This window comes from Bacillus sp. SA1-12 (assembly GCF_000981385.1).
GTDB lineage: Bacteria > Bacillota > Bacilli > Bacillales > Bacillaceae > Metabacillus.
On sequence record NZ_LATZ01000015.1, the window covers coordinates 1 to 57,671 of the forward strand.

At 35.5% G+C, this 57,671-nt stretch carries 51 protein-coding genes and 5 pseudogenes (1 of these 56 running past the window's edge); 44 read left to right on the top strand and 12 right to left on the bottom strand.

What is annotated here, in order from left to right:
• A pseudogene (locus WQ54_RS10895) lies at positions 1-1,169 on the bottom strand (IS110 family transposase); the annotation flags it as partial.
• Between the two features lie 177 nt (positions 1,170-1,346).
• On the opposite strand from WQ54_RS10895, the gene WQ54_RS10900 reads away from it, so the two are divergent.
• On the top strand, positions 1,347-1,865 hold the full coding sequence (locus tag WQ54_RS10900) for an AAA family ATPase (RefSeq protein WP_046516231.1): 519 nt from the start codon (positions 1,347-1,349) through the stop codon (positions 1,863-1,865).
• Between the two features lie 714 nt (positions 1,866-2,579).
• Positions 2,580-3,113 carry an SMI1/KNR4 family protein gene (locus WQ54_RS10910; RefSeq protein ID WP_046516237.1) on the top strand — a complete coding sequence of 178 codons (534 nt, stop codon included), beginning with the start codon at positions 2,580-2,582 and terminating at the stop codon, positions 3,111-3,113.
• Between the two features lie 122 nt (positions 3,114-3,235).
• Here the strand turns inward: WQ54_RS10910 and WQ54_RS10915 are convergent, their stop codons facing one another.
• Complete coding sequence (locus WQ54_RS10915; protein ID WP_046516241.1) at positions 3,236-3,604, bottom strand: hypothetical protein; 369 nt, start codon at positions 3,602-3,604, stop codon at positions 3,236-3,238.
• Positions 3,605-3,919: 315 nt separating this feature from the next.
• Here WQ54_RS10915 and WQ54_RS10920 point away from each other — a divergent pair, with 315 nt between their 5' ends.
• The 8 genes from WQ54_RS10920 to WQ54_RS31875 all read left to right on the top strand — a co-directional run bounded on the left by WQ54_RS10920 (position 3,920) and on the right by WQ54_RS31875 (position 10,880).
• A complete protein-coding gene (locus WQ54_RS10920) occupies positions 3,920-4,339 on the top strand; it encodes a hypothetical protein (protein ID WP_046516244.1) in 420 nt (139 codons plus the stop codon).
• 200 nt (positions 4,340-4,539) lie between these two features.
• Entirely contained in the window at positions 4,540-4,953 is a 414-nt protein-coding gene (locus tag WQ54_RS10925; protein ID WP_046516248.1) for an NUDIX hydrolase, read from the top strand.
• Between the two features lie 203 nt (positions 4,954-5,156).
• Complete coding sequence (gene catA / locus WQ54_RS10930) at positions 5,157-5,804, top strand: type A chloramphenicol O-acetyltransferase (RefSeq protein WP_046516250.1); 648 nt, start codon at positions 5,157-5,159, stop codon at positions 5,802-5,804.
• A 676-nt stretch (positions 5,805-6,480) separates the two neighbouring features.
• Positions 6,481-6,978, top strand: coding sequence for a GNAT family N-acetyltransferase (locus WQ54_RS10935; RefSeq protein ID WP_046516253.1), 498 nt, complete (start codon positions 6,481-6,483; stop codon positions 6,976-6,978).
• Positions 6,979-7,367: 389 nt separating this feature from the next.
• Positions 7,368-9,305 (top strand): T7SS effector LXG polymorphic toxin, encoded by a 1,938-nt coding sequence (locus WQ54_RS10940; protein WP_052737749.1) that lies wholly within the window; start codon positions 7,368-7,370, stop codon positions 9,303-9,305.
• A 15-nt stretch (positions 9,306-9,320) separates the two neighbouring features.
• Positions 9,321-9,776, top strand: a complete 456-nt coding sequence (locus WQ54_RS10945) for an immunity protein YezG family protein (protein ID WP_046516257.1) — start codon at positions 9,321-9,323, stop codon at positions 9,774-9,776.
• A gap of 361 nt (positions 9,777-10,137) precedes the next feature.
• Complete coding sequence (locus WQ54_RS31870; protein ID WP_052737750.1) at positions 10,138-10,401, top strand: hypothetical protein; 264 nt, start codon at positions 10,138-10,140, stop codon at positions 10,399-10,401.
• 5 nt (positions 10,402-10,406) lie between these two features.
• On the top strand, positions 10,407-10,880 hold the full coding sequence (locus WQ54_RS31875) for a hypothetical protein (RefSeq protein WP_156177877.1): 474 nt from the start codon (positions 10,407-10,409) through the stop codon (positions 10,878-10,880).
• A gap of 753 nt (positions 10,881-11,633) precedes the next feature.
• Here WQ54_RS31875 and WQ54_RS10955 read toward each other — a convergent pair.
• The gene (locus WQ54_RS10955; protein ID WP_046516260.1) at positions 11,634-12,485 is read right to left on the bottom strand and encodes a sugar phosphate isomerase/epimerase; all 852 of its coding nucleotides are present in this window, start codon (positions 12,483-12,485) and stop codon (positions 11,634-11,636) included.
• A 344-nt stretch (positions 12,486-12,829) separates the two neighbouring features.
• Here WQ54_RS10955 and WQ54_RS10960 point away from each other — a divergent pair, with 344 nt between their 5' ends.
• From WQ54_RS10960 to WQ54_RS34645, 11 genes and pseudogenes are all read left to right on the top strand, one after another.
• Positions 12,830-14,308 (top strand): N-acyl-D-glucosamine 2-epimerase, encoded by a 1,479-nt coding sequence (locus WQ54_RS10960; protein WP_231597499.1) that lies wholly within the window; start codon positions 12,830-12,832, stop codon positions 14,306-14,308.
• A gap of 393 nt (positions 14,309-14,701) precedes the next feature.
• On the top strand, positions 14,702-15,997 hold the full coding sequence (locus tag WQ54_RS10965) for an ABC transporter substrate-binding protein (protein ID WP_046516263.1): 1,296 nt from the start codon (positions 14,702-14,704) through the stop codon (positions 15,995-15,997).
• A gap of 263 nt (positions 15,998-16,260) precedes the next feature.
• Positions 16,261-17,187, top strand: coding sequence for a carbohydrate ABC transporter permease (locus WQ54_RS10970; protein WP_046516266.1), 927 nt, complete (start codon positions 16,261-16,263; stop codon positions 17,185-17,187).
• Between the two features lie 2 nt (positions 17,188-17,189).
• Positions 17,190-18,080 (top strand): carbohydrate ABC transporter permease, encoded by an 891-nt coding sequence (locus tag WQ54_RS10975; protein ID WP_084821988.1) that lies wholly within the window; start codon positions 17,190-17,192, stop codon positions 18,078-18,080.
• Positions 18,081-18,145: 65 nt separating this feature from the next.
• The gene (locus WQ54_RS10980) at positions 18,146-19,699 is read left to right on the top strand and encodes a DUF4127 family protein (protein ID WP_046516269.1); all 1,554 of its coding nucleotides are present in this window, start codon (positions 18,146-18,148) and stop codon (positions 19,697-19,699) included.
• Between the two features lie 102 nt (positions 19,700-19,801).
• Positions 19,802-20,503, top strand: a complete 702-nt coding sequence (locus WQ54_RS10985; RefSeq protein ID WP_197089582.1) for an N-acetylmannosamine-6-phosphate 2-epimerase — start codon at positions 19,802-19,804, stop codon at positions 20,501-20,503.
• A gap of 15 nt (positions 20,504-20,518) precedes the next feature.
• Positions 20,519-21,505: an ROK family protein gene (locus WQ54_RS10990; RefSeq protein ID WP_046516270.1), complete on the top strand. Its 987-nt coding sequence runs from the start codon at positions 20,519-20,521 to the stop codon at positions 21,503-21,505.
• Positions 21,502-22,578, top strand: a complete 1,077-nt coding sequence (locus WQ54_RS10995; protein ID WP_046516273.1) for a Gfo/Idh/MocA family protein — start codon at positions 21,502-21,504, stop codon at positions 22,576-22,578. The genes WQ54_RS10990 and WQ54_RS10995 overlap by 4 nt, the downstream gene beginning before the upstream one ends.
• A gap of 91 nt (positions 22,579-22,669) precedes the next feature.
• Positions 22,670-23,524 (top strand): MurR/RpiR family transcriptional regulator, encoded by an 855-nt coding sequence (locus WQ54_RS11000; RefSeq protein ID WP_046516276.1) that lies wholly within the window; start codon positions 22,670-22,672, stop codon positions 23,522-23,524.
• A 3-nt stretch (positions 23,525-23,527) separates the two neighbouring features.
• Positions 23,528-23,614, top strand: a pseudogene (locus WQ54_RS34640) (endonuclease V); the annotation flags it as partial.
• A 356-nt stretch (positions 23,615-23,970) separates the two neighbouring features.
• The gene (locus WQ54_RS34645; RefSeq protein WP_231597505.1) at positions 23,971-24,027 is read left to right on the top strand and encodes a hypothetical protein; all 57 of its coding nucleotides are present in this window, start codon (positions 23,971-23,973) and stop codon (positions 24,025-24,027) included.
• A gap of 602 nt (positions 24,028-24,629) precedes the next feature.
• On the opposite strand, the pseudogene WQ54_RS32555 reads toward WQ54_RS34645, so the two are convergent.
• A pseudogene (locus WQ54_RS32555) lies at positions 24,630-24,743 on the bottom strand (NAD(P)H-binding protein); the annotation flags it as partial.
• A gap of 208 nt (positions 24,744-24,951) precedes the next feature.
• On the opposite strand from WQ54_RS32555, the gene WQ54_RS11005 reads away from it, so the two are divergent.
• From WQ54_RS11005 to WQ54_RS11040, 8 genes and pseudogenes are all read left to right on the top strand, one after another.
• A complete protein-coding gene (locus WQ54_RS11005) occupies positions 24,952-25,200 on the top strand; it encodes a hypothetical protein (RefSeq protein ID WP_046516278.1) in 249 nt (82 codons plus the stop codon).
• 401 nt (positions 25,201-25,601) lie between these two features.
• A complete protein-coding gene (locus tag WQ54_RS11010) occupies positions 25,602-26,309 on the top strand; it encodes a M48 family metallopeptidase (RefSeq protein WP_046516280.1) in 708 nt (235 codons plus the stop codon).
• Positions 26,310-26,407: 98 nt separating this feature from the next.
• Complete coding sequence (locus WQ54_RS11015; RefSeq protein ID WP_046516283.1) at positions 26,408-26,755, top strand: metal-sensitive transcriptional regulator; 348 nt, start codon at positions 26,408-26,410, stop codon at positions 26,753-26,755.
• 16 nt (positions 26,756-26,771) lie between these two features.
• A complete protein-coding gene (gene copZ / locus WQ54_RS11020; protein WP_046516285.1) occupies positions 26,772-26,978 on the top strand; it encodes a copper chaperone CopZ in 207 nt (68 codons plus the stop codon).
• A 97-nt stretch (positions 26,979-27,075) separates the two neighbouring features.
• Positions 27,076-27,316, top strand: a pseudogene (gene copZ / locus WQ54_RS11025) (copper chaperone CopZ).
• An 87-nt stretch (positions 27,317-27,403) separates the two neighbouring features.
• Positions 27,404-29,824 carry a heavy metal translocating P-type ATPase gene (locus tag WQ54_RS11030; protein WP_046516288.1) on the top strand — a complete coding sequence of 807 codons (2,421 nt, stop codon included), beginning with the start codon at positions 27,404-27,406 and terminating at the stop codon, positions 29,822-29,824.
• A 27-nt stretch (positions 29,825-29,851) separates the two neighbouring features.
• Positions 29,852-30,718 carry a hypothetical protein gene (locus WQ54_RS11035; RefSeq protein ID WP_046516292.1) on the top strand — a complete coding sequence of 289 codons (867 nt, stop codon included), beginning with the start codon at positions 29,852-29,854 and terminating at the stop codon, positions 30,716-30,718.
• A 66-nt stretch (positions 30,719-30,784) separates the two neighbouring features.
• Positions 30,785-31,081, top strand: coding sequence for a ferredoxin (locus WQ54_RS11040; RefSeq protein WP_052737752.1), 297 nt, complete (start codon positions 30,785-30,787; stop codon positions 31,079-31,081).
• A 459-nt stretch (positions 31,082-31,540) separates the two neighbouring features.
• Here WQ54_RS11040 and WQ54_RS35620 read toward each other — a convergent pair whose 3' ends face one another.
• Positions 31,541-31,714, bottom strand: a complete 174-nt coding sequence (locus tag WQ54_RS35620) for a GTP-binding protein (RefSeq protein ID WP_369094756.1) — start codon at positions 31,712-31,714, stop codon at positions 31,541-31,543.
• A complete protein-coding gene (locus tag WQ54_RS35430) occupies positions 31,662-31,817 on the bottom strand; it encodes a GTP-binding protein (protein WP_331435101.1) in 156 nt (51 codons plus the stop codon). Before WQ54_RS35430 ends, WQ54_RS35620 begins: the two co-directional genes overlap by 53 nt.
• Before the next feature lie 430 nt (positions 31,818-32,247).
• On the opposite strand from WQ54_RS35430, the gene WQ54_RS11055 reads away from it, so the two are divergent.
• From WQ54_RS11055 to WQ54_RS11065, 3 genes are all read left to right on the top strand, one after another.
• Positions 32,248-32,724: a cell wall hydrolase gene (locus WQ54_RS11055; protein ID WP_046516297.1), complete on the top strand. Its 477-nt coding sequence runs from the start codon at positions 32,248-32,250 to the stop codon at positions 32,722-32,724.
• A 23-nt stretch (positions 32,725-32,747) separates the two neighbouring features.
• Complete coding sequence (gerQ, locus tag WQ54_RS11060) at positions 32,748-33,248, top strand: spore coat protein GerQ (protein WP_046516300.1); 501 nt, start codon at positions 32,748-32,750, stop codon at positions 33,246-33,248.
• Between the two features lie 588 nt (positions 33,249-33,836).
• Complete coding sequence (locus WQ54_RS11065; protein ID WP_046516303.1) at positions 33,837-34,793, top strand: DnaD domain protein; 957 nt, start codon at positions 33,837-33,839, stop codon at positions 34,791-34,793.
• A gap of 236 nt (positions 34,794-35,029) precedes the next feature.
• Here the strand turns inward: WQ54_RS11065 and WQ54_RS31880 are convergent, their stop codons facing one another.
• Genes WQ54_RS31880 through WQ54_RS11075 form a run of 3 tightly spaced genes read right to left on the bottom strand, consistent with a single transcriptional unit; the run spans position 35,030 to position 36,097 of the window.
• The gene (locus WQ54_RS31880) at positions 35,030-35,365 is read right to left on the bottom strand and encodes an amidase family protein (protein ID WP_084821991.1); all 336 of its coding nucleotides are present in this window, start codon (positions 35,363-35,365) and stop codon (positions 35,030-35,032) included.
• A complete protein-coding gene (locus WQ54_RS31885; protein WP_084821992.1) occupies positions 35,334-35,810 on the bottom strand; it encodes an amidase family protein in 477 nt (158 codons plus the stop codon). The genes WQ54_RS31880 and WQ54_RS31885 overlap by 32 nt, the downstream gene beginning before the upstream one ends.
• A complete protein-coding gene (locus tag WQ54_RS11075) occupies positions 35,771-36,097 on the bottom strand; it encodes a helix-turn-helix domain-containing protein (protein ID WP_046516306.1) in 327 nt (108 codons plus the stop codon). The genes WQ54_RS31885 and WQ54_RS11075 overlap by 40 nt, the downstream gene beginning before the upstream one ends.
• 572 nt (positions 36,098-36,669) lie before the next feature.
• Here WQ54_RS11075 and WQ54_RS33530 point away from each other — a divergent pair.
• The 4 genes from WQ54_RS33530 to WQ54_RS11095 all read left to right on the top strand — a co-directional run bounded on the left by WQ54_RS33530 (position 36,670) and on the right by WQ54_RS11095 (position 41,115).
• Entirely contained in the window at positions 36,670-36,834 is a 165-nt protein-coding gene (locus WQ54_RS33530; protein ID WP_156177879.1) for a hypothetical protein, read from the top strand.
• A gap of 158 nt (positions 36,835-36,992) precedes the next feature.
• On the top strand, positions 36,993-39,491 hold the full coding sequence (locus WQ54_RS11085; protein WP_046516314.1) for a LamG-like jellyroll fold domain-containing protein: 2,499 nt from the start codon (positions 36,993-36,995) through the stop codon (positions 39,489-39,491).
• 5 nt (positions 39,492-39,496) lie between these two features.
• Positions 39,497-39,778, top strand: coding sequence for a hypothetical protein (locus WQ54_RS34650; protein ID WP_231597500.1), 282 nt, complete (start codon positions 39,497-39,499; stop codon positions 39,776-39,778).
• A gap of 578 nt (positions 39,779-40,356) precedes the next feature.
• The gene (locus WQ54_RS11095) at positions 40,357-41,115 is read left to right on the top strand and encodes a DeoR/GlpR family DNA-binding transcription regulator (protein ID WP_331435100.1); all 759 of its coding nucleotides are present in this window, start codon (positions 40,357-40,359) and stop codon (positions 41,113-41,115) included.
• 841 nt (positions 41,116-41,956) lie between these two features.
• On the opposite strand, the gene WQ54_RS11100 is transcribed toward WQ54_RS11095, so the two are convergent.
• A complete protein-coding gene (locus WQ54_RS11100; RefSeq protein WP_046516325.1) occupies positions 41,957-42,943 on the bottom strand; it encodes a DUF3231 family protein in 987 nt (328 codons plus the stop codon).
• A 538-nt stretch (positions 42,944-43,481) separates the two neighbouring features.
• On the opposite strand from WQ54_RS11100, the gene WQ54_RS11105 reads away from it, so the two are divergent.
• From WQ54_RS11105 to WQ54_RS11130, 6 genes and pseudogenes are all read left to right on the top strand, one after another.
• The gene (locus WQ54_RS11105; RefSeq protein WP_046516328.1) at positions 43,482-44,138 is read left to right on the top strand and encodes a transcriptional regulator; all 657 of its coding nucleotides are present in this window, start codon (positions 43,482-43,484) and stop codon (positions 44,136-44,138) included.
• A 378-nt stretch (positions 44,139-44,516) separates the two neighbouring features.
• Positions 44,517-45,599, top strand: a complete 1,083-nt coding sequence (locus WQ54_RS11110; RefSeq protein ID WP_046516331.1) for an alanine racemase — start codon at positions 44,517-44,519, stop codon at positions 45,597-45,599.
• 14 nt (positions 45,600-45,613) lie between these two features.
• Positions 45,614-46,789, top strand: a complete 1,176-nt coding sequence (locus tag WQ54_RS11115) for a M20 family metallopeptidase (RefSeq protein ID WP_046516334.1) — start codon at positions 45,614-45,616, stop codon at positions 46,787-46,789.
• Positions 46,790-46,830: 41 nt separating this feature from the next.
• Positions 46,831-47,292 (top strand): RidA family protein, encoded by a 462-nt coding sequence (locus WQ54_RS11120; RefSeq protein WP_046516338.1) that lies wholly within the window; start codon positions 46,831-46,833, stop codon positions 47,290-47,292.
• A 151-nt stretch (positions 47,293-47,443) separates the two neighbouring features.
• Positions 47,444-47,647 (top strand): DUF3311 domain-containing protein, encoded by a 204-nt coding sequence (locus WQ54_RS11125; RefSeq protein ID WP_046516341.1) that lies wholly within the window; start codon positions 47,444-47,446, stop codon positions 47,645-47,647.
• Between the two features lie 2 nt (positions 47,648-47,649).
• Positions 47,650-49,128 (top strand): annotated as a pseudogene (locus WQ54_RS11130) (sodium:solute symporter).
• A gap of 688 nt (positions 49,129-49,816) precedes the next feature.
• Here the strand turns inward: WQ54_RS11130 and WQ54_RS11135 are convergent.
• Together WQ54_RS11135 and WQ54_RS11140 are read right to left on the bottom strand one after the other, a co-directional pair.
• Entirely contained in the window at positions 49,817-52,096 is a 2,280-nt protein-coding gene (locus tag WQ54_RS11135; protein ID WP_046516343.1) for a beta-L-arabinofuranosidase domain-containing protein, read from the bottom strand.
• A 694-nt stretch (positions 52,097-52,790) separates the two neighbouring features.
• On the bottom strand, positions 52,791-54,254 hold the full coding sequence (locus tag WQ54_RS11140; RefSeq protein ID WP_046516419.1) for an Ig domain-containing protein: 1,464 nt from the start codon (positions 54,252-54,254) through the stop codon (positions 52,791-52,793).
• A gap of 737 nt (positions 54,255-54,991) precedes the next feature.
• On the opposite strand from WQ54_RS11140, the gene WQ54_RS11145 reads away from it, so the two are divergent.
• Positions 54,992-55,888, top strand: coding sequence for an AraC family transcriptional regulator (locus WQ54_RS11145; protein WP_046516346.1), 897 nt, complete (start codon positions 54,992-54,994; stop codon positions 55,886-55,888).
• Positions 55,889-56,703: 815 nt separating this feature from the next.
• Positions 56,704-57,671, top strand: the 5' portion of a protein-coding gene (locus WQ54_RS11150) for a Xaa-Pro peptidase family protein (protein ID WP_046516349.1). Its footprint extends 97 nt past the window's final position; the window shows 968 of its 1,065 coding nt (coding positions 1-968); the start codon lies at positions 56,704-56,706; the stop codon falls past the right edge of the window.

Below are 57,671 nucleotides of genomic sequence, written 5' to 3' on the forward strand. Positions count from 1 at the left end.
ATAGATTTCATTTTTTTCATCTTTTTCACTTTGACATTGTGGGCATGAATTTCTCTGAACTCAGGATTGTTCATCACAAGACACATTGTTGCTAGGTATAAGAATCGCCTTAGACGAGACCTTCCTCTCTTAGAAATGACAATTTGTCCTTTCCATTTACCAGAGCTTGCCTCGACTAAATGTAAACCCGCGTGTCGTAATAGAGAATTGCCATGTGCGAACTGACTTAGATCACCAGTTTCACCTAAAATGCCACCTAACATTACGATTGTTAATCCTTTTATACTAAGTAGTTTTTCTGTAAAAGTAATACTTCCAAGAGCTTCAGATACTTCTTTATCTACTATTTCCAATTGGCTTGTGGCGAGGTCGAATTCTTCAAGTAATTGTTTTAGGTGTAATTTATATGCATCATGTGCTTTATCAGTGCCAACAGAATTCTTAGCTAGTTTAATGAGTGCTTCGGCTTTTTTAATACCAGGTTGACGCTTCATCTCTGTTCTCCACCCTGTAACGATATTTATAGCTTCCATCGAACGTAATTCTTTCGGTGTAGGGAATAAACGGAGAGTAGCGATTGCCCCTTTACATGTAACGTCTTTAAAAACTTGTCTAAGTTCAGGGAAAATAATATCAATCCAACGATGGATTTGGTTCGCAGCACTGACATGTCGTTTAACTATGGCATCTCGGTTAGACATCAATACTCTTAGTTTTTCGAAAGCCTATGTAGTTGGACGAATGAAGGAATAGTATCCATTCTTCACCATATCGGCAATAACCAGAGCGTCTTTTTTGTCACTTTTGGACTGTGTATTATCTCTGTTTTCTTTGTTCTTTTTAACAAGGTGGGGATTAACAGTTACCACATCAATATTTCGGTCGTAAAGCCATTGGGACAGGTTTAACCAATAATGCCCTGTAGGTTCCATACCAACGATTTCAGTATCAAGATCTTTTGAGTTTTTTAATTTGTTAATCCAATCTAGTAACCTTGCAAATCCATCTTCGTTATTTTCAAAAGATAGTGGATCACCGACCACTATACCACGATAGTTTACAGCTCGTGCTACATGTGTTAGTTGGGCAATGTCTACACCAACAACAAGATGTTCATCAGAAATTCTTTCAATTAGTTGATTTTGTTTGTCTTGCATTTTAAACTTCATATAAGAGCTCCTCTTTAGATTTGAGTTTTAGAGTGGTGTCTATACTCTTATCTTACTGAGGGGCTCTATTTTTTTCAAAGTTGATATTAACGCACTACAGGAATGCTAAAGAAGCATTTAGCGACAGAAAGACATATCTAATATAGTGTGCTTATCTAGTTGAATGGAGGTCTAATCATGGGCATTAGGAATTATCTGATTGGAGGCGTTTCCGGCTCTGGCAAAACTACGGTCTGCAACGAATTACAGCGGCGCGGCTACCATGCCATTCATGGTGACCGTGAATTGGTTTATCAAGGCGATCCGGAAACTGGTACCCCGACGGATGGCTTTAAACCCGAACACCATATTTGGCATGTAGATAAAGTAAAAGCTTTGGTCGCCAATCAGGATGAGGCGGTAACATTTTTCTGCGGTGGTTCGCGGAATTTTCACAAATACATCGATCTCTTCGACGGCGTGTTTGTCCTTGATGTCGACCTGGAAACCTCTCTCCGGCGGATTGATGAGCGAGTGGCACTGGACCCAACTGACTGGGGTGGCAGACCAGAGGAACGGGAAATCAGTAAGCGCATGTATCAAACGAAAGAAGGCGTTCCCAAAAACGGGATTATAATCGACGCCACGGCACCGATTGATCACGTCGTTGACGAGATCATCCGTCAAAGCGAAGAAAATAAACACCAACGACAGTAAACTTACGGTTGCGACAGCCCGATACACCGGTGCACCTGGATACGAATTTTATTTCAGACATGTTAAATTACGTAGGAAATACACTAGATATTTTAATATATTGGCACTGATTTTAGGGGTAGGGTATCTGATTTGGGAAGAAATTTATGCCTATCAAGATAACAAAAATCAACAAAATGAAAAACCCGTTCTTCAACTAAAGGGTAGCGATGCTTCAATAAGGAAGGATCGGTTTTTCTTATTCAAGTAACCTGACATTCTAGTGGAGTAACACTAAAATGAATGGTATAGGTACATTAAAGAGGTGTTCTTTTGCGAAATTTCTATTGTTTTATATCTTTATTCCTTTTAAGTGGGCTTGTAATGGGTTCTATGGAGAGTGTATTTTTCACCGATATTTTTGGTAAGGCGGGTAATAGTATTCCAACTCTCTTTGGATTACCTTTAGTTTTTTTAATGCGTGGCTATTTTAAAGATATTAAAAGGTGGCTTTTTTGGTTGTTGTTTGTACTAAGTGTTTTTTCATATCTGGTACTTACAATTATTTTTGTTGATTAGTGATAATAACTTTTTATTCATCTAACGGGTGCTTTCCTTGAAGATCTGGCTGCTACAAATGCAGCCTATTCTTATTTTGCTAACGTGGCAGTATTATTTAAGAACACAAATAAGTATCTGTTTCTTTAAGGAATAATACAAAGGAGTGCAAAAGTAATGAAAAGGGAATTTTATAAAGGTGAAGATTTTTGGATCAAGGATAGTCAGTATAAACGAATTGAGTATCCAATAAACGATGAAATAATAAAAAAAGCAGAAGAGTGCTTGGGAATTAAATTCCCTCAGTCATTTATAGATTTAATGAAGATACAAAATGGTGGTGAACTAAACTTTCCTTATTTTATGTTATCTGACGTTAGTACAGAAAAACAGGTATTTCCTAGTATTGAACCTATTCATTTCGTAGAGGACGATATTAGTATATTATCATCTAAAGAGTTATTAGCAGATACCACTCTTTCAAAAGAGTTTATTGTGCTGTGGACTGATTTCCATTTCTGGTTGGTTTTCGACTATCGAAATAGAAAAGAGAATCCCCCTGTTCTTTATATTTTCGAGAATTATTCCACAAAGGAAATCACTTGGGAATATATAAAAGTATCAGATAGTTTTGACGATTTTTTAAAGCAGTTATTCCGTGTACCATTTTTGGACCCGAAACAGCTAAAAGGAAATTACGGACAAAAATAGCTATTCAACAAACGGGTGCAATAATTTAAGATAAAGGTTGTCATTTCGGTAGCCTTTCTCTTATTGTGCTAAAGGACAGGATAGTTAAAAAAAGAGATGTTCACTAAGACATCTCTTTTTGCTTACGCACCTATCTCCTCTGCGTGCTTCATCATTTCTTCATCTATGATTTCAACTAATTCTGGATCCGTATACATAAGTAAAACAACTTCTCTGGAATGATCCTCAATATGAATTTCAACTTCAATACGTATCTCAGCTTGTTTTCCTTTATAAATAACATTAAAGGTACCAATTTCTTTTATTTCGTTATCCTTATTCATTTTTTCTATTTGAGCATAAATATTATTGATTTCCCTAGAAGTAAAACCTGAATCCAAAACCGAAGATGATAACCTTTTTAAAAAAGGTTGTACCTGTTCAAGGTCAAAATTCATTCCAGCTGCTAATGGTACTTCATCGTTGTTTATATTTTCCTTTTTGCTAAACATATAGATAGTACCTACAACCAAAAGTATTATAATAAAAACAATAATAAAAATTTTGATATGCCTTCACCCCTTTCCATTTACCATTATAAAGCAACATTTAATTTCCACTAACTATGTAAATAATTCCAAGTTATCCATATAGAAATGGGAGTAGGTGAAAGAATACTTCTTTCACTATTGATTCAAGAGTTGAAGGTTCAGCTGCCATTTCTGATGGTTTTCTTTATTGCACTTAAGGGCAGGTTGATTGAAGAAGAAGTGATAAAACAGTGAGGGATAAAATGAAATTCACCCTATAACAAGGAGTTTAAAAAAATGAGTATGACAACCTATATTGGTTTAAATTTTGCAGTAAAACTTAATGAATTTTATACAGAGGATGAAGTTGAAATTGATTATGTTTTCTCAGATGAAGAAAATCGTAATGTAGTAAAACAGAAGCATTTTACTACGCCCTATATTTATGAAGTTTTTGAAAAAGGTCATCCTATTTGGCAGATGAATAAATATCAAAAGACTCATTCTCCTCATAACTACGAAAAATCGAAAAAGACTTTTCTCTATTTATGTCAGCTGCTAAAAGAGTTGCTTCCACAAGGTGATTATTGTGAAATCTATATTTGTTGGTTGGGTGAAGAAGATGAAGAGCGTGAGGAAGTCTTGAAAATTGATTTAAATAATCTACAAATTGAAACAGATATTTATGAAAAATGCTTTATTAGAATTGAAAACTAAAGGGCTTAACTCAAAATAAGTTTAGCACTCTTTTTTTGTTGAACTTACTAAACTAGAGGGTAGCTTGAGTTGAAGAATAAAAGGGTTGCTGCGACAGCCATTTTTTTTATTGTACGAACGGAGTAGTTTACTTCCAGAAGAAATAGATATTTTAATGTAGAAAGTTTTATGTAAAGTAAGCAATAAGTGGGAGTTTTTATATGAAAAAACGGCTTGGATCTGCGGGAGTTTGCATTAAAGAAAAGAAAGTACTAATGGTATTACAAGGAAAACAGGATGAACCAAAACGTTGGTCTGTCCCTTCAGGTGGATTAGAAGAAAGAGAAACGTTTGAAGAATGTTGTGTCAGGGAGTTAAGGGAAGAAACTGGGTTTAACGTAGAGGTAATACGACCTATTTTCCAAAAAGAGAGTCATTACGGGGATGTAAGATATTTTGACGTAAAGATTATTGGAGGAGAAGCAAAAATCCAAGACCCTGATAATTTGATTTATAATATTGCTTGGAAAAATATCGAGGAAATAAAGACTTTAGACTTATCATTTCTAGATGATAGAGCCTTTTTAATTGACTACATGACAAGAGAATCCAAGTCTAAGTCATTATTCAAGTAACGGATGCTATCCTTTAAGATCTGGTTGTTGCGGTGAATCTTGTACGAACGGGCAGGATAGTGGAAGATGTCGTTGACTCTAATTGGAGATACTTGTTAATATAGTGGCATGAAATTGTATTTACAAAAAGGATGACTGTCATGAAAAAAGCAGTGAAAATGGCCTCCTAAGATAAAATTAAGTATTTTAGGAGGCGTTTGAATATGAAATTCAATATGATAAATCGTAACAATTGGTATCGAAAAGAATACTTTGAACACTTTTTACAACAACAAACAACGTTCAGTATTACGAATGAAATTAATATTACTATTCTTATGAAGAACTTAAAGAGAAAAAATTATAAGTTATACCCTGCGTTTATTTTTATGGTGACAAAAATAGTTAATTCCCACATAGAATTTAGAATTAGTTTTGATTCAGAAGGTAATTTAGGTTATTGGACAGAGATTTGCCCTTCTTATACAATTTTTGATAAGAAGAAGCACACATTTTCTGCCATCTGGTCACCGAATGTAGATCATTTTTCTGAGTTTCATTCTCAATATAATAAGGATGTAGAAAAATACAATGGCACAGGTAGCTTATTTCCAAAAACACCTATACCAGAAAATAATATTCCTATATCTATGATCCCTTGGAGTTCTTTTACAGCATTTAATTTAAATATTAATAATGGTGGAGATTTTCTTTTGCCAATTATAACTGGGGGTAAATATTTTCAAGTAAATGGTGAATTAATCTTACCTGTCTCGTTACAAATTCATCATGCTGTTTGTGATGGTTTTCATGCGAGTGTTTTTATGAATGATTTACAAAAACTTGCTTATGAAAGTACAGACTGGATCTAGTTGTTCATTGGGGAAAATATCTATAAGCGGAACTGTTAAATCAGTTCCTTTCTTACCTTTCTTAATAGAAATACCCACAAAGTTTGTGAAAAAGTAACGTGGGCTTTGCTTCAATAAGGAGCAAGGTTCCAACAAATGATCATATAACTGAATAGCAAGTTTTGTTGTTCTTCTAAGATTGGAACAGTCGTACTGTTGTTTAAAGTTTATATCCACATACACGAAGGAAAATCTCCTTCTTATTTATCTGATATTTGATTCTTGACATATAAAGTGTTTGTTAAAAACGTTAAAATATTTGTCTTAAAATATTCTTTCAGATGAAGTTTATTGTTCCCTCAACAAAGCGATGACCTAAATAATCATCGCTTTTATCTTTTCAATTGAACGTAAAAAGGTTAGTTCTATTAGTTAAACTAAAATGGGCTTTCCTTCAATAGATACAGTTGCCATTTAAAACTGTTTATATGGGCAAAATTCCTGTAATAAATGAAGTGAAAAAAATAAATTTGTGAAGAAATATACTTAAACAATCAGGAGCAATAGTTAAAGATGGAGATCGCAGGCGGTCTTTTGCTGCTTGTTGCGCCAGCGTGCAGGTTTGCTTAAAAAGGATTTTTCAAAAGACTACTAATAGATTTAGGTCGATCCAGTTAGAAAAGGAGTTATAGACAAGATGATTTCTTTAAGAAATGTTCAGGCTGCAGATTTAGAACAGCTGTTACTTATTGAGAATGAAGGCTTTCCGATAGAAGAAGCTGCCACGAAAGAAGCATTTGTAGAGAGGATACAGTTGATACCTGATACCTATATTGTGGCAGTAAAGGAAGGGGAGATCCTTGGTTACATTAATGGACCTATCATTAATCAACCATACATTACCGATAATCTTTTTGAGAAAATCAAGGAGAACCCGAAAAGAGGCGGATATCAGAGTATTTTAGGATTAGCTGTGTCCAAACAGGCAAGAAATCAAGGGATTTCAAAGATATTAATTGAGAAAATGGAAGAGCTTGTAAAAGAAAATGAAAGAGAAGGAATGACTTTAACATGTAAACAGGAATTAGTTTCTTTTTATGAAAAATTTGGATTTGTTAATCATGGCATGTCTGAATCCCAACATGGAGGAGTACGATGGTATAACATGGTTAAATTAAGAGAGGCTATGGATTAATCCTTTTACCTTAAAGCGGATAATGGTGACACCTACTAGTAAACTGCAGCAAGAGAATAAACAGAATTTGTGGAAGAGTCATCTCTTGCTCTCATGTATACGGGCAGCATTCCTGTAATAGATGAAGTGGTGATTGAGTATTTTGGAAAGTTTAAAATGAGCTATTTTTTTAGTGAATAATGGGTTTACTAATTTATCCACTCGATCATAAATGATTGATTTGTCCTATATCTTTTTCATTACTTATGTATTCCTGTTTTTGTCCGGAATTCCCCTTCATTTATGTACGAAACTCACAATCTATGATATTGGTAAATAGTAGCAAATAAAATCGTCTCCTTACATGCAGAAAAAGGGACCGAATAACCCATAATGAGGTGCCAATGACGATGGTAAAAATAGTAGATACAAAAACACTCATACATATAATGGAAGCTAGGTCACAAGAGTATAAAAATCTCAGAGAGCAGATGGAACAAGTAAAAAGCAAATGCAATGAGATTGTCAATTTAGGTGAACAGTTCCAAGGAAAGGGAGCTGACGCGATCAAAGGGTTTTACCAGGCACAGATTGATGTGGCAGAAGCCTGGCTTCGCCTGATCGATCGCCAAATCGCCTTTTTTAACGGAATTCATGGCAGTACAGAAGAAAAGGACCTTGCAAATTCAGTGGTACACCTTCCGTTTTTAGAGGATGAGCTGGTGCACCATATCAGTAATCAGAAAGAAATGGTTGCAAGCCAGCAGGATGAGCTGCGAAGCATTTTCAATCGGATTGATGATCTCATCTCCCTCGATGCCTTCTCAACAAGCCGCTTTGATGAACAAATCGAACAGGCTGATAAAGTGCGAAAAGCGACGGTTGATGCTGTGAATCAGCTAGATGAAGAGTTAAACTTAGAATATCGGCTGTCAGAAGGTGACGAGCAATTTGTCATCGCCTTATTTCAGCAATTAATGGAAGCATCACGCCAGGGAAATACCATCTCGCCAATCCAATTTAACCTTGATGCCTATCATGCTAGTGAAGTGTATAAGCTGAAGGGACAGGCTGAAAAGCAAACAAAAGATTATCTCTCATTCAAGGACGAACAGGAAGCATTTAGGGCACAGCTCAAGCGTCAAGAGGAGCTGGAAAACCGCCCATGGTACGAAAAAGCATGGGACGGAATCAAGACGTTTACGGGTGAATTTACAGGATACTATGATTACATACGGGCCTCAGAAGGGGTTGACCCTGTCACCGGCGAAAAGCTGACAGCAGGACAGCGCGTTGCCGCCGGAGCAATGGCCGCAGCAGGATTTATTCCAATCGTCGGCTGGGCAGGACGGATTGTCAAAGGCGGAGGAGCCATCTACAAAACGGCAAAAGGAATGCACGCTGCTGATCAGGCACTAGACGTATACAGAACAACTAAAACCTTCTCAAATCTCGAAAAAGCAGAAATGGGCCTTTACGTACTCGTATCTGCCAACGGCTTTAGCGAGTATATCACCGGTAAAGATATGTTCGGAAATAAATTAACGGATGAGCAAAGACAGGCTAGTCTCCTGCAAAGTGTCGTTGGTTCATCTCTAATTGCAGCTCCGTTTGTGCCACAGCTTGTGAAAAATGGTAAACTGATTCGTGAGGAGACGATTAGTAAGGCGCATGAATTGGCAGCAAGGACAAAGGCTGATTTACGTTTTGTTATGAATGAGGTTAGAGGCGGATTTCATGTGTTGCGGAATGGGATGTATCCTAATAATTTAGCTTTTGCAGCGAATTCGAGTGTGCAGAAGGTTCCTCTGAATGTAATGAAAACAGAGTCGGTTAACAAGGTATTGGATGGGGTTTTAGCGAAGTTTTCTCTTAAATTTGTCGACAAAGGGAAACAATTTACAAATGGTAGAAGAAATAAGTTGAAGCCTAATATTAGATATAAAACTGGAGAGTATGATTACAATTATGAAACAGATAATTTAGGTAGGATTACTAAATTCGAAACAGAAAATTTACAATTAACAAAGAGAGAAGAAAGATTACCACACAGCAAAAAAACACCAGGTAAAGTGAAAGGTCAGGATCATGCAGGGCATTTGGCAGGTGATAGATTTGGAGGCTCACCTAAAATTGATAATTTGGTTTCGCAATTATCGGAAGTTAATTTGAAGCGATATAAGAAAATTGAAGATAAATGGGCTGCAGCTTTAAAAGAAACACCTCCAAAAAAAGTAAGTGTTGATGTTGAAATAGTTTATAATGAGGATGAAATACGCCCAAAGAAATTTGTAGTTAATTACATAATTGATGGTGATCCGGGCTTTGCAACATTTAACAATTTTTAAAGGAGTGAAAGTAGTATGAAAGGATTTGAAGATAGATTTAGTGAATTGCAAGCCGATATGATTTCCATATGCATGGAATATGTTGAAGATAGAGCTGATAAAGTATTCATCTATGCTTCATGTGAAGAAGGTATGGTATCGGGCAAGTTCTTTTATTTAATTAACAATCAATATGTAAAGTGTCATAAGGTAAATGATGCATTGGAAAATGGAGAAGAAAGTTATGATGTGTCTCCAGAAAGAATGTTTAAGGTACTACAAATTATAGGTGAAGATATTGAAGAAATTGAAATTTTATGTAAAGAATACGAAAGAGACATGCCAACTGAGATGAAATTAATATACGATGCTAAGAGTGGCAAGTTTCAAGCAGAGTACAAGTATGATTTGATACATACAAATGATGATATAAAAACAGCAGATGATTTTGCTGATGAGTGGTTTGAGGAAATAAAAAATAATAATCTTTGAAGTGTTTATCCATTATTAATTCATAAAAAGTTGTACCGTAATAAAGTTATATAACCATACTGTTAAGTAAATTCAACATGTATATTGGGTTAAAAACTGGATAACTAATTTTTAGAAAGCTCACTTTAAAGCACTTGGTTGTCTTTTAGGCAACAGGTGCTATTTTTTATCAGTTATTATAAGTTTTTGAGCCCTATTAAATACAACTTAAACATCTTAAAAATTGTCTAAAGAGTGTTTTAGTTGACAAGCTTATAAAAGTCATTTCCATTAGGTGCTAAATGAATTAGTTGAAATTACTCAGGTGGTCCTATTTATTGTCCAGATAACTTACTTTCGATTTTCACAAGGAGGAATAGTAATGGCAATGTATGTTTATAAGGATGCCGGTCGAACAGAGAAATTATTAGCAAGAAACGCGCAGAAGCAGGATAAGGGTATTCGCTATTACTGTCCTAATTCCAAATGTAACGCCCATATGTATATATCGAATATTGATGGGGTATCCGCATCATATTTTCGTGCAAGTTCTTCTCATAGACATATAGAAGGCTGTCCATATGGTACTTCAAATGGATATAATCCAAATAATTATATAAATTCGAATTTGACTATGCATTACTAGCTTTAATGATGCCAAGCAAGCCCCAGACTAAAAAAGAAACACCGGGAGAACATAGAAATGGTACAGCAACATCAAAGCCATTACGAACAATTCGTCGGATATATTCAATGTGTAAGAACTGCGACTATTCTGATACATATAATGGATTAACGATTGGTAAAATGCTATTGGATAACAGAAGCATTCACATGTATCCAAAAGGTGTTTTCGGTTGGAGAATAATTGAAGCAAAACCTAAAAGGCCACATTTCTATAACTCTACAAAAATGGAAATTTCGCTGTTTGCATCTACTATCGGAGAGGAATACACTTTTATTTTAAATTTTGACGATGAAGTATTGTTTAAGAAAATAAAGAACGATATTTTTCCAAACAGAGAGTCCCTTATAGTTGTTGCTGGGCAATGGATTTCCTCGGGAACTTTTAATGTATTTTATATTAAGTTTTCGAGTAATAAACAGTTAGCTATTATAAAATAGATTATTAAAATCCATTCTATCCTAGACAGCACTTGAAACCAAAGACTCGAGATATGTAATAAAACTTGAAAAAATATTTAGTTTTCCAGTGGAATAAGTTTTATTAGTGCAACTGTGAGACTCAAATTAGAATTTTACAATATTGTTGAGGAAATTTCGTTTTTAGGTTATATAATATGGAATAGCATATTAATAAAGGCTTTTGATATTTATTAGAATGGGTTCGAAGCGCATCAAAAAATAAACGTGAAAAATTCGCTTAATAATGGTTATTTTCGATAAAAAGGGTAAGGAAAAAACGCCTTACCCTTTGCTCGTATTTTTGCCCATAGTCATTTTTCTTCGATATTTAAGAAGAAAGTCCTTAACTTTGAGCATAGGAGGCTCGAACCCCTGACCTCTTTGCTGCCAAAGGAGGAAAAATTAATAAATTGTGTAAAATAGTTAAAAATTTAATTCAATAAAGTCTTGAGTATCAAAATTACTGGGGACAAGGATATGAATCAGAAGCATTAAGAGAAGTAATTTTATTAGGGTTTACACAAAAAATGGCTAGATATTATTGATGCAACTGTGGAACTAGAAAATGAGAGATCCCTTCATTTGATAAAAAATTAGGATTTAATATGGCCGAAGAGATGAAGGATAACTTAGTATCCTTTTACTTAAAAAATAAAAATGCTAATTGAACATAAAAGTACCACCCCAGCCTAGTGATTTAGGGTGGCATTTTTTTCAAACAAATATCGGTACTTACGTCAACACGGATTCTACCAAATTAGCAACATAATCCACCGAAATAACAGATCCTTCTGTAGGTTCTTCGGATCCTTCGAATTCAACAACGAGCCAGCCTTCATAGTTGTTACCGTTCAATTCAGAGAATAGATAAGCTAAATCTACTTCACCATCACCAGGGATTTTTCCGAGGTATAAATCGCCAGTAAGTGCTCGTAAGGTATGACCAGGTTCTTCGACTTCTGTTTTTAAGAAATCTTTAACATGGACATGACGAATATAATCTTTTAATTCTACTACAGCATCATTCGGATTTTGTCCAACTAGTAAGAAGTTTCCTGTATCAAATGTGCTCTTTAATGCAGGAGATCCAACTTTTTGGATCACATCGATCACTTGATCACTTCTTCCTGCAAATAAGCCATGATTTTCTATACATAGAAGAACACCTTTTTCTTCAGCGTATTTAGCAGCTCCAGAAAGACCTTCTAATACATAGCCAATTCCTTCTTCATATGTAATTGATTGATCATGTGGAAGGTCACCGGTAAAGACACGAACGATATTGATACCGAAATGAACGGCCATGTCCACTGCATCTATTACTTCTTTTAACTGTGCATTCCGATATTCTGCATCAGCAGAGACGAAATTATTGCATGCTGCATAACTTGAAACGTGTAATTGGTGCTTTTTCAATGCTTCATCAACCAAAGGGAGCTCTTTCTCCTGGTCCCTCCAAAAAATGCTGAGTAATTCTACCCCGGTTGCTTTCGTCGAACTAGCAAAATCAAGGAAATCTAAAACACTCCATATCCCATCAAAGTAATACTTGTGTACACTCCACATACTTAATGCAACTTTCATTTTGTTCGCCCCTTTATTTCAGGAATTTTCAATCAATTCATTATATAACCAAAATGGAAAAATAGAAGGAATAAATCTTCAAAACTATAAAAAAAAACAAAATGTATTTCCGAAATTATGAAGAAAGGTATGGATAAAAAGTGAATGTCGAATTTTTGGTCTAAGCTTTTCATTCGCTAGGAAAATGGATGTAATTTTCGGTATATAGATAATAAATGGAGTAATTCTCCACAATAAGGCATAGATAAAGAGTGGAATAAAGTTAGGAACTTCATTTTCTTAAAAAGGGAGGTGTGTGTTGCAGCAGGAATTGGATCATTCGATAAATAAGGAGACTGATGTAAATGAAAGTTAAATCAGTGATCGTGAGTGTTTTATCTATTATGTTAGTATTTGCATGTCTTCAGACCAGCGTGTCTGATGCTTTAGCTATTTCTCATGAATCGAAAAGTAATGAAGGGGATGAAAATGATAGTAAAAAAGAGATGAGAGAAGCTGCATTAAATGGCAAATCCATTCAAATTGATCCTGGATTTGCTTATTACCAAGGAAGGTCTGTTGAGAGTATTGCAGATGAAATTAAGCTGGCAGGTTATAAAGCTGTACACTATTTTGTTGTAAATGAAAATAATGTGAATGGTGATTTAATTGATGCATTTCATGAGAGAGGAATTGCAGTATGGGCACTTGTGTTAGGGAATGGTACGTATTCTACAGAACGTTTTCCTAAAGAGTGGCCAGATTGGCAAATGGAGCTTTTGCAACCATTAAATGATGGATATATAAGACTATCTCCGCATAGTGAAGGGTATAAAGCATGGAAAAAACAGGCTTTAGCCAATCTTGTTACAGAATATCCCTTTGATGGTATTGAGATAGCTGAGCCATATTTTCCGGAGTGGAATGGAATTGAAAGAGGAGTATATGGCGATGTCGGACCACTTGCACAACAAGCTTTTTATGATAAGTATCACCAAGATATTCCGGACTTTGTCAACGAGGATTCGGAAAACTATTATTTGAACAACCAATCCTTATATAAAAAATGGATTCATTTCCGTGTGGAAACCGTTAATCATTTTTTAGATGAAATCATAAATGGTGAAAATGGTGTGCGAAGTGTACGACCAGATATATTAGTAGGAACATGGAGTCTTGCAATTGATGCTGGTAAGGATTCTTTAAAACGATTAAAAGAATTACAAGGTCTTGATGCAGCATCTATGGTAGATAAAGTAAACCCTGACATCCACTTTTTCCAAACACACTGGCCTGATTGGATGAGGGACCAACTTCCAGCAGATTATTTCTTAAAATATGAACCATTTGTGGAACAACTAAGAAAGAAACATCCCAAACTGCCAATTGGTATTCAAGCGGACATAGGTTCTTTTCAATATATGATAAAAGGGAAGGAATGGTTGGAGACATTCTCCAATACTGCCTTTTCTGAAGGATATGCAACATGGACAGCTTACGAATATCACTTAGGTGGCTATATTTATCATGAAAAGCCAGTTCCTTTAAAGGCCGAGAAAGCAGATGATACCGAAGTGATGATTTCCTTTAATAAAAGGATAGATCCTGCGTCCGTCTCCTTGACAGAAAGTTTCTTTCTAGATAACGGTGAAAGTAGCGTGCCATTGGAAATAACCGATTTAAAAGTTGACGGGAACCATGTTTTTATTTCATCACCCCAGCTAGATTCGAAGGAACCAATCAAAGTTTATGTGAAAGGAATGAAAGATACTCCTGAGCTTTGGTTATTCAAAGGGTATCCGGCAAATGAAACACCAGATGGCTCTTATGTGTGGATTAAGTAGTGGGATGATGATGCCTTAGGTTTAGAAACCTAGGGCTTTTTTGTTTGGCTGTCTTATGCTAATTACGATTGATTCATTATCTCAAATATCTTTTTGTGAATGAGTATTTTGATTGACCGAATCATTTTGGAGGAAATATTCAATTGGCAAAAAACGTTCAATCAGTAAGGTTATTAGACTATTTTGAGGGAAAATTTCGTGTTAAAAGAAATTTTTTTTATTTTTTTATCCATTTTTGAAGGAATTATCCTCTGATGTTCAGTGTATATATTACAGTGAGTTTTTAAAAAAATAAAGTCACCTTTGTTTTATCCTTGTGAAAATAAGGGGTGAGGAAGGGCATCGGAACAATCGTAAGTCTATAAAAAAATGAATTAACTAGGAGGGGTTCGTATGAAAAAGAGAGCATTCATTTTACTGTTTTTATCTATTTTGTTAATAGGATCTTTATTAGCTGCTTGTTCTAATGATGAAGCAGGTAATGAAGCAGATGGCGACAAGAAGAAAGATGAAAAAGTAGTGATCGATTTTTGGTATGGTTGGACAGGTCCTGAAGGGGAAGCAATGGAAGAATTGATTAAGGACTTCAATAATAGTCAAGATAAAATTGAGGTTAAAGGGTTAAGTCAAAGTGATTATCAAAAACAGTTAACGGCTATTACTGGAGGTAACCCGCCAGATATTGCCTCACAATTTGGGAATAACGTTGTTCCTTGGGGTGAAAAAGGGGCAATGCAACCATTAGATGATTATATCAGCAGCAGTGGTAAAAACCTGGATGACTTTGTACCTGCAGCTTTAGATACAGTTCAATATGATGGCAAGACATATGCTTTGCCGATTGCCATGCACGTGTCGATGCTCTTTTATAACAAAGATATTTTAGCTGAGGCAGGCTTTGATGGCCCGCCAGAAACGATAGCTGAAATGAAACAGGTTATTGAAAAGACCAGTATTGTTGGTGATGATGGTCGTTTACAAAGAATTGGATTATGGCCAGGTGTAGATCCATATACGTTTGCCTACACATTGGGCGGAAACTTCTGGGATGCTGAAAAGAACGAAGTAACTCCTGAGGACCCAGGTGTTAAAGCTTCTATGCAATTAGCTAAAGATATTTGGGATGAGTACGGTTCTGAAAACCTAGACCGATTTTCATCTGGTCTTGGTAAATACATGTCTGCACAAAACCCATTCTTTATTGGCAAGTATGCCATGACAATTGATGGTGAATGGTTGCCAACATTTATTAAACAATATGCACCAGAATTAAATTACGGTATTGCTCCAATACCTTATGATGAAAGTCAGCCTGAGTTTGCCAATTCCGGTAACATTAACACAAGTGTATTTTATATCCCTAAAGGCGCAAAACATCCAGAAGAAGCATGGGAATTCTTAAGCTGGTTTACGGAAAAAGAAAATATGGTGAAGTTTACTGCGAAACTTGGTAACTTACCTACACTTCAAAGTGCTTTGGAGGATCAAGCATATGCTGATGTTCCAGGATTCCAAGAATTCTTAAATTATGCAAATGAAGAGAATATGAAATCATTCCCTGCATTACCTTTCATGAATGAATATATGACGGAGATTACGACCCAATATGATGCGATTTTAAGAGGAAAAATCTCAATTGATGAAGCATTAAAAGCAACAAAAGATAAGATTCAGCCACTAGTAAAATAATGCATGATGGAAAAATGTACCGCAGTTTGATGCAGTGGGTATATAAAGTGAACTTTACTCACTGGGAATTTTGATTTATCCCTCAATGAGTGTTAGTTCAAAAGAGATTACCATAAAGGGCGCTTGAACCAATCAGGGTGTTAGCGTCCTTTCTATTAACATAAGTCCCTCTCCAACATAAACATTTTAGCGTAAGTGTATGTTTTGAGGTGAGAGTCCTGCGTTCGGTTGCATGTAAATAAAAATTGGGAGGAGGAATAAGTATGGAATCAGCTGCACTTCATGGGAAAAAGAAAAAAAGCCTTTCCAAGGAAACACGCTGGACATTAATTGGTTTAGCCTTTGCATCTCCATGGATTATAGGTTTTATAACCTTTACAGCCTATCCATTTTTCGTTTCTTTCTATTATAGTTTAACAAGCTATGATTTAATTAATTCGCCAAAATGGGTTGGCTTTGATAATTACGCTCAAATTTTCAAAGATTCCTATTTTTATAAAGCCATACAAAATACCTTTTTTATGGCGGCCATTGCTGTTCCAATTAACCTATTTGCTAGTTTGATCATTGCGCTTGTTCTAAATTTAAAAGTAAAAGGTATTGCGATATACCGTACGATTTACTACTTACCTGCAGTTATTCCTGCAGTGGCAGGTGCCATGCTTTGGAGTTGGTTATTAAACCCGGAGTATGGAATTATTGATATCGTTTTAAGGGCAGTTGGGCTTCCGGATCCGGCATGGTTAAGTGACCCTCAATTTACAAAACCATCACTTATACTAATGGGATTGTGGGGGGCTGGTGCTGGAGCCATTATTTATTTAGCAGCCTTACAGGGAATTCCACAGCATTATTATGAGGCAGCATCATTAGATGGAGCTAACTTATGGCAAAAATTTCGTTATATTACCCTTCCGGCATTATCACCTGTCACACTCTTTCAATTGATCATGGGCTTAATTGGTGCATTTCAAATTTTTACAGAATCCTTCATCCTGATGGGAGACTCGATGGGAGGACCTGACCAATCGATGCTTTTCTATGCCGTGTATCTGTATCAGCAAGCATTTATTTCCTTAAAAATGGGATATGCTTCTGCATTAGCGTGGGTGCTATTCGTTATTGTTATTCTCGTTACGATCGGAATCTTTAAATCTTCTATGCGATGGGTCTATTATGGAGGTGATTGATCATGACTGTCGTGAAGCAAACTAATGAAGCAAAAGGTAAAATAGAAACAAAGAAACCAACAAACTATGCTTTGGTTTTAAAAAAGACGATATTACCGCATGTGCTGCTTATTTTAATTGGAAGTGTCTTTTTATTCCCATTTGTTTGGCTTGTTTCCACTTCTTTAAAGACACCAGAGGAAATCTTTAAGATTCCCCCTGAAATTTTCCCGACAGAATTACAATGGTCAAACTATAAAAATGCTATAGCGGCTATTCCTTTCTTTCAGTATATTTTTAACACATTGTTTCTTTGTGGAGTAAATATCATCGGGCAGTTATTTGCAGCACCATTAGTTGCTTATTCTTTAGCGAAAATTCCGTGGAAATGTAAGAAATATATCTTTGCGATTGTCGTTGCCACAATGATTTTACCTCCGCAGGTTACAATGATTCCGGTTTACATTATTTTTGCTAAGCTAGGATGGATTAATACGTACTTGCCACTTACAATCGGTGCATTCTTTGGGGCTCCATTCTTTATTTTTCTGTTAAGACAGTTTATTTTGGGAATCCCAAATGATTTGTTAGATGCAGCACGTATTGATGGTGCATCCGAATTTCGAATTTACTGGCAAATTGTCTTACCACAGTTAAAACCAGTTCTTGCAACAGTTGTTCTATTTACATTTATGTGGACTTGGACAGACTTCTTAGGTCCTTTAATCTACCTAAATGATGAGAACCTTTGGACGATTACAATCGGGCTGCAAGGTTTCTTGCAGGATCATGGTGCACAGTGGGAGTTGTTAATGGCAGCAGCCGCAATCTTCACAATCCCAATGATCATTCTTTACTTCTTCGGTCAGAAGTATTTTATGAAAGCTGGATCATCCATGACAGGATTCAAGTAAGATGCATGGAATTAGTAAGGTATAGGAGCGATTATCTTAAAAAGGTGAAGGAAAGGAGTCATAATATGGTGAAAGTTGTTTACTTGCCGTTAGATGAGAGACCGGTTAATTTCATCTTTCCACAACAGCTGGCTGCTATCACGGATCTTGACATGATTGTTCCGGATATCCTCTTTTTTGGCAGAAAAAAACAGCCGGCAGATTTCAATCGGATGAAAGAATGGCTTTTTCATGAAACAAAGGATGCTGAATATTTAATCATCTCAATTGATATGCTTGTTTTCGGAGGAATTGTCCCTTCAAGATTGCATCACTTATCGAAAGAAGAATGCATGAAGAGATTAAACGTTTTAGATGAAATAAAAAAGGCGAATCCGTATCTAAAAATATATGGATTCAATTTAATTATGCGAACGCCGGCTTATAGCAGCAGTGAGGAAGAACCGGACTACTATCAATTGCATGGACGTGAAATCTTCCGTTATGGCTGGTTAACTGACAAGATGGAACGCGAGGAGCTGGATGCTGAGGAAACGCAAGAATTAGAAATGATTAAAAACGAAAAGGTCCCAGCAGACATTTTAGCAGACTTTCTTGGACGTCGTGAAGTAAATGCCTCTATCAATCACAAGGTAATTGATTTGGTGAAGGAAGATACGCTTGATTTGCTCATTATTCCACTAGATGATAACTCCAAATATGGCTATACACCAAAGGAACAAAGGAAATTAATTTACCGTGTCGAAGAACTTAATTTATTTGATCGGGTTTCCATCTATCCAGGAGCAGATGAAATTGGGTGCACGATTTTTGCAAAAGTCTTTTGTGAAGTGAAGGATTACATCCCGCGTATCTTTGTAAGGTATTCTTCTACGAAGGGACCAACGATCATTCCGAAATATGAAGACCGCAGTTTAAATGAAAGTATTAAGTCACATATTACAGCATCTGGGGGGATACTCATCGACCATTCGAGTGATTCTGATGTGATTTTAATGGTCAACTCACCAGCTGTTGGTGAAAATGAGGCAGCGGAACAAGGCTCTTATAAAGATAGGCATTCTACTTATTTCTCTGAGGTTCATCTGCAAGAATTTGTAAGGGTCATGGAATTTTATTTAAAACAGCAAAAGTTTGTTGCTTTAGCAGATGTCGCTACTTGTAATGGCAGTGATACTGCACTGATGAAATCGATCTCGAAAAAAGGGTTATTGAAAGAAATTAGCTGTTATGCAGGCTGGAATACATCTGGAAATACAATCGGAACTGTAAATGCGCACGCAATGATTGCTTCTTATTATGATCAAATGGATGATCGTGAAAACCTTGCAAGTAAAACTTTTTATTATACAAGATTAGTAGAAGATTGGGGTTATCAGGCACTTGTTCGCCAAAATGTAGTGAACGAGGATTTACCAAACTTTGGTGCGACATATTTCAATCTAGGAAATCATCAAAAAGAAATTCAGACTATTATCGAAAATAAGCTACATGATTTTGTTGAGAAGCATCTTCCAAATGAAGCAATTGAGTTGAAACATGTTGTACTGCCATGGGATCGGATGTTTGAATTAGGTTTTGATTTGACAATCAAGAATACAACGATATCAAGCAAGTAACCATTTTATTGTGAGATCCTTTGAAGTACTAAAAATAAAGGTTTTTTATCCAAAAATCAATTGATCTTACGAAAATTTGCGTACAGATAAAGGGGGCAGAAAATGGAGAAGAAAAACATACTAAATGGAATAAAAGGAAAATTAATTGTTTCATGTCAAGCATTAGATGGCGAACCCCTCCATGGATCATGTTATATGGCGAAAATGGCGAAAGCAGCAAAGCAAGGAGGAGCTGCAGCCATCCGTGCCAATAGTAAAGAAGATATCATGGCGATTAAAAAAGAAACGAACTTGCCTGTCATTGGTATCGTAAAGCGTAATTACCAAGATAGTGATGTATATATTACAGCAACTTTAAAAGAGGTAAAAGAGTTAATAGAAGCTGGCACAGATATTATTACGCTGGATGCAACATTAAGAAGGCGGCCAGATGGTGTATTACTAGAAGAACTTATCACTTATATACGTACTCACTCATCTGCCCTGATTATGGGGGATGTTTCAACGGTTGACGAAGGGATCGCAGCGGTTCGTCTTGGATTTGATATACTATCTACTACACTATCAGGATATACCGAATATAGTCCAAGTCTTAAAGGACCAGATTTTCAATTGGTTTCGGATTTAGTTAAAAAATGTGAAATACCAGTACTTGCGGAAGGGAGAATCTCAACTCCTAGTGAGGCTAAAGAGGCATTTGAAAGAGGTGCTTTTGCCGTTGTTGTAGGATCGGCAATTACGAGACCTCAGCTTATCACAAAGGGCTTTGCAGATGCCTTGGAAGAGTGCCAGTACCAGTCTTAGAAAGAGGGAGATCAGTTGGCAAAGGATTTTAGTATCGGTATTGATATTGGCGGAACGAAAATAGCAGGTGGGATCGTAAATAAAAATGGTGAAATTGTAAAGTCATCAATTGTTTCGACTCCGAAAGAAGGAGGGGAGGCAATCATTTCAAGCTTAATAGAAATGATTACCTCTTTCCAAGAAATTGCAAACGTTTCTAATTGGGAGCTTGCTGGAATTGGCATTGGAACAGCTGGGCAAATAGATGTTAAAAATGGAAGGGTTGTTTCAGGCACAACAAATATTTTGAACTGGAATGATATACCGCTTCGCGAAAAACTTTCATCCATCATTAAGCTGCCTATTTGGATTGATAATGATGCAAATGTCGTTGCGTTGGCAGAAAGTAAAGTTGGTGCAGCCAAAGGGGAAGAGGATGTTGTTTTTCTGACACTTGGTACAGGTGTTGGGGGCGGTGTGATTTCAAGTGGAAATATCATCCGCGGTGCTTGGGGCGGCGGAGCAGAACTAGGTCATTTATCCGTTAATTTCAATGGGCCTGACTGTAACTGTGGCTCAAAAGGTTGTATTGAAGTGTATTGTTCTGGCACAGGAATTGCGCGCTTAATGAGAGAGAAAATGAATCAAACTACTTGCAGCAGCATGGAGCTAGTAACGGTAAATGAAGCAGAAATAACGAGTAAACATGTAGTTCAATGGGCGAAGGAAGGAAATGAACTTGCTCAATCTGTCATAGATGAGATGGTTGAAGGGTTAGCATTTGGCATTGTTAATTTGATTCATTCCTTTAATCCAACGACAATTGTGCTTGGCGGCGGTGTGATGGAGGATGGAGATTGGCTCAGAGATTTAGTAGAAAAAAGGGTAAGATCCTTAGGAATGAAATCGCTGGTACAGCCCGTAACAATTAAACTTGCAAAGCTAGGAAATGAAGCAGGTCTTGTTGGAGCGGCATTTCAATCATGGATGAACCATCATCCAACATTTGAGGAGGAAGTATGAGTAAAGTAAAAATTGGCGTTATTGGAACTGGAACAATTGCAGAACATGGTCACTTGCCAAACTATCAGCAAAATACAGATGTGGAGTTAGTTGCATTTGCGGATACGAACGTAGTAAGAGCCGAACAAATGGCTGCGAAGTATCATGTTTCGAAGGTATACAGTGATGCAGAAGAAATGTTGAAAAATGAAAAGCTTGATGCCGTAAGCATCTGCACGTCAAATGATGCACATATCGCACTTGCAAAGTTAGCAATCGGTTATGGTGTTGATGTTTTAGTTGAAAAGCCAATTGGAACTTCCTATCAGGAAGCACAGGAATTAGTCGAACGATCAGAACAACAAAATCGTATTTGTATGGTCGGCATGACACATCGCTTCCGCAATGAATCACAAGCACTAAAACAAATTGTAGAAGCCAATCGACTTGGTGAAATTTATTATGCGAAAGTGAAAATTTTAAGAAGAAGAGGAACTCCAACAGGTTGGTTTAGTGATTTTTCACGTTCTGGCGGCGGTCCTTTAATGGATATTGGGGTACACGCACTTGATCTTGCATGGTGGATTCTTGGCCAACCTGAAGCTGAAAAGATTTCAGGATTTTTAAAGAAAGGAATTGGCAGTTATAATACTAAGCTATTAGGTCGTTGGGAATCATCTAACCCATATAATCGTAAAAATGAAGTATTTGATGTAGAGGATTTTGCTGCAGCACTCATTCGTTTTAAATCAGGTCTTGTTATGAATCTTGAAGTCAGTTGGGCAATGAATGGGGCACAAGATGATGCGATTGGAATCGATGTTTATGGTACAGAAGGCGGAGTTTCATTAGACCCGCTTTGCTATTATTCCGAAGTAGAGCAATTTTTCACTGAAGCGAAACTGGATGTTTCGAAAAATAATCCTATGAAGGATGAAATCAACCATTTTGTTTCCTGTGTCCAAAAGAGAACTACTCCTTTAATTCCAGCAGAGCAAGGTGCAGAGGTACTAAGAATGTTGGAGGGTATTACGGAATCATCAAAACAAAATCAAGAAATTCTATTAGATTCCTTCTATCAAAAGGTTAAATAATAGGGATATAATGTAACTTTTTCAGGCATAAAATGAGCGAAAGTAATAGTATGATGTAGTAATTACCTTAGTTAAAGGAGAAATACAATACATGAAGGCAGTAAAATCCAGCCCAATCGTATTAATTTCAAGTATTTATAAATCACTAACAAAAGCAGAACAGAAAGTGGCTGATTTTGTTTTAACAGATCCACATGAAGCGGTTTATTCGTCTGTGACAGATTTGGCAGAAAAGTCTGGTGTTGGCGAAACATCGGTCATACGCTTCTGTAGAAAATTAGGCTTCAAGGGCTTTCAGGAATTCAAGCTGACTGTTGCACAAAACTTAGTAAGCCCGGAAGAACTAGTACACGGTAAGTTAGATGAAAAAGATAGTGCTGATATCATGGCTAGAAAAATCACCACTCAAAATATTCAAATCTTAGAGGATACATTCAATTTAGTCCAAAAAGATAAATTAGAAATGGCGGCAAATGTCATTTTAAAAGCAAAAAAAATTTATATGTATGGCGTCGGATCATCTGGAATTACAGCAATGGATTTGAAAAATCGCTTCATGCGACTTGGCTTAAATGTGGAAGCAGTGTCGGATTCTCATTTTATGGCCATGAGTGCATCCCTTGTTTCAAAAGATGATGTTGTCATCGGCATATCAACATCTGGGAGTACGAAGGATATTGTTGAAGCAATCAAAATTGCAAAAGCCAATAACGCCCATATCATTTGTTTAACAAACTATGCTCTCTCACCAATTACAACTCATGCAAATATCACTTTATTAGCCGCGGCTCGGGAGGCTCCACTACAAGGCGGATCTTTTAGTGCAAAAATTGCCCAACTGCAAATATTAGAAATTTTAATAACGCTGATTGGTCTTAAGCAGAAGAAGAAAAGCATTGAATCAATTGAAAAAACGGCAAAAGCTGTTTTGAATAAAATGTATTAAATTATCGTCATGAACTGTATCAATAAAGAGAGCCGTTTACCTATACCCATTAGGTTGGTAGATATCGAAACACATAAGGTGAGAAAATAAATACTACTAGATAAACATAAACAGTGAAACCTAGCAAAAATTAGCTAGGTTTTTTCATTCCTTAAGCAGGTCAACACGTTGCTTGCCGGAGAATGGCAGCAGAAGGCTTTACTCCGATTATAATAGAAGTAAAGGAAATCTTTTCAGCTAAATATGAGGTTCTCAATAGAAACTTTATAAAAAACATTTAAGATAAATGAATAGTTTTGGAATGTATCCAAATTACCTACAGAACAAACGTTCTGTTATATGGTATAATATTTTTACAATAGGTAGGAAACTCAAGGGTGGTCAGTGTTACCCCAGAAGGAAAGGGGGTGATGCTTGTGATGACAGTATTTCAAACGTTAATGCTAATGATAGCATTTGCCAGTTTGGTGTTGTCTATCATATCTTTTAAAGACAAAAAATAACCCGCCCTTGAGCTTTAGACGGCGATAGGGCGGGTTATTTTCCAACATCGCTGATCCCTCTTGAAGGGAACCTGGCTATTGTGTGACTGTTTGGTGTTACAGCACCAAACAGTCTTTTTAATTTATGCTTTTTCTACTATTATTATAACTAAAGATGAAATGATTGAAAAGGAAAGAAAAGCATTAAAAGAAACATAATGCTCATGATTGAATTTGCTATTTTGTGTTGTCAGTTGAAGCTTGTCATGAATAATTGATTAACTAAATTTTAGAAAGACAATGCCCCTCATCCTGCGCCTAGTGACTTAATTTTTTGGAATGGTGAGGACTTATCACCAGAGGAAGTAGTAGAGATTGCCTTAGCGGTAAAAAGATAAGTTTACAAGAACTATTTAACAAAATCCCACTCTGCAAAGGAGGGGATTTTGTTCTGAATATACATTGTGGTTGTACTTATGAGTGATAGTAAAAATTGAAAAAGGGATATAAAAGGGAAACTTTCAATTAAAGAAGAAGGTATTGCTATCTGGTATAACAAAAAAGAGCGAATGTTTATCATATAACAAAGTCATTCACTCTTTGTTTTGTTTGTCATTTTTTATTTGAATCTTCTCTGGAGTACGAACTAATACAGTAACATGATGTCTGTCATGAAGGGCATAAGTAACTATTTGACTTCCAACTCGTCCAGTTGCACCTAAAATTAAAATATTCATAAGAATGAGGCTCCTTTTACAAATACTAATATTTTACTATAAAAGTTATTTTATTGTCTTGTTCAACTAAATGGTAGCTTTAGTTAAAAAGAGATTGCATAAACTCCCTCTTTTTTATGCAGCTAGCAGGCTTCTTAAGATTCGATCCTTTGGGAGCTCAACAAGAATTATGTATAATAGGGTAACAAAAAAATTTAGGAGTAGAATTATGAAAAAGTATTTTTTTGCAGGGACGTATGAGGTTTGTGAACACAATAATATTTATTTAGATATGAACGAATATAATATAGATTCAACTATGGATTTGGATAAACAAATAAGGGAATTGGCAAAGGTAGACGTTGCTCCCTTGGTAAAAGTTTATGAATCGGATACAAGTGATTTTAAAGATTTTAGACTATACAAAGAATATAACTTCAAGGAATATGAGTGCGGGTGTGACAGTAGTCAATTTTAATATTATTTAACTAACAGTTGCTTATAAGAAGCTTTATGTTAACTAGAAATGAATAGTGTATTCATAGCAATTTTTAATTGTATCTTTGAAGCTATTTTTGCTATGTAACCGAATAAGAGGCACAGGAAAGGAAGCATATAACAGGAACACTAAAAGAAAGAATTCCAGGTGTCTTTTGACTTAACTACTTTTCTCAATTCTTTGTAGATTGTTTTTATTGTAGAAAAGCAGCAAGAACATAATTCTAAAACTTAAATGAAATGATTGTAGTACTAGAGAATGGTAATGATAAATGGGTTCAAATAGATTAGAGAGAGTTAAGGTTCAGATTGTTAAAAATTTCAATTTTGACACCATATGAAACTTCTAAAAAAGACTATCTATAAAATACAGGTGATAACATGAGACATACTTACTTAGGCACAACAATACAATTTGTGATCAAGTACAAGAACCGAACGTCCATAGGAATTTCGATTAATGGTTATGGGGAAATTGAAGTCCAGGCTCCGAAAAGGACACCGGATGAGAGAGTACTTCAGGCATTAGAGGAGAAATGGGATTTCATTCAGCAGACGTTAAAAGAAATGAAGGATAGGATGAATGGGCCACAGGAAAAGATCTATGAGAATGAGGAGAGCTTTCTTTATTTGGGTAATACATATCCAATCAGGATAATCCAGGATCTAACTATAACGCAAGACCATGTTATGTTTGAAGGAAAAGAGCTGCATATCTATGTAAAGCAGTTGGAAGATGAAAAAATAAAACAAGCATTAAAACGATTTTATTACCAGCAGTGTAAGGCATTGGTGGAAAAGAGTATCTCTTCTTATCAAAGTTACTTCAAACCAAAACCACGATCGATACGAATTACGGACAGTAAAACGACATGGGGAACTTGTGATTCAAAACAACAATTAACCTTTAATTGGAGGCTGGCAATGGCACCGCGTGAGGTCATTGACTATGTGGTCGTTCACGAAATGTGTCACATGGTCCATCTCAATCACGACCGTTCCTTCTGGCGCCTTGTTGGAAAAATAATGCCGGACTACAAGGAAAAAGAGAACTGGCTGGCTTTAATAAATTGGAAAATGAATGTTTAGAGGAAAGTCATGTCAAATACCCTTTATAAATTTTTTGAATAAAAACACTTTACATACCCTAGTGGGGTATAGTATTATTTGGTTAAGGAGGTGAGGCAATGTCGATAGCTTCAGAAAAGCATGATAATATTGTTGAAATCGATCAATGCTGCTCATCAGACGGTGGAAGAAAAAGCCATCACTCAGATAAAGTGAAGAATAATTTAGTAACAAGATTAAATCGAATTGAAGGACAAATTCGAGGAATAAAAGGATTAATTGAAAAAGATACCTACTGTGATGATGTTATTACTCAAATAGCTGCAACTCAATCTGCATTAAATAGTGTCGCCAGAATTTTACTTGAAGGTCATATGAAGACATGTGTTTTAGAGAAAATTCAAGAAGGAGATACAGAGATTCTTGATGAGGTAATGGTAACTATTCAAAAATTGATGAAAAAATAAAGGAGAAGATTTTGAAATGGAAAATGTAACTTTGAATGTAAAAGGAATGTCATGCGGCCATTGTGTTAACTCGATTGAAGGAAGTGTTGGGGAACTTAAAGGAGTTACCAATGTTAAAGTAAACTTGGATTCAGGAACAGTTCTAGTGGAATTTAACCCAAATGAGGTAACTCTTGATAAGATCAAGGAAACAATTGACGATCAAGGTTATGATGTTCAATAAATTGTAATAAAAAGCGTGCACTAAAAGCACGATTTCTTTTCACCTAAAATATACTATACCAGGGTATGGTAAAATAAATAAAAAAGGGGAGTTTAAAATGGATAATGTAAAATTAGTTGTTAAAGGAATGTCATGTGGGCATTGTGTGAATTCAATTGAAGGAAACGTGGGAAAATTAAATGGCGTTCAGTTTGTAGAGGTTCACTTAAATGAAGAAAAAGTAGATGTATCATTTTGATTCAAGTGTGATTTCCTTAAAGGAAATTACTGACGTTATAGAAGATCAGGGTTATGATGTATCATTCAGTAAATCACCTAAAGGTCAAAGCTGTCATTAAGAAGAAAAAACGTGCTGTCCCATCAGCACGTTTTATTCCCAAAAAAATATACCCCACTATAGTATGTGGTTTAAAGGAGTGTAAAGTGTGAGTGATAAAAAAGAAACAACACTTCAAATAGCTGGTATGACATGTGCAGCTTGTGCAGTGAGAATAGAAAAAGGACTCAAAAAAATCGAAGGTGTAGAAGATGCCAATGTAAATTTCGCATTAGAAAAATCAAAAGTAACATTTGATCCATCTAAAGCAAATGTAAATCAATTGAAAGAAAAAGTGAAAGCTTTAGGATATAAAGTGGTAAGTGAAAAAGCTGAATTTGATATAAGCGGTATGACGTGTGCAGCGTGTGCTAATAAAATTGAAAAACGTTTAAATAAGTTAAATGGTGTTCAAACCGCGACTGTAAATTTCGCTTTAGAATCGGCTCAAGTAGAATACAATCCCGATGAAGTGTCGATCTTGGATATGAAGGAAGCCATTAAAAAATTGGGCTATCGTTTAGAGCAAAAGCAAGAGGATAAAAGTGAAAATGTTGATTATAGACAAAAAGAAATTGAAAAGCAAAAAGGGAAATTTATTTTCTCAGCTATTTTATCCTTACCTTTACTATGGGCCATGGTCAGTCATTTTGAATTTACGTCTTTTATATGGCTTCCTGAAATGTTTATGAATCCTTGGGTTCAACTTGCGCTTGCTACTCCAGTTCAATTTTTAGTAGGCGGTCAATTTTATGTAGGAGCTTATAAAGCATTAAGGAATAAAAGTGCAAACATGGATGTCCTGGTTGCACTTGGAACGTCTGCAGCTTATTTCTATAGTATCTACTTAAGCATTTTATCAATTGGCTCTGTCTCTCATATGGTGGAATTATATTTCGAAACAAGTGCAGTTTTAATTACACTTATTATTTTAGGGAAACTGTTTGAGGCAAAAGCAAAGGGACGTTCATCTGAAGCGATAAAGAAGCTCATGGGTTTGCAAGCAAAAACGGCCACAATTTTTAGAGATGGGCAAGAATTAAATGTGCCTATCGAAGAAGTAATTGCTGGTGATATCGTCTATGTGAAGCCAGGTGAAAAGGTGCCTGTAGATGGAGAGATTGTTGAAGGAAGATCTGCCCTTGATGAATCAATGATTACTGGTGAAAGTATTCCTGTTGATAAAACAGTTGGAGATACAGTTATAGGATCAACTATTAACAAGAACGGATTTTTAAAGGTAAAAGCAACAAAGGTAGGAAAGGAAACTGCCTTAGCGCAAATCATAAAAGTTGTCGAGGAAGCTCAAGGATCAAAGGCGCCAATCCAACGTTTAGCTGACGTTATTTCAGGAATTTTTGTACCAATTGTTGTTGGGATAGCCATTGTGACATTTCTAGTATGGTATTTTGTAGTAAGCCCTGGAGAGTTTGCGATAGCTCTTGAAAAGTTAATTGCCGTATTAGTTATCGCTTGTCCATGTGCTCTAGGCTTAGCAACTCCTACGTCAATTATGGCAGGATCAGGACGTGCTGCTGAATTTGGAATTTTGTTCAAAGGCGGAGAGCATCTTGAAACGACTCATCGATTGGATACCGTGATTCTTGATAAAACAGGAACTGTAACAAATGGAAAACCAACACTCACAGATGTGATTCTTGCAAATGGATTTGAAGAAAATGAATTTTTAAGGTTAGTCGGTTCAGCAGAACGAAATTCTGAACATCCTTTAGCAGAGGCAATAGTTGATGGCATTAAAGAAAAGGGAATTGAACTAGGAAGCTCTGAATATTTCGAAGCCATTCCTGGCTTTGGAATTGAATCTAAAGTTGAAAGCAAATCTGTCCTTATAGGTACACGCCGACTTATGGCGAAAAATAACATTGATGTAACGAATATGTTACCTAAGATGGAAACCTTAGAAAAGCAAGGTAAGACAGCAATGCTAGTCGCAATTGATCATCAATTTGCAGGAGTGATTGCTGTCGCAGATACAATTAAAGAAACCTCAAAAAAAGCGATTGATAGGTTGAAAAAAATGGGTCTTGAGGTTGTGATGATAACAGGAGATAACCAGCAAACAGCTCAAGCCATTGCAAATGAGGTTGGAATTGAGCATGTAATTGCAGAAGTTCTGCCAGAAGGAAAAGCAGAGGAAGTGAAAAAGCTTCAAAAAGCAGGGAAGAAAGTGGCGATGATCGGTGACGGTATTAACGATGCTCCGGCATTAGCTACAGCAGATATTGGAATGGCTATTGGTACGGGTACAGATGTAGCTATGGAGGCTGCTGACATCACCTTAATTAGAGGAGACTTAACTAGTATTGCTGATGCCATCTTTATGAGTAAAATGACAATCCGAAATATCAAGCAAAATCTATTCTGGGCTTTCGCTTACAATGCTTTAGGCGTTCCAATTGCAGCACTAGGCTTTTTGGCACCATGGCTTGCAGGAGTAGCAATGGCATTTAGTTCAGTTTCAGTTGTTTTAAATGCACTCAGATTACAACGGATTAAATTAAAAGGATAATCGATCTAAAAAAAGAGGAGTGTTTTTATGAAACAAAAATCAATTTTGACTTGGGCGATTTCAGCCATTGTATATCTTGGGGTGATAATTGGCGGATACACCGTATATGCAAACTTGGACAATGATGACGATCACGGTGAAACCCATGAAACAGCAAATGTTAGTGAGGATAAATCTCTTAATGAACAAGCACATAACGATAATCATACCGGCCAAAGAAGCGATGGTAATGAGCATTCAGCTCATGAAGCTCCTACAGAAAGTGAAGTAGTTACAAACGTAAAATATGAAGATGGATTAATGGCAATAGATGTGAAGGATCAAGACCAAGATTCACCGGAATTAGAAATTTCTCATGAAAAGATTATGCATTTAATTATAGTAAGTGCTGACCTGGAAGATTATTACCATTTACATCCTGAGGAAAATGGAAATGGCAGATATACTCTAACATTCGATCTACCTGAAAACTCTTATAAAGCGTTTGTTGATATTAAACCAAAAAACCTTGCTTATAAAGTTAGTCCAATAGAACTGCATGTCGGAGAAGGTCATGGTGATCATAAGGAAAATTCACTAAAGGTTGATACAAACTTAACTAAAATAATCAATGAAAAGACAGTTGAATTAACAACTACAGAGTTAGGAATAAACAAAGATGTTACGTTAAATTTTGATACGAAAGGGAATACACCAGAGCCCTACCTGGGGGCTTTAGGCCATGTTGTGATTTTGGATGAAAAGGGTGAGAAATTTGTTCATGTGCACCCTTCATCAGAAGAAGAGACTCAATTTGAAACACAATTTGATAAGCCCGGCATCTACAAAATATGGGGAGAATTTAAATTTGGAGGTAAGGTTAATACCTATCCATTTGTGATAGAGGTCAAATAAATAAGGAAGAACAAAGGGGAATTTTTATGAACTTAGATGGAGTTAGCAAGCATCTATTAATTTGCAATGGGGAAAACATGTACAAAAAATGGAGCAGAAGAAGTAACAGATACTATAAGGGGAGAGTTGAAAAACTTAGAGCTGCTAAATGAGATTCATACAACAAAAACATTATGTAATGGCCAATGCAAGCACGGTCCAATAGTTGTTTTATACCCACAAGGGACATGGTATAAGGAAATGAATAAAGAAAAAAGTGAAGAACTTGTTCAACAATTGAAAGAAGAAGGAAGTGTTCATTTAGGATCTGAACTTTACTACCATGATGGGAAAACATTTAAGAATCCTGAGGATGAACTTTAACATCTTATATCTTTATCATAAAATTGAGTTTGCAAGAAAATAAGGATGGATAATGGATACTGTAGTAGTTTTAAAGTATCACATAATTTTTGAATGGAATACTGATCTTTAGTCTCAGTGATAATATTTGCCAGCTCGTTTAGATTTACTTTTTCGCGAATTTGGCCATAGCCTTTTTTAAGATTTCATTTTCTTCTTGATGGCGAAGCATTTGTTTCTTCATCTTGGCGATTTCATCAGCTGTGATTGTTGATCCATCCTCTGTTTGAATAGGAGTGAATTTTTATATATTATTACTTCAGAGACGCCATATTCACTGCTTAAATCTTTAGCTGAGCTACCCGAGTTATAGAGATCAACAATCATCATGTTGAAAACTTCATTATATTTTATGCCTGTATTTTTGTTTCCCATATGGACACAACCTTTCGTTATCATTCTAGTCAAATTTTTCAAAACTTAACTAAGTTGTGTCCATGAAACTTTAATAGCATACATGCACTTTTTAAACTGCTGATCTAACTCCTCTTTATTTAAGTCCTTCCCAATAAAAACAAGTTCACTTAGTTTCGTTTTCTTTTCACTCCCGATCTGGATTTCCAGAAAATAACATATGAATACCTTGGAAGACATTTCGACGTCCCATTCCTTTAATATGAAGACTCCCTTTATAACGAAATAACTTTTCTCCTTTTTCCCGAACAAGGTAACACAGAATGGTATTATCAAAAAATATTCACATTTCAAGTCGCTGCTTTTTAATTGTGTACTTATTGTTTGGTTTGATACATAAAAGAAATTCTTAGTCAACAATAAAACGTTGGCTCTTTTTTATGTCAGAATTGTATGTTTGAGAATAAGTAAGAAACCCAGCTAATCTTCTCATGTGAAGGTAGCTGGGTTTTAACACTATATGTGCAAAATAGATCGTAAAAAAGGTGCAAAAATAAATCCTATCGTGACATGAAAATTTTTTGAAAATATTTGTGTTATCTAAAAGTAATCATTTTTAGACATAAATACTTCATTTACAGTTGATTCATTAAGTATTCAAATAAAACGTATTTTTTCGTTTGTGATGAATTTCCATAGTTTGGGCTGATAGGCAAGTTACCAAAACCAACTTTAGACAATAAGTTAAGTGTATAGGCAAAAGGGGTGAGAAAATGAGTAGACGAATAAAACATACTTCACGTGATGTGGAGGAATTAGCAAGGCTCATGCTGGCAGAAGCGACTGGTGAAGGAGCGCAAGGGATGAACATGGTAGGAACGGTCGTGGCCAATCGGGTCGAAGCTGACTGTGCTCCTGACTTCAGAGGGCTGCGCAATATCAGACATGCGATTTATCAAACCATTCCTGGTACTTCAGTTCCTCACTTCGAGCCTGTCTTAAATGGAACATTATATACACAACGTCCCACTGAAGCTGATCTCCAAAGGGCTAGGAATTTGCTGCATGGTGATAGGGATCCTCGAGCGAGAATGAGTTTGTGGTTTTTTAACCCCAGTCCGGGGAAAAAATTCCGAGCTCCTTGTACACCCACGATGCCAAGATCCCCGATGACGAAGTTCGATTATTCGCACAAGAATCATTGTTTCTATGTCGCTGTACCGGGTTATTGCCCAGAGTTTTATCGATAAATTAAAAAGGAGCTGATCTTCTCATGACTTATGGATACTCGAGTTATTATCCAAACGATTATTATGATGGTTTTTACCCATCTTCCACGATGCGGGCCAGTGCCACACAGCAACAACAGCAACAACAGCAACAACAACAGCAACAACAACAACAAGGCGGTTTTATGCATTCTGGACCCACATTTGCCGCACCAGTGGTTCCGTTCGGGACTGGGCAGCAAATGCAACTCCCGGCAGGCACGATGGAAGAATCATTTATCGAAAATATCCTGCGTTTCAACAAAGGTAAGATCGGGACATTCTACTTTACTTACCAAGGTAACAACAAATGGAATGCGATGGTTTACCGCGGACGCGTAGAAACGGCTGGTCGTGATCACCTCATCATCAGCGACCCGTCCACGGGCAAACGCTACCTGCTGATGATGGCAAATCTCGACTGGGTAGAATTCGGGGAACAAATTAACTATCCTCAAGCGCAAATTAGTCCGCAAGTCGAGGCGTCCTTGACGACATCGGATTGAGCTTGCAGAACAATAAAAACCCGCTTATTTCCTTTTGGGAAAATGAGAGGGTTTTTATTCGTTCTGACAAAAGGAATGGATAAGCAGTAATCATGATAAATACTGTTGTACGTTAGGGGTAAGTGCAGTAACAAGCAAATCAGTAAACACATCGTGTGGTCTCTTCTCATTTCAAAGTAACAACATCGATACGTCCAAGTCTTTTTTACGATACGTGGGCAAAAAGAAAAAGAATAAGAAAAAGAAAAACAACAACAAAAAAAAAGCTTTTAACCCAAGTATAGAGAATAATACAGCTGCAGAGGAACAATGACAAAACCAAAAACCAAAGAGATGATAAATTCCCTCTGGAGCAGCAGTCCAAAACGGGCAGCAGTAACTGAATAGACAACTTTAACGTTTCATACACTTTGTGGGGAACGTTTTTTATGTTGAGTCCATCCTACAAATCTTTTAGCTTAGCAGAAAAGTAATAGTCAGACAAAATGGTAATGTTACAAAATATTTTTTTCAACGCTACTTTTCGTCTCATTTTTCCCTATATAGTCTATGAGAAGAATTTACGAAAAGAAGGGACAGTGATGATAAATGGCAAAATTTCGTATGGTGCGTACTGAATTTTGGAGAGATGCAATGACTTTAGAGGAGATGTCACCAGAGGATAAGTATTTTTATATTTACCTACTGACAAATCCTAAAACGACGCAAATTGGCATCTTTCGAATTACCAAAAAAGAAATGGCGTTTGAATTAGGTTATTCGCTTGAGAGTGTACAAGCATTAATGGAACGATTCATAAAACATCATAGGTTAATCCGCTACAATCCAAAAACGAGAGAACTTGCCATTAAAAACTGGGGGAAATTTAACCTGCAAAAGGGTGGAAAACCTGTGATGGATTGTATTAAAAATGAATTAAAAGAAGTCGAGGATACTTCGCTTATTTCATATGTTTCCGAAGCGATTCCGAAAGAAGAAATTAGTCATCTATTTGAATCGTTTTGTCAACACGATGCAGAGATGAAAATGAGCCATCAAGTTGAACATGATCCATATCCACATACTGAATGTGAGGAAGTGGAAGAGACTCACATAGCTTCTGAAACGAAACCAGAGCAAGAAGAAAAAGCTGTTAAACAAAATGCAGACAATCATCCAGGCATAGAGGATCAATCAAAAATTCAAAACTCAAATGATGTCCAAGAAATCATCGAGTTCTGGGACAACAATGGATTTGGTCTATCAAACGTGAATGCCAAAGAGCAGCTGCTTTCTTGGTTAGATGATTCCAGCTTTTTACAGCCTAAGGAGATAGTGTTAAAAGCCTTAGCTATAGCCTGTGCGAATAACAAGCGAAGGCTGAACTATGTCGTTGGGATTCTTAGAAACTGGGAAAATGAATCTTTATTGTCCATTGAAGAAATTGATTCTTATCAGGAAGACCAAAGCCCTGTTCATAAGCAAAAGCAAACAGAAGCGATTCCTGCTGGAAGAGCGATTCCGAGTGAATTTGTTTTTGATATAACTGCGGGTGAAGACGGGTGAGTATTGCGAAAGTAAATAAAATCTTATTTGTAAAATACTTGTGGATTTTTGTGACATAATTGGTTACTTATTTTTTTATTCCAATATAAATGGTCGATTTGTTCTATTTCACTTTGTTCATTTAGCCTTTGAGCTTTTTAATGGCTGATTTATTAAACGTGAATCTAAATCATTCAAGATACTAGATAATAGTAGAATTATCTAGTATCTATCTACTAAAATTTCTTAAGGATTATTTACACATTCTCAGCAATACCGTCTAATTGAGGTTTTTTATTTTCCATTGGATTTGTGCTTTCATAAGCGTAGGCAAGATTTAAAATAGTTTGTTCATCAAATGCATTCCCAATAAATTGGATTCCGACTGGCATATTTTCGCTCAACCCGCAAGGAACGGATATGCTTGGAAGTCCTGTTAAATTAGCTGGGGATTGCAAGCGTATAAGTTCATCAGCAACATTGAATGGCTGATTGTTTAACATAGATAGTTCTTGTCCGATGTATGGTGCAGTAAATTGGAGAGTAGGGGCAACGATAGCATCAACGGGTTTTAAACATTTCTTTGAATTCATTTTTCATTTTGTAGCGGATTTGTTGGGCTTGGACATACTCGACTCCGCTAGGCAGTTCACCTAATTCAAGTGAGAGACGTACATCGTTTCCAAAGTCTTCAGGACGTGTTTTCAAATTATTATGGTGGATGGCGCTTGCCTCTGCTAAAACCGTGATCATTTCAGCATAGTGAGCATTTAGGAGGCTTGGAAGTTTAATAGGTTTTATTTCTGCACCTAAGGCTTTTAGGGTTTCGATTGCTTTATTATAAAGGCTTTGAACTTCAGGATGAATATTCTTTAAGTAAAATGATTCCTCAATTCCAATTTTCATTCCTCTAATGTTTTCGGTTAATCGATTGCTATAGGATAATACAGGCTTTTGAATAGTAGTCGGGTCATTTAGGTCATATCCGGCTATGAATTCTAGAAGAATAGCAGCTCCTCCGCATGTTGAATTCTTAATTGGAGTAAATACTGATAAGGAGACATTCCAGAATGTTTACGGAAAAGGACTGAAAATCGTGAAGGAGATAATCTTGCTCGTTTTGCCATATCTTCAATTGTAATATTTTCCGATATGTGAAAAGAAAAATAGGGAGTTATCCAATTAAAATCTTCAGGACCCTTTTGAATAGGCTGAGTAGATTTTCCATATTTCTTCATTAATGAATAAATCAATTCATTTCCTAGATTTTGTGCTTCTAATAATCCTAGAGTATCACTAGATTGCCGCAGACAAATAATCTTCATTAATTGCTCTCGGAACCAAACAGGATTTTCTGGCTGAAAATTTACTGGAACTATTAGTTCTGAAAAATCATTCAACCTTGGCTAGATTAATTGCTTAAAACTAGTAAGGTTAGTTTGACAAGCTTTTGTAGAGAAACGCTGTTCCCTTTTTGAATGATAAAAAATATCCATGTGAACATATGGTGTAATTGTGTTTGTTGTTCCCTTTCGTGCAACTAATTCATTGGGCTGAACTAAGCAAAAATCTCCTTTTGACAAAATATAGTCTTTGCCTTCCATAGTAAACTCAGTTTATCTCATTTCAGCTTCTCTCCTCAAATTTCATGTAGCAAATTAAATCTTTTATTTTTTGCAGCCAGGAAAATAAAATCCACTATCAGCTATTTATGTATAATTGTGTGTTTTTGTGTACTTTTTAATAAAAACACAATAATTTACACGATATTCACAGAAAATTAATAATAATTGTGTATTATTTGTTTATACAATAGGTAATTTGTGTGAATGTGTTATATTTTATGCTGTTTTGAGGCGGCGTCTATTGTCATGTATTCCCCCAATTCTAGGAGGTGATGTTTCAAAATATCGACGTATCAGTATTAAAGTACCATTTCAGTTTAATGAGAGTAGTTGAAAGAGAAAATCAAGGTACCAATATTGGAAACGAAAGGGGGATTTCCTTGACGAAAAATCTACTCTCATCCCGATCGATGGGAGGATACCCGCCATCCTTGTAAAGCGGGGCGACCTTCTCCAGCACAATGGAGTCGTCGATATAAATTATATAATCAATGAGTTCCCGAATCAAAGTTTCGCTACGATTTTGTTTTTTACTCAATTTTACGAGCTTTCTGGACAGGCTCTTAAAATACTAAAAATATGGAGGTTTTCTGTAATGAAAAGAATTTTATCCATTTCCCTCGTATTATCGATGATATTCGTTATGTTATCGACCACCGCAGACGCAGTTACAAACAATTCGGACGACAAAATCGTCAAAATCGACAATATGCAGCCAGTTTACGGCCAAACGATCACCGCAAGTGTGATCAAGGATAATGGTAATAAGCGCAAAAATGTAAAATTTCAATGGCAAGTACAGGAATCACGTATAAGCGATAAATATATTAATGTACGATCGGGTGGCAGTTCCAACAGCTACACTGTAAAGTTAAATGATATTGGTAAAAAATTGCGTGTTGTAGTTTCACTGCCAAATGGTGAGAGAAAAACTTCATTGCCCACGAACGCAGTATTAAATGCCAACCCCCTTATTGCATCGATGAAATTCGATAATAATTTAAAGGATGATGCAAATCAAGAGAACTTGGAAGGGAAAGGAAATTATAGTTATGTAGACGGTGTATTACCCGGGACCAAAGCTCTTCATTTAGAAAGCGGAGACGGCAATTATGTCGGTACGAAGCATAACTTGAATTTTGGTAAAGACAGTTTTACCGTATCCTTCTGGTATAAGGGCGATACGAACAATAATCAGGTAATATTATCAAACAAGGATTTTACTAAGAGCTCTAACGAAGGCTGGGCGATTTATACATCAGCTAATTCGGTCAATATGAATTTAGGATTCCCGACCGCATCAGTAAAATTTGGGCGTGACACGTTTAATGCTTCCGATTGGCGTTACGTGACATTTGTTGTAGACAGAGATAAAATGCTCGGATCGTTGTATATTGATGGTTACAAAATGACTGAAACATCACTGGGGATCGGAACTTTAGATACATCGAACCCATTAAATATAGGTAGTGACGGATTGGGCAAACATGGCGGTAATTCATTCGATATAGCTGATCTGAATGTTTGGAAAGATGCATTTAGCAGTGATGTAGTTCAAGCGAATTATAATAGTTACGCTGTAAATAAAGTAGATATGAAAGCACTTAAAGACAAAATATCCGAAGCTAATAAAATAATAACAGGCGGTCGCGGCAAAGGCTTCAGCAAAACCGATTTTGATCATTTGAAAAAGGTTTTGAATACGGCAACTACGGTTGCAATAACGCAAAAAGAAAAATTATATACACAGGAAACCATCAATTATTACGAACGTGAACTAAACAACGCCTTATTCATCTATCAAAAAAGTAATAAAACATTAACTCCCGCCGATTTAAATATGATTGTGGACAGTGATCCGGAAATCAGTAATAATCCCGATTCAATAGCGCGCATGGAAGAAAATTTCAGAAAAGAACTGAGAGTATTCCCGCAGGCCGACGTATTGTTTATTCCTGGCGACGTTACCGGCGGAAACAGAGCCGAAGAATATCTGTTTATGAATGGTCTTACAGGCGTATACAATAAACTTAAAAATGAGGGCTTATTTGACAATACGAAGTTTTATATGGTAAGAGGCAATCATGATATGGGCGGCTCCGAAAAATTAATACCTATCGGTTCAGCAGGCGCGTGGAATGACTCAACGAATTCATACGATAACAATTTCTTTAACGATTCTTATAGGGTAAAGGTAAAAGGATATAATATTGTAGGTTTTGACGGAAATTATAACAACAACAATACGGTGGCAAAAACCAACAATTTCCTCGACCAAATTACTAAAGAAGAGGATTACGATCCAACAAAACCCATATTTGTATCTTCTCACTTCCCTATAAGCGGAACCACATGGTCATCGGGATGGAGCAGTGCAGCAAGTAATAATGTAGGTAAATATATTGCCGACAATAAATTGTCGCAGGTGGTATATCTGTCAGGTCATACGCATTACGACCCGACCGACGAACGTTCTCTCTATCAAGGTTCGGCTACGTATCTCGAAAGCGGTGGGACGTCATATTCAAGTTATATTGATGGCGGGCCGTACGGCGGATATATAGAAGGAGCTTATATCAAATACAATACCACACCTCGCATCGCGAATTTCTTAGAGGTTTACGGTCCAAAAATTATCATCAAACAGTATAATTTAAGTACAGATGAATTTGTAGGCATACCTTTTGTAGTAAACGTTGGTGAAGGCAAAGATGCTTTTACATATAGCAGGAATGATACAAGAGAAATCATAGCTCCGCAGTTTGAAGAGGGTATTAAGGTCGATTCCTACAAAAACAACGAACTTGCTTTTACAATAAAGCAAGCAAATGACAATGTGCGCGTGTTGGAATATAATATTCAGCTTATCAACAAGCTCACGGGGAAAGTGGACAAATCGTTTAACAGCCTTTCGCTGCCGCTAGACAAACCATTCGATGAATACAGACATTATAAGTTTACAGATTTGTCGCCGACTACTCCATATATACTCAGGGTTTTCGCCGACGATTCCATGTATAACCGTTCGTCGCAGGACATTGACATTGAGGCTCAAAGTGTTAATTTAAACAGCATCACTGCGCCTGCTGAATAACAGGGTTGACAATCGGAACGGCGAAGACAGGGGTCGTCCTTGGATTGCCAAAGACAGCATCTTTAGATACCGATGTAGGCAGGGCGGATACCGATGTGACATGGAATGTAGATGCTTCAGACTATGATCCTACGGTAAAGACTGTACAGATCTTTACTGTAAATGGAACTTTATCTTTGCCATCTGGGGTGAAAAATCCCAATAACGTGCCTTTGACAGCAAGCATTAAAGTAACGGTTAATAAGAACCCTCAGTCTCAAGAGTCTCTTAGAGTAATAATAGAGTAAATCGTGTAAGCGACCTTATTATTCTGTTTAGGATAATCAAGGTCGCTTTTTGTTGTTATAAAACCTCTGTTAATCAGTTTAAAAAAGCACATGTTATCACCAATCAAAAACATCCATTTACGATAAATAGTTTTTGCTATATTACTAGAAATCATTGCAGTCTATATAGAAAGAAACTTACAAACAAATATATATACATTTTATTAAAAGTAGTGAATTAACTAAAGTGACTGACAACATGCAAAAAGAGTGCAAGAAAAAGGAATGTTTTAGTCATATGTTTATGTTTGGGAGGCTTCAACAGGATCCTCATCTAAGGCTAAATAAAATTCGGATGGTATATCTATTTTAAGTTTGCGAGCGGATAAAAAGTGAAGAACATTCTTGCATTTTCTTAGACTTCCCGATAATGTTAGCTGTTTTAGGTCCTAGTGATATATTATCCAAGGTCGTTTATCGTCCTAAACAGACTACTGTTGACCTGGGAGTTTATAATAAGTATATATATTATGTAAATTTGTGCGAAAATGTGTTATATGTAGCATATACATTTGAAAAAGTTGGTGAAATCATTGTTAATGTATGATCGTCATGAAAAAGTTATGGAGCTATTACGAAAGAATAAATCGTTACAAGTTTCTACTGTGACAAAGTTGTTTGGTGTTTCTACTGAAACTGTAAGAAGGGATTTAGAGTATTTAGAAAAGGAAGGTTATTTAAGAAGAGTACGCGGAGGAGCTGTATTAGATGAGGTTAACAGCATAGAAATGAACTTTACTTTACGAGAAACAAAGAACATCGAAGAGAAAAGGGAAATTGCTGAAATTGCTGCACGCTATGTATCAGAAGGTCAATCGATTGCATTAGACGTTAGTACAACAAATACGGAGTTTGCTAAGGCTTTAAAGAAAAAATTTCAACGTCTTACAGTACTAACCAATTCTTTAGTGATTGCTAATGAACTTGCTGAAATGCCTTATTACACTATTATATTACCTGGAGGTGTTCTTCGGAATGAAGAATTATGCACGGTAGGGCATTTGGCAGCGGATTTCTTTAAAGGATTTCATATTGATTCATTTTTTATGAGTATAAGTGGTATATCATTATCTGAAGGGTTGACGGATTATGGGATGGGGGAATATCAAGTAAAAATGAAGATGTTAGAGAGTTCTCGAAACTGTATTGTTTTAGCGGACAGCAGCAAATTCGATGTTGCTTCTCTATTAAAGGTTTGTCATTTTGATCGAATAGAACGTATTATTTCAGATTCTAAATTATCAAATAAGGTCTATCAAAAGTATACAAAAGAAGGAATTGAGATTGTAAATCGGTAATTGGAATACTATTACTGAGATAAAATGTTCAAATTACCTATCGTCATTTTTTAGTTGAAGTTGTAGAAAAAGAAGAGAAAGTAGTATTTTTACTTTATTGTAAATACTGATTGATTATCAACAATGTGTAATATTGCGGTGAAAATATTGAAGCCACATTTTTAGCGCGTACCCCTCATACAGCAACTAATAACATGAAATCTTAGAACATTCTGGGCAGGTATTATATGAAAATTATCAGGTTATATGGTAATAAAAAAGTCTAATCCACAAATTGAGGAAGGTATAATAAACTTATGAAGGCGCATTCATTTAAGAAAAAACGAAGGGTGAGAATTTGTATGTTTCTAATGAAACCTGAAGGAATACTGTGATTGGGAATTATAGTGGAGGAAAAGCTTTGCAAATGTTTATGGTGGTCCTATGGTTAGGAACATATCACATCAATTTGCTTCATTTGGAACGAAATTATTTATTCAGACAGTGTATTTTGTGGGCTTTCACTTGACGTTGAATATGAGATATTCTTATTGTTACAGAGGCAGAAATGTAAGATGGGGTATCTCAATGGTATTTACCATATAACAAATCATAAAACATCTAAATTAATTAAATAAACTTGTTAAGCTCAATAACGGTCTTCAGCAACTGAGCACAATTCTGCAGCAAGAATTGTGCTCTTTCTTTATATTAATGCAATTTAAATAAACTCCAACACTTGATCAATGGTTTTGGCGTTATTGCTTCTCGTTTAGTCGTCATTTTGGTAACAATAATTATAAAATAATATTCAATTTAAAAAGTTATTCTATAGTGGCGATAAATTAGGGATAAATGAAATTCAAGGTCTTTGAAATGCTCCAGGAGGTTTTTCCATCCAACCTCTGTCAATCATTATATTAAATCCATCTTCCGCATATGTCATAACTTCAGTCAAGAGTTTAGAATAGTTAGCAGTTAAATCTCTTCTCATTGAAACAGACAAAGCATGTCCAAAATACGTAAAGCTCGTAGCGTTTAGTGTAGTAACCAAAAACATAATCAATTTTTCTGAAAATGGAGATACCTTTGAGTCTGTCACCTCCATTTCAACAGGAACCGTCCCAAACAAATCTTCTTCTTTCAAAAGATTGTTTAAATAATAAATTTGCTTATTAGCTAAATCCTTCCCCCTTTCTAGGTACTGTTTGATTACTTTATCGTCCACGACTTGAATTAAGCCATATAATAAGAGTATTCCAAAATAATTTCTTTCAATATTAAAAAAAACCTCGGTAAGCTCCATAGAATTAATCGGTCTTCTCTGACCAAACCACCCTGTCAAGAAAGATTGTTTTTCTACAAATTCAACTTTATGAGGATAAGGGATTTTTGGGGGGCGGTCATAAATACCTTTTGATAACATACAGCGTACTGACTTCTTATAAAGTCCATTCATTGAATTTAGAATTTGAGAAAAAAGTTCAAGTACATCATCTCGTGCAACGTTTGAAGTAAGAATACCGTAATTTAACAAGCCTATTCTGCTCATACCATATACAAAACTTAACGCATACAAATCATCAAATAGTGCAGGTGCTGAATAGTTAATATCTATGTCCGAAAATCCCTGAGGGATTGGAAACTTTTCTTCTTTAAATATATTTTCGATTTTTTTCATGTGCGTTTCCGAAAAGTTTAACGCTTCATTTACAATTGGAATGATTTCTTCATCTTTAAGATGTTGTAAAAAATGCTTAAAAAAACAAATAGAGGCACTATCATAAATATATGTACTCCACAAGCTCGCTATTTCTGTAGATGATAACTTGATGTTGGGATTTTCCATTAGTCACGTTCACCCTTCCATAAAAAAACAGTTTTTTTTAGAATTAGATATTTTTGTTGATCTTATTCATATGGTTACACCTAAAGGATCAAATTTTGTTTTTTCATATGTGGCATCAATTAATAGAAGTTAAAGGTTTTATTAAAGAAGAGAACCCGTTTATTTTAGGAACGCGTCTTTCATGTATTGGGCAGACCCATACTATCTTACAGATAGTAAGTAGATATATCATTGCAAGATTTATCTAAAAATTTTGTGGATATATTGTTAAAGTACTGAAATAAAATTGGCAACCCCAATTTAGAGTAGTAGAGAAATATTATTTATACCCAAAAACTCCTAGAAAATTGGAAAAATAAAACTTTTTTTCAATTTTTACGTATATAATGAAAGAGAATGTCTACCTAGTTGAATGGTGGTTTAAAACATGTAAGACCTAAGAAATAATGAAGTTGACTTAATAAAGGAGCGTTGTATAATAAAGACAAATAATTTTTTTTTTGATATGATAACTTTTTTTTAGAATGGTGTGATTCGGTTGGAAAGTGTAAAGGATGAATTTGAATTATTTAGATCATTAATAAAAGGGATTGCTGCTCAATTTGGTGATAAATGTGAAGTTGTTTTGCACGATTTAACTGGCAGTTATGAAAGTACGATAGTTGCAATTGAAAATGGGCATATAACGGGTCGGAAAATTGGTGACCCTGGAAGCAATTTGGGGCTGGAAGTTTTGAGAGGTACGGTCAAGGATGGAGATCGATATAACTATATTACTCAAACAAGTGATGGTAAAATTCTAAGATCTACATCAATTTATTTAAAAAATAGTAAAGAGGAGATAATAGGGTCTATTTGCATAAATTTGGATATTTCAGACTTTATTGTAGCTGAAAATACAATTAAATCAATTACAATGAATGGTATGAACCAAGATGTCCAAGAAGTTTTTGTTAATGATGTGAATGACCTTTTAGAGTATTTACTTAAAGAGTGTCAAAAAGAGATTGGTAAACCAGTCTTTCATATGTCTAAAGAAGAAAAGTTAAAAGCATTAGAGTTTTTAGATAAAAGAGGAGCATTTCTCATTAAAAAAGCTGGTGACAGAGTTTGTAACTTTTTTGATATCTCTAAGTTTACATTATACAACTATTTAGATGATATTCGCTCACAAGATAAAAAATCGACTTATTAAAAACTATTCTCAAACCAAAAAAGCCGATATTTACCCGTTAAGGTAAATCGGTTTTTTCTATTTAAGTGAGAAACTTTTATTTTTCTCAATGTTTTTTCTTCATGATCCTCTTAATTTAACAAAATATAAAAAAAAGTTTTAGAGCCTAAATAAAAGTTTTAGAAACTAATTGACAATAGGATTCTTTCAAATATAATGAGTAATATAAGAAAAAAAATTTTTAGGTAAAAAAATTTTTTTGAATATTAATATTTATTATAGCATAAATCCCTCGCTATTGAATTTGTGGGTTGTGTATGCAGGAGGTGGTAAACTACATAAGTGTTAATAGAGAGTAAAAGATTGGTGTTACAAAATTAAAGGTAAGGAGTGAAAAAGATGAAAAGTACCCCCTATGTATATGTTGATTTAGATAAAGTTGACAAGAATATCCAATCAATGGCTAATCGCTTGAAAAGGGCAGGAATTGATCACTGGCCACATATAAAAACACATAAAAGTGTGGAGCTGGCAAAAAGACAGTTGGAGGCAGGGGCAAAAGGGATTACATGTGCAAAATTATCTGAGGCAGAAATTATGGCAGAGGCAGGCATACAATTGATTTTAATTGCTTATCCGTTAATTGGAACTGAGAATTTGCAACGATTAGGAAAATTAGCAGAGAAAATTCAAGTTCGTACAACTGTTGATAGTTATGTTGTTGCAGAAGGAATTTCAAAAGTTGGGGAAGCATTAGGAAAAAGGATGGAAGTGCTAATCGAAATTGATGGTGGAAGTCACCGTGGAGGGGTACAGCCTGGAGAAGATGCGGTAAAATTTGCGCTAGATATTGCTAAGTTGCCTGGTATTGAGATTGTTGGCATTTTTACTTACGTCGGACAAATTTATGGCTTTTCAAGCGAAGTAGAAGTTAAAAGAGAAACCTTGAGAGAAGCAAATATTTTGCTTGAAACAAAAGAGCTTCTCCATAAGAACGGAATCGATGTGTCTGTTACATCAGGAGGATCAACTCTATCTTCTTTCCATGCTGAACAATTAAAAGGAATAAGTGAAAGCAGGGCGGGTAATTACATTTTTGGCGATATGAATTCGATTTATCATGGGATTCACTCTATAGATGATTGTGCATTAAAGGTTCTCTCTACAATTGTAAGCGTTCCATTACCTGGCTATGCAACGATTGATGCTGGTAGTAAAACGTTGACAAGTGATTTATCTGTCGAAGGCAGTAACTATGGACATGTTGTGGGAAGACCAGATGTAAAGATTACAAAATTGAATGAGGAGCATGGCTATATCAGATATAATCCAGAATGTATCACGTTTCATGTTGGTGACCAAATCGAAATAATTCCAAATCATAGCTGTGTAATCCCGAACTTAAATGATTTTATTTTTACATATAGAAATGGTGAGTATGCAGGGCCACTAACAATAGATGCAAGAGGGAAAAATTTTTAATAAGGGGGTCTCAAATGGCAAATACAAATTTTAAGGATTCCGCTTACTTTGACTCAAATGAATTAATCGAGATACTATGTGGTTTAATATCAAAAAATAGTGAAAATCCATTAAAAACTGAAGAAGCTGCTGCATTTTATATTAAAGAAATACTACTTAGCAATGGGATAGAAACAGAGCTTTCCTGGGCTGAAAAGGGTAGACCAAATGTTTTAGCAAGATTAAAAGGGAATCAGCCCGGTCCAACATTATTATATAACGGCCACTTAGATGTTGTTCCAGCAGGATCTGGATGGAGTGTAGATCCATTTGCAGGTTTGATACGCGATGGAAAAGTATTTGGACGTGGAGCTGCAGATATGAAGTCTGGAGTTGCAGCGATGATCTATACGGCGATTATTTTAAAGCGAATGGGTACTCCGTTTGCTGGAGAATTAATTCTTTTTTTTAATGTAGATGAAGAAAGAGAAAACATTGGCATGCTTCATTTCTTAAAAGGTAATATTACCGCTGATTACACGATCATCGGTGAGCCTACTGAGTTAGAAATATGTATTGCGCATAAAGGGGTCGCCCGTTATCGACTACATACAAAAGGAACTTCCCAACATGCAGCCAAAGTAAAAGGTGCAGATAATGCTATTCATAAAATGGCTGAGATTATCAGTAACTTAGCTAAATTAGATAAAAAAATTAGTGAAAAAGAGGATCCACTACTAGGAAATGGATCATTAACGATCACTGAAATTAAAGGCGGAACGGCTCCAAACATGGTTCCTGAGAAATGCATTATTGAGATTGACCGAAGAGTATTACCAGGAGATACAAAAGAATCTGTAAAGAATGAAATTAGGCAAGCTTTGGGGGCCAATTCAAAACTGAAAATGGAGTATGAGTTAGAAGAGTATTTATTCCTTCCCGCAAGTTCCATACCTAAAGATCATGTACTTGTTGAAAACCTAGCAAAAGTGTGTGAAAAAGTAAATAAAGAAGAAGCAAAAATAAAAGTTTTCGAGGCAACGTGTGAGGCGCCATTTTTTTCGGTTCATAAAGGAATACCAACAGTTATATTTGGTCCAGGATCCTTAAAACAAGCACACGTTATTGATGAATATGTGGAGGTAAATGAACTCAAACAAGCTGCTTTTGCTTATGGTGAATTGGCATTAGAGCTTTTGAAATCAAATTAATTTTAGAAAAAATAAAGATGTTAATTCAAGGAGAGAATAGTATGTCAATTGAAGCAAAACTGAAGGAATTAAATATCCAATTACAAGAAGTACAAACTCCGAAATTTAGTTACCTACCAGTAAATCAAACTGGTAATCTTGTATATACTTCTGGACAGGATTGCAGAGTAAACGGAGAACTTATTTTAAAAGGTAAACTAGGTAAAGATCTAACAATTGAAGAGGGGCAAAAAGCAGCGCGTCAATGTGTGATTAATTGTTTATCTGTACTTAAATGGCATTTAGGAAGCTTAGACAGGGTAAAAAAAGTTGTGAAAATGTTAGGGTTTGTTCAAAGTGAAGAAGGATTTAAGGATCAACCGTATGTAATGAATGGAGCCTCAGATATCCTCATTGAAGTCTTTGGTGAAAAAGGAAAACATGCCCGCTCAGCAATTGGAACAAACGAGTTACCATTTAATACTCCTGTGGAAATTGAGATTATTGTTGAAGTAGAAGATTAAGTAGAAACAGCGTTCGGGGATTGTATGCAATGGTATAATCCCTTGTCAACTATGAAGGAATCATTCATTCCCTAAAAAGAAAGCGCTTTTAATATCTGAATTTTCTGATTTGTGATTTTGAAAAATACTTTTTTATATGAGGAGTTATGAGATGAAAAGACCTGTGTTATATTTACTATCTTTCATTGCGTATATAATCATGCCAATTGGTGTTGTTTTTGCTAATCGTGTAGAACCCTATGTGTTAGGGTTACCATTCTTACTTTTTTGGATGGTTCTTTGTATTTTTATAGGGACAGGTATTATGACAATTATTTATCAATTTGTTCGTGAGGAAGAGGAAGGGATGGAATAAAAATGAAGCACATATCTATTATTATTCTTGCAATTTTTCTACTTTTATCTCTATATTTAGGAATTCGTGCCTCTAAAGGGAAAAGCAAGGATCTTGAACAATGGGCGCTTGGTGGTCGTGGTTTCGGTACACTTTTTATTTTCTTATTGATGGCAGGAGAACTTTATACGGTTAATGCTTTAATGGGTATAAGCGGATGGGCTTATGGAAAAGGAGCTGCGTCTTTTTATAATATTACCATGCTTAATTTTATAGTTGGGTTCTGGCTTTTACCGCTTATTTGGAAATATGGAAAAAAACACAAATTAATTTCTCAAGCCGACTTTTTTGTGAAGAGCTACAATAGTCCTTTGTTGGGGATTTTCGTAACTCTCGTTGGTTTTATAGCGATGATTCCTTATTTGATTATCCAATTGAAGGGCCTGGGAATTATTGTGTCACAAGCATCTTACGGTACCATTTCTCCAACCTTAGCAATTTGGATTGGAATGATTTCCATAACTGTTTATGTGATGGTTTCGGGTATTAATGGTTCAGCATGGAATGCTGTTATTAAAGATATTCTAATTGTTGTTGTTGTTCTTTTTCTAGGTATTTATCTTCCAATTCACTACTACGGCGGTATTGGGGCTATGTTCCAAGCAGTTGATCAAGCAAAACCAGGTTTTTTAGAACTACCTAATTCTGGATTTAGTCAATCTTGGTATATTTCCAATGTTCTTTTATTATCTTTGGGTTATTATATGTGGCCACATACATTTGTAGCAATTTTTTCTGCAAAAAGCTCTAATGCAGTTAGAAAAAATGCTATTATATTACCTTTATACATGCTGTTTACTCTTTTTGTCTTATTTATTGGAACTGCATCTGTTTTGCAAGTCCCGGGATTAACTAATGGAGACATAGCAATTTTTGAGATTGCTAAAAAAACATTTGATCCTTGGGTTGTTGGATTTATTGGCGCAGCAGGACTTCTAACAGCAATTGTTCCTGGATCTATGCTTTTAATGACTACTGCAGCCATGTTATCCAAAAACGTTATTCAAGAGATTCGACCAAAAACAACCGATGTACAAGTGGCAAATTTAGCGCGCTATTTAGTACCAATTGTTGCATTGATTGCCCTTTATTGCACGTTTAAAGGTGGAGACGCTATCCTTTTATTAATGCTAACTGGATACGGTTTTGTTTCGTAATTTGCACCAGCAGTCTTTTGTAGTTTTCTTAAGAAAAATCCATTGACGAAAGAAGGGGTATTCTCTGGGATTACTGTGGGTGTACTTGCTGTTGCGTATATAAACATTACAGGAGCTACAATGGATAGCCTTTTTCCGGCTTTGCCACAATGGATGAAGGATCTTAATATTGGAATTATTGCTCTCCTTGCAAATATTATAGTGGCTATAGTTGTCAGTTTGATTACTAAAAAAGCCATAATACAGCAAAAACTGTCAGAACAGCAAGAGAAAAGTTTCGGTTAAAGGTCAACCTATGATTCAAGTTGATCTGCCTTAAAATTAGGAGCATGCTTCTAGTGACCTAGTTATTTTGGTTGTAACAAACTCACAGATGATCGATTTATTATAGAATTATTTACCCAGCAAATTGTATTTGCTGGGTAAACTGATTTACTAACTGTTATAGTAATTAATAAATTTCCCCTTAAACAAATAATTCCGTAATTAGATTCGTTTGCTCTTTTTTATAAATAACATTTTACACTATCATAAAATGTACCACTTATTTTGGAGAAAATTAAAGATCTTCTTTGAAGGTTTAGGGCTAGAAGATACGAATAAACTTTCTTATGATATGAAATGGATCCCATGAAATTCCACCTAAAATTAATCATTTTAGTAGTTATTGAACAAACAAAGATTGCTGAGTTGGTTGTTAAAGGGAACATGGAGTTAGAATTGAATTTTAGCAAGTATATTGTGAAAAAAAGAGTTTCATACACTATAAACTGAAATTTGCTAGATCAAGATTTGTATGCAGCCATATGAGTATGACTTTGATTGAAAAGTGGTAAAATCAAATCAGATGTTTGGCTGAGAACAATATGGAAAGGTTTTAATATTATTTAAAGAAAGGTCCCCGTTCTGATGAAAGGAGAGACGGGGAATAATTCCACTACTGATTTTTGAAGTTTAAACCACTTTATAAGAGTTATTTTGTTTTTATATAAAGGTGGTAGTGCTCATGATTTATTTCCGCTAGTGGAACAAATTTAATTTGTTCTGCTTCATACATAAAATGATCTGTATCCCCAATTCTTATAAATTTCTCATGAAGATTCTCTTCGTTTATTGGTAATTCCAAGTAATTCTCCTGATTTGAAATGGCTGCTAAAATGTATGGCCCATAAGCAATAGATACAATGTTTTTCTTATCGGGCGTAGCTTCAAGTCTCAATGTCGGAGAAAATTGGATAGATACTCTATCACCTTTTATCCATTGTTTTTCAATTTCTAAGTATCCATCTAGTTCTTTGGCATTATACTCCGAGTGATTGACCAAAATTTTCACAGTACCCTTATGCCAATAAGGTAAGCGGATTTTTAATGAATTTTTCTCCAATTTTTTTATATGCAATTCAAGAGATCCTGAAAATGGGTTATGAACTTTTTGCTCTATTTTTATCCCGTTTTCCTCATCATCAATTTCAGAAGAGACAAATAAATTCACATACAGTGACTTATCATCAGTAAAGTACAGGGCTTCCGTGTATTTGAAATGATTTTCCAATCCTGTACCACGACAGCAAGAATTTTGATCATCAAATCCTTTTTGACTGCCTGGACGGGTAGGCATAAAATACGTGCTAGCTCCTTGACATTCATGATCCGTACTTGAAAGGATATGATTGAACATTGTTCTTTCGTAATAATCCATAAAACTTACTTTATTTTCATATTCATAAAGATTTTTCGTTAACTTTAGCATGTTATAGGAAGCACAGGTTTCTGCAGTGTTGTCTGAAATATTTGCCCCAATTTGATAGGGCTGCTTAAACATTTCTCCCTCGCCGGTTCCGCCAATTGAATAAATATGTGATTTTACCACGGAATCCCAAAAGAAACGAGAGATTTCGTAGTATTTTTTCTCTTTTATGGCATCAAAAATTTTCATTGCACCAATCGCCTGCGGAATATGTTGATTGGCATGAAGTGAACCCAATGCATCAATCTTTTGTTCCATAGGGAAGAACAATCGATCATTGTCAAATAGTTTTGCTGCCTTAATATGCTTTTCCTTTTTTGTGTACATATATAATTCAGCCAGTGATTCATTTATTCCACCCAATTCACCAGCAATATACATTCCCCACATTTTTTTTAATTGTTTGTTTGGTAATACACTTAGACGATTGTATACCCAATCCCCAAGTTTATCGGCAATGGTTAATGCTAAATCAATTTTTGCTAAATGGTAACTATCTAATAAACCAGCAAAAATTTTATGCAGTGTATAATAAGGCGCCCAAATTTGTGGATAACGTGTATACTTTTCTAAAAGATCGAATTGTTCTTCCGAATAGCCACTGAGAAATCCGTATCCATAGTTTCCATCTGCTTCAAAGGCCAACTGAATTTTATTTAGCTCAGAGATCATATAGGTTAGTTTTTCAAATATCGTTTTATTATCCGTTGCAGCATAACATAAAGCGAGTGAAGATATATAGTGCCCTGTAGTGTGACCTCTTAGTAAACTATCAGGTGAATCCCACCCAATCATTTCAGGTGCACCTTTCGTATCCAAACCGGAAGCTTTTCTAAAGTTATAAAGCATCTGATCATCGTTAACAGAAAGTAAGTATATTAAACGTCGATCCTGTGCTTTCTTGAAAAGTGTGTTCTCTTTCAATCGAACCTTAGTAGGCGCAATACTATTTACTTTAGCGGTTTTTTCATGATAGATTTCAACATTTTTCATAATTTTGATTAATGCTTTTATCTCAAAGGCTGTATCCGTTAATCTTCCATAAACAGTTTTTTCTCCTATTTCATCATAGATTTTTCTCTCTTCATCATTCCAAGTAATTGAGTGTGAAATCACGTCACCGCCTTTAGTTTGAATGGCTACTGCTGACGGAAGGTAAAATTCCTCATTTACCTTCTTTTCAAGAACAATTGGAAAAACTTTTTCTAATTGAATTTTATTTTCTGCTTCTAAAATATTAACTTCATAAATCTTATCCATTGAGAATTCACCATAAGAAAAAGTTGCAGTTATAGGAACAATTCGGTCACCTTTACCATATTCGGGACGATGAACTCTACCTGTCCCATTAATCCAGCGATCATCCTTGGAACGCCAAGTAATTTTTGATCCAAATTTTCCTTCAGTCGGAAGTTTTATATCAAATTCTACTGTTTTTAAGTTTCCTAGATATAAAGCTTCAATATCTTTTTCAACAATTTCCCTATCACTTAATACATCTAACATTATTTATCCTCCAATCATTATTTATAAAACGCTTACATAAAAAGTATACAAAAAAAGACTCATTATTGTCGGTAGTTAAAAAATAAGATTAGGTGGATTAAATTGACTTTATATTGTAACCTTCATAGCACTGGAAAATGTACAACAGCCCAACTATTTTTCAAGAGAAAGAGGGTGCTATATAATTATAAAAGGTAGTAAAAGGGTGGATGAATCTTGTCTCTTATGTTTCATTAACTTACCAATACATACTTTAAACACGATTTTGAGTACATTATAAGGTGTGTATTTGCTGAACCTCCTCACAATCTTATAGTATCTTCGCTTATTCATGGGGTCAAAGCCCAAAACATATTCCAATTAGTAGGGGAAGAGAAACACGCAAGGGAAAACATAATCCCATTGCCATTTCCTTTAGGAACGTTTGTATAAGTGGATTGTTAGTGAAACATCTTCTATCAGAATAAAAAATCTTAAATACCACCTTTGCTATCCTTATATTGAGTAGTTAAGTTCCTTTTTTACTTTACTTGAATAGTCAGTGAACAGGAGCTGATCAAGAAATTAGAAAAAATATGAAAAGGACCCACATATATCTGGGTCCCTATCCTTTTTATTCTCGGTTCGAACAATCATTGGACCGGGCTATAATTCAACCTTCAGACGATCCTTCATTGGGTTCAGATGCCTTTGTTTAGCGTACTTTAATTGAAAATGTTTTCTTTACCGGAATGCTTTTTTCATCATAATCTCTTAATTCAACGGTAAAAGTGTAGTTCTCTTTTAATTGTTTTTTTGATACTTTTCCATTTATGGTTCCGGTAAACCTGTTTAAACTCAATCCTTCAGGAAGAGAGCCCTCCACTATTCTCCAATCATAAAATGGAACACCACCCATTGCCGATAACTTTTGTGCATATTTGTTGCCTTTACTTGCATTATCTAGAGAAGAAGTAACAATTTGAGGCTTAAGAAAAGGTGTTAGGTTTTTGTTCAGCTTCCATCCCGCATTTTCTGCAACTAATAAAGTGAGTTTTGTCAACATCCATCTCCTTGTTGGGAAATAATGCTTCCAACCTGCACTCTGCCCGCTTATACGATCCCAATATTTTTCGTCACCAGGTATATGGTAACTGCTATCAAGTGAAACAGGGTATCCCTGATAATTAATGACATCAGGATCATTACCGCCATTCTTCTTATATTCTTGCATACCAGACCAATACTCATGAAATGCTAGTGAATGCCCAAATTCGTGCATCATTAGACCATAAACATCTGTTACTTTATATAAATCAGTTAAATACCATTTTTCATCATCTAGTGATGTAAATGGAATGGCTCCATCAATAAACTCTAAAATTAAACCTAGAGATCTATGGATTTGTTCCGGTACCATTTCACCGTTTCTTGTATGGTAATTTCCATTATTAGCCGGATACCCTGTAGACCATGGATCATTCAGTCCTCTCATAGCGATCCACATACCGTTATAAGGCACATTGTTTGTTACTTCTACATGATTTTCCCAATTATCACCCGGAATCATAATACTTTCAGAGTTTGCGGGAACCTCATCAAAGGGTTCCATATCAAAGAAGTAAAACCAGTCTTTAATAGCCTGTTCTGCAGCATTTCTGATTCCTTCATCCTTAAAGTATCCTGTAATTGTGTCAGACCGATAATCAAAATGCAGAGGGAAATTTGTTTCTTTATTATCATCCTGATCCCAAACTCTAATAGGTATGTTTTGAGTATGTTCTTTGCCAATTTTGTCCGAAGTGATAAAAGTTAATTTATATTTTTCAACTTCATTCGGACCACCAATACGGTCAGGATGAATTTCCAGTTTAAAATCCTTTTTCTCTTCAGCGTTGGAAAATGTTAACGTTTTTGTCGCCCCATCCTTAGACAACTCGCTTGGCAAATCCATCATTAAACGAGAGGTTCCTGTTGCTTTAATTGTTATGGTTACAGGAAACACAGCATCTTTTGGCGGTTTAACTGTAAGTTTTACATAAGGGTTCGCGATATATCCCTGCCAGTCTACGAGTTCAACACCATAGTCGTTGATGTTTCTTTCGAAAATATCATAGATCTGAGTATGTGAAAGTTCACTTAAATTTGGTTCAGTTCCTGTTTTTTTAGAAGCTACCATGTTATTTGACTGATCTAGTAAACTATTATTTGATGTTTCCGCAAAACTTTGTTGAACAGAAAGCACTAAAGATGCAATCATTGTAAGAATGAATACGATAGGTAATTTTCTTTTCACTTTTATACCTCCATTCAGAAGTTACTACATCCAACATATGCCTGGGTGTTTGGCTAAATTGGCTGGTATTAGTTCAAGCTATGGTTTGGCAGAGCCCTAAATCAGCGATCTGCGAGGCAAATTCTTGACAATGGTATAAAACCTATGCTTTGCTCAAGGACTTATTTAGCATACCTTCCTTTATTCTCACAGCACCTGATATATTGAAGTAAAACAGTTGGCTTGATTGTCAAAAATGGGCAGCTTCCTGTAGTATTTTCAATAAAACTCTACACTGAAAAAGTGTTTTTAGAGCTTTTGAGACTACCCAAATTTCCATGGATTGTACTCAAGGTAACAACAGTAAAAATGTGCTTTCGATTTGTAAATTTGAATCACCTCCTATAAAGTTAGTTAGCTGTGTCTTCTGCATTTGTGATAAAATACGATTAAAGTTTTACATCTTAAAGCTCACGGATGGCAGGAAATGCAGAATAGTTCAATTGGTAAAATGATACAATTTTGGACCTATCATTGTCGGTAGTACAGCAATCACATTTGGTGTATAAAACCGACCTTTTTAAAAATAATACGGCAATGAAGGAAGAATAAATGAATTTCAAATAGAGGGATGAAACATATTGAGTCAATTCCTAAAAACCGATGTAAATATACCGATCGAATTTATTTCATGTGGCCAATTTTTATCAAGGGAACCTTGGACGCACACAAGGAGAAACCTAAAAAGTTTTGTAATAATTATTGGTGTGAAAGGCACTCTTTACATTACTCAAGAAGGTACGCAGTATGAAATTAAGCCCGGGGATATTTTACTTTTGTTAAGCTCGCATACCCATCTTGGTCATAGGGAGTGTAAGCCTGGGGTGTCATTTTATTGGTGCCATTTTAATTGCAGTAACCATTTTACATTGATTGATGATAAGACTATGGAAGATGAAGTAATATCATTTCGTTCTAATCCTGCTTATGATCGTTCTAACCCGCATATTTTTATACCAATCTATTCAAAACCTCAAAGAGTTGAGCGAATTAATATACTATTTAATCAATTACTAGATGTGTCCAATGCAAACTACTATAACAAAAGAAGTGTTGATTATATAATCACAACTTTGTTAATTGAAATATCAGAACAAGCTCTTACCAATTTCCAAACAACAAAGGAAAAAACAAAAGTTGATAAAAATCTAGTGAAGATTGTTGAATGGCTTCGTATACATACAACGGATAATATCTCAGTTACTTCGGTAGCAGAACAGTTCAATTACAATAAAGATTATTTATCTCGCATTTTTAAGCAAAAAATCGGAATAAATATCCAAGAATATATTCATATTCTCAAAGTATCTAAAGCAAAAGATCTATTATCTTCTACAAACCTTGGAATTAAAGAGATTGCTTATACAGTCGGAATTTCTGATGAAAAATATTTTATGAAGCTATTTAAGAAATACGAAAAATTAACCCCAACAGAATTTCGAAAAGCTTACTATCGGACACATTTAAATAAAGAATAAAAAACAGAGGGGGAATACGCCCCTCATTTTTAATGATTATTCTCCTTATTTGTTAATCTGTTCTGTCAAATCTCCTTAATTTTTGCACCTTTTTCCCCCACATTAGCTTTGATTTAAACAACATATTCGGGAACATCATCTTTTTTTCGTCGTTGAGACATTCAAAAATATTACCGCTTAATTTAGTCAGTTTATATATTCCACTTTAAGAGACCGTAAGGAAGATATTATGGAGCTGAGTCCGCGTTTTTTTAATGAAAAATATCAACTTTATCTAAAAGGTAGGAATAATCCACCTAATATTTAATTTTGGCTACTGACATTTAATATTCGGTGATGCTATCATTTCGTTTGAAAGCGCATCCACAAAAGTTAAACTAATACATGAAAGGAAAACTATCCTTGATTTTTGTATGATTGAAATAAGGTACAGAATAATATTTTACAAATATCATTCCTTTTATTAGAGAATAGGAGTCAAGTGGTTAGAAAGAAATCAACAATCAATAACGATGATGACACGATAAAAGTTTAATAATCGTTTTTTTGTGAAAGGTTTGCACTGTGGTCTGGAATGACTTATTAAATTAAAAGTTGAAAACTAACATACACATGGACTAGGTTTAAAGCAACTAAAATGTGCATATTCATCAGATTGGTATCTAATAAGGTCTGATTCTGCTGTATTGGTAGTATCAGTAATCTTTATTGGTCAAAAGAATGATGTTGAGTGTATAAGTCGTACTGAAAAAATAGTAGTTGATTGATTAAACGAATACATGTCAAAAAAACAAACCATTTAGGGAGTGGAACCATTGAATAAAATAATGAAGCTTAGAAGCGTGTTTGAAGAGTTGGAGATTGATGGAATGATTATTGCCAGCCCAACGAATCGAAGATATATGACTGGATTTACTGGAACTGCTGGTGTTGTAATTGTTTCAAGAGAAGAAGCAGTATTTGTTACTGATTTTCGGTATGTAGAGCAAGCTACCAGTCAAGCAAAAGGGTATACTATTGTGCAGTATAAAGATGATTTAACAGCAGAAATAGCAAAACAGGTTATAAGCCTAGGAATGACTAAACTTGGATTCGAGGAAGAACATCTTTCGTATAAAGAATTCCGAAAATACACTGAAGCGATTAATATATCTTTTGTACCTACTTCTGGGGTAGTTGAAAAGCTTCGTGAAATCAAAACGGAAGAAGAAATTGCCGTTATTAAAAGAGCAGCAGCAATAGGAGATATTGCTTTTACACATATAGTAAACTTTATTAAACCTGGTATAACAGAAAAAAATGTTGCCAATGAATTAGAGCTTGTCATGAGAAGAGAAGGGGCTACATCCTCTGCTTATGATATCATAGTGGCTTCAGGATATCGTTCAGCACTACCGCATGGCATCGCATCAGACAAGGTAATTGAAAAAGGTGATATGGTTACCCTTGATTTTGGTGCATATTATAATGGATATCGTTCAGATTTAACGCGAACTGTAGCTGTTGGAGAGCCGGATGGAAAACTAAAAGAAATCTATCAAGTGGTTTTGCAAGCACTTAATAAAGGTGTCACTGGATTACGGGCAGGACTTACGACAAATGAAGTAGACGCACTACCACGCAGCTACATTCAAGAAAAAGGTTATGGAGATTATTTTGGGCACGGTGCAGGTCATGGAATAGGACTAGATATTCATGAAAATCCATTTTTTAGCACAAAAGGAAAACCTCAAAAAATAGTAGCAGGAATGGTAGTAACTATAGAGCCTGGTATTTACATTCC

What these genes read in the sequence shown, in the direction of transcription:
- WQ54_RS10915 (WP_046516241.1), bottom strand. Translation starts at nt 3,604, where the DNA reads ATGTTTAGCAAAAAGGAAAATATAAACAACGATGAAGTACCATTAGCA.
- WQ54_RS11115 (WP_046516334.1), top strand. Translation starts at nt 45,614, where the DNA reads ATGGCAAATACAAATTTTAAGGATTCCGCTTACTTTGACTCAAATGAA.
- WQ54_RS10975 (WP_084821988.1), top strand. Translation starts at nt 17,190, where the DNA reads ATGACTGTCGTGAAGCAAACTAATGAAGCAAAAGGTAAAATAGAAACA.
- WQ54_RS11005 (WP_046516278.1), top strand. Translation starts at nt 24,952, where the DNA reads ATGAAAAAGTATTTTTTTGCAGGGACGTATGAGGTTTGTGAACACAAT.
- WQ54_RS10970 (WP_046516266.1), top strand. Translation starts at nt 16,261, where the DNA reads ATGGAATCAGCTGCACTTCATGGGAAAAAGAAAAAAAGCCTTTCCAAG.
- WQ54_RS11065 (WP_046516303.1), top strand. Translation starts at nt 33,837, where the DNA reads ATGGCAAAATTTCGTATGGTGCGTACTGAATTTTGGAGAGATGCAATG.
- WQ54_RS31875 (WP_156177877.1), top strand. Translation starts at nt 10,407, where the DNA reads ATGATGCCAAGCAAGCCCCAGACTAAAAAAGAAACACCGGGAGAACAT.
- WQ54_RS10935 (WP_046516253.1), top strand. Translation starts at nt 6,481, where the DNA reads ATGATTTCTTTAAGAAATGTTCAGGCTGCAGATTTAGAACAGCTGTTA.
- WQ54_RS11095 (WP_331435100.1), top strand. Translation starts at nt 40,357, where the DNA reads ATGTATGATCGTCATGAAAAAGTTATGGAGCTATTACGAAAGAATAAA.
- WQ54_RS11055 (WP_046516297.1), top strand. Translation starts at nt 32,248, where the DNA reads ATGAGTAGACGAATAAAACATACTTCACGTGATGTGGAGGAATTAGCA.
- WQ54_RS11085 (WP_046516314.1), top strand. Translation starts at nt 36,993, where the DNA reads ATGAAAAGAATTTTATCCATTTCCCTCGTATTATCGATGATATTCGTT.
- gerQ (WP_046516300.1), top strand. Translation starts at nt 32,748, where the DNA reads ATGACTTATGGATACTCGAGTTATTATCCAAACGATTATTATGATGGT.
- WQ54_RS33530 (WP_156177879.1), top strand. Translation starts at nt 36,670, where the DNA reads ATGTTTCAAAATATCGACGTATCAGTATTAAAGTACCATTTCAGTTTA.
- WQ54_RS10960 (WP_231597499.1), top strand. Translation starts at nt 12,830, where the DNA reads ATGAAAGTTAAATCAGTGATCGTGAGTGTTTTATCTATTATGTTAGTA.
- WQ54_RS11010 (WP_046516280.1), top strand. Translation starts at nt 25,602, where the DNA reads ATGAGACATACTTACTTAGGCACAACAATACAATTTGTGATCAAGTAC.
- WQ54_RS10920 (WP_046516244.1), top strand. Translation starts at nt 3,920, where the DNA reads ATGAGTATGACAACCTATATTGGTTTAAATTTTGCAGTAAAACTTAAT.
- WQ54_RS10995 (WP_046516273.1), top strand. Translation starts at nt 21,502, where the DNA reads ATGAGTAAAGTAAAAATTGGCGTTATTGGAACTGGAACAATTGCAGAA.
- WQ54_RS31870 (WP_052737750.1), top strand. Translation starts at nt 10,138, where the DNA reads ATGGCAATGTATGTTTATAAGGATGCCGGTCGAACAGAGAAATTATTA.
- WQ54_RS11000 (WP_046516276.1), top strand. Translation starts at nt 22,670, where the DNA reads ATGAAGGCAGTAAAATCCAGCCCAATCGTATTAATTTCAAGTATTTAT.
- WQ54_RS10985 (WP_197089582.1), top strand. Translation starts at nt 19,802, where the DNA reads ATGGAGAAGAAAAACATACTAAATGGAATAAAAGGAAAATTAATTGTT.
- WQ54_RS10940 (WP_052737749.1), top strand. Translation starts at nt 7,368, where the DNA reads ATGGTAAAAATAGTAGATACAAAAACACTCATACATATAATGGAAGCT.
- WQ54_RS11035 (WP_046516292.1), top strand. Translation starts at nt 29,852, where the DNA reads ATGAAACAAAAATCAATTTTGACTTGGGCGATTTCAGCCATTGTATAT.
- WQ54_RS11040 (WP_052737752.1), top strand. Translation starts at nt 30,785, where the DNA reads ATGGGGAAAACATGTACAAAAAATGGAGCAGAAGAAGTAACAGATACT.
- WQ54_RS10965 (WP_046516263.1), top strand. Translation starts at nt 14,702, where the DNA reads ATGAAAAAGAGAGCATTCATTTTACTGTTTTTATCTATTTTGTTAATA.
- WQ54_RS11120 (WP_046516338.1), top strand. Translation starts at nt 46,831, where the DNA reads ATGTCAATTGAAGCAAAACTGAAGGAATTAAATATCCAATTACAAGAA.
- WQ54_RS11135 (WP_046516343.1), bottom strand. Translation starts at nt 52,096, where the DNA reads ATGTTAGATGTATTAAGTGATAGGGAAATTGTTGAAAAAGATATTGAA.
- WQ54_RS35620 (WP_369094756.1), bottom strand. Translation starts at nt 31,714, where the DNA reads ATGTCTTCCAAGGTATTCATATGTTATTTTCTGGAAATCCAGATCGGG.
- WQ54_RS11140 (WP_046516419.1), bottom strand. Translation starts at nt 54,254, where the DNA reads ATGGTAGCTTCTAAAAAAACAGGAACTGAACCAAATTTAAGTGAACTT.
- WQ54_RS11110 (WP_046516331.1), top strand. Translation starts at nt 44,517, where the DNA reads ATGAAAAGTACCCCCTATGTATATGTTGATTTAGATAAAGTTGACAAG.
- WQ54_RS11015 (WP_046516283.1), top strand. Translation starts at nt 26,408, where the DNA reads ATGTCGATAGCTTCAGAAAAGCATGATAATATTGTTGAAATCGATCAA.
- copZ (WP_046516285.1), top strand. Translation starts at nt 26,772, where the DNA reads ATGGAAAATGTAACTTTGAATGTAAAAGGAATGTCATGCGGCCATTGT.
- WQ54_RS10980 (WP_046516269.1), top strand. Translation starts at nt 18,146, where the DNA reads ATGGTGAAAGTTGTTTACTTGCCGTTAGATGAGAGACCGGTTAATTTC.
- catA (WP_046516250.1), top strand. Translation starts at nt 5,157, where the DNA reads ATGAAATTCAATATGATAAATCGTAACAATTGGTATCGAAAAGAATAC.
- WQ54_RS10945 (WP_046516257.1), top strand. Translation starts at nt 9,321, where the DNA reads ATGAAAGGATTTGAAGATAGATTTAGTGAATTGCAAGCCGATATGATT.
- WQ54_RS10955 (WP_046516260.1), bottom strand. Translation starts at nt 12,485, where the DNA reads ATGAAAGTTGCATTAAGTATGTGGAGTGTACACAAGTATTACTTTGAT.
- WQ54_RS10900 (WP_046516231.1), top strand. Translation starts at nt 1,347, where the DNA reads ATGGGCATTAGGAATTATCTGATTGGAGGCGTTTCCGGCTCTGGCAAA.
- WQ54_RS10910 (WP_046516237.1), top strand. Translation starts at nt 2,580, where the DNA reads ATGAAAAGGGAATTTTATAAAGGTGAAGATTTTTGGATCAAGGATAGT.
- WQ54_RS11100 (WP_046516325.1), bottom strand. Translation starts at nt 42,943, where the DNA reads ATGGAAAATCCCAACATCAAGTTATCATCTACAGAAATAGCGAGCTTG.
- WQ54_RS31880 (WP_084821991.1), bottom strand. Translation starts at nt 35,365, where the DNA reads ATGAATTCAAAGAAATGTTTAAAACCCGTTGATGCTATCGTTGCCCCT.
- WQ54_RS10925 (WP_046516248.1), top strand. Translation starts at nt 4,540, where the DNA reads ATGAAAAAACGGCTTGGATCTGCGGGAGTTTGCATTAAAGAAAAGAAA.
- WQ54_RS11125 (WP_046516341.1), top strand. Translation starts at nt 47,444, where the DNA reads ATGAAAAGACCTGTGTTATATTTACTATCTTTCATTGCGTATATAATC.
- WQ54_RS11075 (WP_046516306.1), bottom strand. Translation starts at nt 36,097, where the DNA reads ATGAAGATTATTTGTCTGCGGCAATCTAGTGATACTCTAGGATTATTA.